The sequence below is a fragment of the Brevibacterium sp. FME17 genome, from assembly GCF_014897515.1.
GTDB lineage: Bacteria > Actinomycetota > Actinomycetes > Actinomycetales > Brevibacteriaceae > Brevibacterium.
Map to the genome: position 1 here is coordinate 1 of NZ_JABUYD010000005.1, position 56,130 is coordinate 56,130.

Annotated in this window: 59 protein-coding genes and 3 tRNA genes; 37 read left to right on the plus strand and 25 right to left on the minus strand. The window is 62.8% G+C overall.

Annotated features, from left to right (window positions below):
- Positions 1–279: 279 nt before the first annotated feature.
- Positions 280–696 (minus strand): DUF6653 family protein, encoded by a 417-nt coding sequence (locus INT40_RS06340; RefSeq protein WP_145997439.1) that lies wholly within the window; start codon positions 694–696, stop codon positions 280–282.
- Between the two features lie 370 nt (positions 697–1,066).
- Entirely contained in the window at positions 1,067–1,336 is a 270-nt protein-coding gene (locus INT40_RS06345; protein WP_101572896.1) for a hypothetical protein, read from the minus strand.
- A 62-nt stretch (positions 1,337–1,398) separates the two neighbouring features.
- Between INT40_RS06345 and INT40_RS06350 the strand changes: the two genes are divergently transcribed.
- Complete coding sequence (locus INT40_RS06350) at positions 1,399–2,001, plus strand: HIRAN domain-containing protein (RefSeq protein WP_101572898.1); 603 nt, start codon at positions 1,399–1,401, stop codon at positions 1,999–2,001.
- Positions 2,002–2,311: 310 nt separating this feature from the next.
- On the opposite strand, the gene INT40_RS06355 is transcribed toward INT40_RS06350, so the two are convergent.
- The 3 genes from INT40_RS06355 to INT40_RS06365 all read right to left on the minus strand — a co-directional run bounded on the left by INT40_RS06355 (position 2,312) and on the right by INT40_RS06365 (position 3,183).
- Positions 2,312–2,689 (minus strand): hypothetical protein, encoded by a 378-nt coding sequence (locus INT40_RS06355; protein ID WP_101572902.1) that lies wholly within the window; start codon positions 2,687–2,689, stop codon positions 2,312–2,314.
- A complete protein-coding gene (locus INT40_RS06360) occupies positions 2,686–2,862 on the minus strand; it encodes a hypothetical protein (RefSeq protein ID WP_180958988.1) in 177 nt (58 codons plus the stop codon). The genes INT40_RS06355 and INT40_RS06360 overlap by 4 nt, the downstream gene beginning before the upstream one ends.
- 132 nt (positions 2,863–2,994) lie before the next feature.
- On the minus strand, positions 2,995–3,183 hold the full coding sequence (locus tag INT40_RS06365) for a hypothetical protein (protein WP_180958989.1): 189 nt from the start codon (positions 3,181–3,183) through the stop codon (positions 2,995–2,997).
- A 48-nt stretch (positions 3,184–3,231) separates the two neighbouring features.
- Here INT40_RS06365 and INT40_RS06370 point away from each other — a divergent pair, with 48 nt between their 5' ends.
- Positions 3,232–4,404 (plus strand): site-specific integrase, encoded by a 1,173-nt coding sequence (locus tag INT40_RS06370; RefSeq protein ID WP_101572906.1) that lies wholly within the window; start codon positions 3,232–3,234, stop codon positions 4,402–4,404.
- Here INT40_RS06370 and INT40_RS06375 read toward each other — a convergent pair.
- Positions 4,386–4,458, minus strand: a tRNA-His gene (locus INT40_RS06375). The genes INT40_RS06370 and INT40_RS06375 overlap by 19 nt on opposite strands.
- Positions 4,459–4,682: 224 nt before the next feature.
- Here INT40_RS06375 and INT40_RS06380 point away from each other — a divergent pair.
- The 6 genes from INT40_RS06380 to INT40_RS06405 all read left to right on the plus strand — a co-directional run bounded on the left by INT40_RS06380 (position 4,683) and on the right by INT40_RS06405 (position 9,806).
- Positions 4,683–6,362, plus strand: coding sequence for a hypothetical protein (locus INT40_RS06380; RefSeq protein WP_193095755.1), 1,680 nt, complete (start codon positions 4,683–4,685; stop codon positions 6,360–6,362).
- Between the two features lie 109 nt (positions 6,363–6,471).
- Positions 6,472–8,127, plus strand: a complete 1,656-nt coding sequence (locus tag INT40_RS06385; protein WP_101572910.1) for a hypothetical protein — start codon at positions 6,472–6,474, stop codon at positions 8,125–8,127.
- 70 nt (positions 8,128–8,197) lie between these two features.
- On the plus strand, positions 8,198–8,923 hold the full coding sequence (locus tag INT40_RS06390) for an ASCH domain-containing protein (RefSeq protein ID WP_101572912.1): 726 nt from the start codon (positions 8,198–8,200) through the stop codon (positions 8,921–8,923).
- 93 nt (positions 8,924–9,016) lie between these two features.
- Positions 9,017–9,307, plus strand: coding sequence for a DUF3618 domain-containing protein (locus tag INT40_RS06395; RefSeq protein ID WP_101572914.1), 291 nt, complete (start codon positions 9,017–9,019; stop codon positions 9,305–9,307).
- Positions 9,300–9,620, plus strand: a complete 321-nt coding sequence (locus tag INT40_RS06400) for a GroES family chaperonin (RefSeq protein WP_101572915.1) — start codon at positions 9,300–9,302, stop codon at positions 9,618–9,620. Before INT40_RS06395 ends, INT40_RS06400 begins: the two co-directional genes overlap by 8 nt.
- 110 nt (positions 9,621–9,730) lie before the next feature.
- Positions 9,731–9,806 (plus strand) — tRNA-Lys (locus INT40_RS06405).
- 467 nt (positions 9,807–10,273) lie between these two features.
- Here the strand turns inward: INT40_RS06405 and INT40_RS06410 are convergent.
- Entirely contained in the window at positions 10,274–10,912 is a 639-nt protein-coding gene (locus tag INT40_RS06410) for a GntR family transcriptional regulator (RefSeq protein ID WP_101572916.1), read from the minus strand.
- A gap of 202 nt (positions 10,913–11,114) precedes the next feature.
- On the opposite strand from INT40_RS06410, the gene INT40_RS06415 reads away from it, so the two are divergent.
- The 8 genes from INT40_RS06415 to INT40_RS06450 all read left to right on the plus strand — a co-directional run bounded on the left by INT40_RS06415 (position 11,115) and on the right by INT40_RS06450 (position 18,756).
- The gene (locus INT40_RS06415) at positions 11,115–12,395 is read left to right on the plus strand and encodes an NRAMP family divalent metal transporter (RefSeq protein ID WP_193095756.1); all 1,281 of its coding nucleotides are present in this window, start codon (positions 11,115–11,117) and stop codon (positions 12,393–12,395) included.
- A 2-nt stretch (positions 12,396–12,397) separates the two neighbouring features.
- On the plus strand, positions 12,398–13,195 hold the full coding sequence (locus INT40_RS06420; protein ID WP_193095757.1) for a LamB/YcsF family protein: 798 nt from the start codon (positions 12,398–12,400) through the stop codon (positions 13,193–13,195).
- The gene (locus tag INT40_RS06425; RefSeq protein WP_413463552.1) at positions 13,192–14,013 is read left to right on the plus strand and encodes a putative hydro-lyase; all 822 of its coding nucleotides are present in this window, start codon (positions 13,192–13,194) and stop codon (positions 14,011–14,013) included. Before INT40_RS06420 ends, INT40_RS06425 begins: the two co-directional genes overlap by 4 nt.
- Positions 14,010–15,689: a carboxyltransferase domain-containing protein gene (locus INT40_RS06430; RefSeq protein ID WP_193095759.1), complete on the plus strand. Its 1,680-nt coding sequence runs from the start codon at positions 14,010–14,012 to the stop codon at positions 15,687–15,689. Before INT40_RS06425 ends, INT40_RS06430 begins: the two co-directional genes overlap by 4 nt.
- Positions 15,690–15,692: 3 nt before the next feature.
- Positions 15,693–17,453 carry a biotin carboxylase N-terminal domain-containing protein gene (locus INT40_RS06435; protein WP_193095760.1) on the plus strand — a complete coding sequence of 587 codons (1,761 nt, stop codon included), beginning with the start codon at positions 15,693–15,695 and terminating at the stop codon, positions 17,451–17,453.
- Positions 17,454–17,537: 84 nt separating this feature from the next.
- The gene (bcp, locus tag INT40_RS06440) at positions 17,538–18,011 is read left to right on the plus strand and encodes a thioredoxin-dependent thiol peroxidase (protein WP_101572925.1); all 474 of its coding nucleotides are present in this window, start codon (positions 17,538–17,540) and stop codon (positions 18,009–18,011) included.
- 64 nt (positions 18,012–18,075) lie between these two features.
- Positions 18,076–18,157 (plus strand) — tRNA-Leu (locus INT40_RS06445).
- 134 nt (positions 18,158–18,291) lie between these two features.
- A complete protein-coding gene (locus INT40_RS06450; protein ID WP_101572926.1) occupies positions 18,292–18,756 on the plus strand; it encodes a GNAT family N-acetyltransferase in 465 nt (154 codons plus the stop codon).
- Here the strand turns inward: INT40_RS06450 and INT40_RS06455 are convergent.
- Positions 18,725–19,402: a MerR family transcriptional regulator gene (locus INT40_RS06455; protein WP_226830894.1), complete on the minus strand. Its 678-nt coding sequence runs from the start codon at positions 19,400–19,402 to the stop codon at positions 18,725–18,727. The two genes, INT40_RS06450 and INT40_RS06455, sit on opposite strands and share 32 nt — an antisense overlap.
- 86 nt (positions 19,403–19,488) lie before the next feature.
- Between INT40_RS06455 and INT40_RS06460 the strand changes: the two genes are divergently transcribed.
- The gene (locus tag INT40_RS06460; protein ID WP_193095761.1) at positions 19,489–19,929 is read left to right on the plus strand and encodes an anthrone oxygenase family protein; all 441 of its coding nucleotides are present in this window, start codon (positions 19,489–19,491) and stop codon (positions 19,927–19,929) included.
- Between the two features lie 19 nt (positions 19,930–19,948).
- On the opposite strand, the gene INT40_RS06465 is transcribed toward INT40_RS06460, so the two are convergent.
- Entirely contained in the window at positions 19,949–20,344 is a 396-nt protein-coding gene (locus INT40_RS06465) for a hypothetical protein (protein ID WP_193095762.1), read from the minus strand.
- A gap of 148 nt (positions 20,345–20,492) precedes the next feature.
- Complete coding sequence (locus INT40_RS06470) at positions 20,493–21,248, minus strand: FadR/GntR family transcriptional regulator (protein ID WP_101572931.1); 756 nt, start codon at positions 21,246–21,248, stop codon at positions 20,493–20,495.
- 71 nt (positions 21,249–21,319) lie between these two features.
- Between INT40_RS06470 and INT40_RS06475 the strand changes: the two genes are divergently transcribed.
- On the plus strand, positions 21,320–22,204 hold the full coding sequence (locus INT40_RS06475) for a carbon-nitrogen hydrolase family protein (protein WP_319021952.1): 885 nt from the start codon (positions 21,320–21,322) through the stop codon (positions 22,202–22,204).
- Between the two features lie 88 nt (positions 22,205–22,292).
- Complete coding sequence (locus INT40_RS06480) at positions 22,293–23,648, plus strand: APC family permease (RefSeq protein ID WP_101572933.1); 1,356 nt, start codon at positions 22,293–22,295, stop codon at positions 23,646–23,648.
- A 419-nt stretch (positions 23,649–24,067) separates the two neighbouring features.
- Here INT40_RS06480 and INT40_RS06485 read toward each other — a convergent pair whose 3' ends face one another.
- Positions 24,068–24,538, minus strand: a complete 471-nt coding sequence (locus tag INT40_RS06485) for an ASCH domain-containing protein (RefSeq protein ID WP_193095763.1) — start codon at positions 24,536–24,538, stop codon at positions 24,068–24,070.
- Positions 24,535–25,161, minus strand: a complete 627-nt coding sequence (locus tag INT40_RS06490) for an HAD-IA family hydrolase (protein WP_226830895.1) — start codon at positions 25,159–25,161, stop codon at positions 24,535–24,537. The genes INT40_RS06485 and INT40_RS06490 overlap by 4 nt, the downstream gene beginning before the upstream one ends.
- A 121-nt stretch (positions 25,162–25,282) precedes the next feature.
- Between INT40_RS06490 and INT40_RS06495 the strand changes: the two genes are divergently transcribed.
- The 5 genes from INT40_RS06495 to INT40_RS06515 all read left to right on the plus strand — a co-directional run bounded on the left by INT40_RS06495 (position 25,283) and on the right by INT40_RS06515 (position 29,574).
- Positions 25,283–25,630, plus strand: a complete 348-nt coding sequence (locus tag INT40_RS06495) for a PadR family transcriptional regulator (RefSeq protein WP_101572939.1) — start codon at positions 25,283–25,285, stop codon at positions 25,628–25,630.
- Positions 25,627–26,595, plus strand: a complete 969-nt coding sequence (locus INT40_RS06500; RefSeq protein WP_193095764.1) for an HAAS signaling domain-containing protein — start codon at positions 25,627–25,629, stop codon at positions 26,593–26,595. The genes INT40_RS06495 and INT40_RS06500 overlap by 4 nt, the downstream gene beginning before the upstream one ends.
- A 63-nt stretch (positions 26,596–26,658) precedes the next feature.
- Positions 26,659–27,147 carry a hypothetical protein gene (locus INT40_RS06505; protein WP_193095765.1) on the plus strand — a complete coding sequence of 163 codons (489 nt, stop codon included), beginning with the start codon at positions 26,659–26,661 and terminating at the stop codon, positions 27,145–27,147.
- A 17-nt stretch (positions 27,148–27,164) separates the two neighbouring features.
- Entirely contained in the window at positions 27,165–29,162 is a 1,998-nt protein-coding gene (locus tag INT40_RS06510) for an ATP-binding cassette domain-containing protein (RefSeq protein ID WP_319021959.1), read from the plus strand.
- Positions 29,163–29,232: 70 nt separating this feature from the next.
- Positions 29,233–29,574 carry a hypothetical protein gene (locus INT40_RS06515; protein WP_101572944.1) on the plus strand — a complete coding sequence of 114 codons (342 nt, stop codon included), beginning with the start codon at positions 29,233–29,235 and terminating at the stop codon, positions 29,572–29,574.
- On the opposite strand, the gene INT40_RS06520 is transcribed toward INT40_RS06515, so the two are convergent.
- Together INT40_RS06520 and INT40_RS06525 are read right to left on the minus strand one after the other, a co-directional pair.
- On the minus strand, positions 29,552–30,775 hold the full coding sequence (locus INT40_RS06520) for a class I SAM-dependent methyltransferase (protein ID WP_193095767.1): 1,224 nt from the start codon (positions 30,773–30,775) through the stop codon (positions 29,552–29,554). The genes INT40_RS06515 and INT40_RS06520 overlap by 23 nt on opposite strands.
- Before the next feature lie 31 nt (positions 30,776–30,806).
- Complete coding sequence (locus INT40_RS06525) at positions 30,807–32,180, minus strand: MFS transporter (RefSeq protein ID WP_101572948.1); 1,374 nt, start codon at positions 32,178–32,180, stop codon at positions 30,807–30,809.
- A 293-nt stretch (positions 32,181–32,473) separates the two neighbouring features.
- Here INT40_RS06525 and INT40_RS06530 point away from each other — a divergent pair, with 293 nt between their 5' ends.
- Positions 32,474–32,878: a universal stress protein gene (locus tag INT40_RS06530; RefSeq protein ID WP_101572950.1), complete on the plus strand. Its 405-nt coding sequence runs from the start codon at positions 32,474–32,476 to the stop codon at positions 32,876–32,878.
- Positions 32,879–33,688: 810 nt separating this feature from the next.
- Positions 33,689–34,858 (plus strand): RtcB family protein, encoded by a 1,170-nt coding sequence (locus tag INT40_RS06535; protein WP_193071491.1) that lies wholly within the window; start codon positions 33,689–33,691, stop codon positions 34,856–34,858.
- A gap of 73 nt (positions 34,859–34,931) precedes the next feature.
- On the opposite strand, the gene INT40_RS06540 is transcribed toward INT40_RS06535, so the two are convergent.
- The 3 genes from INT40_RS06540 to sucC all read right to left on the minus strand — a co-directional run bounded on the left by INT40_RS06540 (position 34,932) and on the right by sucC (position 38,439).
- On the minus strand, positions 34,932–36,059 hold the full coding sequence (locus tag INT40_RS06540) for a threonine aldolase family protein (protein WP_193095768.1): 1,128 nt from the start codon (positions 36,057–36,059) through the stop codon (positions 34,932–34,934).
- A 295-nt stretch (positions 36,060–36,354) separates the two neighbouring features.
- Positions 36,355–37,251, minus strand: a complete 897-nt coding sequence (sucD, locus tag INT40_RS06545) for a succinate--CoA ligase subunit alpha (protein ID WP_101572956.1) — start codon at positions 37,249–37,251, stop codon at positions 36,355–36,357.
- A gap of 18 nt (positions 37,252–37,269) precedes the next feature.
- Positions 37,270–38,439 (minus strand): ADP-forming succinate--CoA ligase subunit beta, encoded by a 1,170-nt coding sequence (gene sucC / locus INT40_RS06550; protein WP_101572958.1) that lies wholly within the window; start codon positions 38,437–38,439, stop codon positions 37,270–37,272.
- A 197-nt stretch (positions 38,440–38,636) separates the two neighbouring features.
- Between sucC and INT40_RS06555 the strand changes: the two genes are divergently transcribed.
- From INT40_RS06555 to INT40_RS06570, 4 genes are all read left to right on the plus strand, one after another.
- A complete protein-coding gene (locus INT40_RS06555; protein WP_135541409.1) occupies positions 38,637–39,131 on the plus strand; it encodes a MarR family winged helix-turn-helix transcriptional regulator in 495 nt (164 codons plus the stop codon).
- A 4-nt stretch (positions 39,132–39,135) separates the two neighbouring features.
- Complete coding sequence (locus INT40_RS06560; protein ID WP_193084373.1) at positions 39,136–39,828, plus strand: GNAT family N-acetyltransferase; 693 nt, start codon at positions 39,136–39,138, stop codon at positions 39,826–39,828.
- 119 nt (positions 39,829–39,947) lie between these two features.
- Positions 39,948–40,658 carry a hypothetical protein gene (locus INT40_RS06565; protein ID WP_193084372.1) on the plus strand — a complete coding sequence of 237 codons (711 nt, stop codon included), beginning with the start codon at positions 39,948–39,950 and terminating at the stop codon, positions 40,656–40,658.
- Positions 40,659–40,676: 18 nt separating this feature from the next.
- Positions 40,677–41,870, plus strand: a complete 1,194-nt coding sequence (locus tag INT40_RS06570) for an FAD-dependent monooxygenase (protein WP_193084371.1) — start codon at positions 40,677–40,679, stop codon at positions 41,868–41,870.
- A 50-nt stretch (positions 41,871–41,920) separates the two neighbouring features.
- Here the strand turns inward: INT40_RS06570 and INT40_RS06575 are convergent, their stop codons facing one another.
- The 7 genes from INT40_RS06575 to INT40_RS06605 form a co-directional block, all read right to left on the minus strand.
- On the minus strand, positions 41,921–42,361 hold the full coding sequence (locus INT40_RS06575) for a hypothetical protein (protein WP_226829721.1): 441 nt from the start codon (positions 42,359–42,361) through the stop codon (positions 41,921–41,923).
- Positions 42,358–43,461, minus strand: coding sequence for an adenosine deaminase (locus INT40_RS06580; RefSeq protein ID WP_135541551.1), 1,104 nt, complete (start codon positions 43,459–43,461; stop codon positions 42,358–42,360). Before INT40_RS06580 ends, INT40_RS06575 begins: the two co-directional genes overlap by 4 nt.
- Positions 43,462–43,503: 42 nt before the next feature.
- Entirely contained in the window at positions 43,504–44,652 is a 1,149-nt protein-coding gene (locus INT40_RS06585) for a BMP family ABC transporter substrate-binding protein (RefSeq protein WP_226829720.1), read from the minus strand.
- Between the two features lie 141 nt (positions 44,653–44,793).
- Positions 44,794–45,966 carry an amidohydrolase gene (locus INT40_RS06590; RefSeq protein WP_193084370.1) on the minus strand — a complete coding sequence of 391 codons (1,173 nt, stop codon included), beginning with the start codon at positions 45,964–45,966 and terminating at the stop codon, positions 44,794–44,796.
- Positions 45,967–46,253: 287 nt separating this feature from the next.
- On the minus strand, positions 46,254–47,213 hold the full coding sequence (locus INT40_RS06595; RefSeq protein WP_135446696.1) for a hypothetical protein: 960 nt from the start codon (positions 47,211–47,213) through the stop codon (positions 46,254–46,256).
- Positions 47,210–47,917: an ABC transporter permease gene (locus INT40_RS06600; RefSeq protein ID WP_193095769.1), complete on the minus strand. Its 708-nt coding sequence runs from the start codon at positions 47,915–47,917 to the stop codon at positions 47,210–47,212. Before INT40_RS06600 ends, INT40_RS06595 begins: the two co-directional genes overlap by 4 nt.
- Positions 47,918–47,967: 50 nt before the next feature.
- Positions 47,968–48,897 carry a hypothetical protein gene (locus tag INT40_RS06605; RefSeq protein ID WP_135446698.1) on the minus strand — a complete coding sequence of 310 codons (930 nt, stop codon included), beginning with the start codon at positions 48,895–48,897 and terminating at the stop codon, positions 47,968–47,970.
- A 106-nt stretch (positions 48,898–49,003) separates the two neighbouring features.
- Between INT40_RS06605 and INT40_RS06610 the strand changes: the two genes are divergently transcribed.
- From INT40_RS06610 to INT40_RS06620, 3 genes are read left to right on the plus strand one after another with little or no spacing between them, the layout of a single operon-like run.
- Positions 49,004–49,819, plus strand: a complete 816-nt coding sequence (locus INT40_RS06610; protein ID WP_167854044.1) for a class I SAM-dependent methyltransferase — start codon at positions 49,004–49,006, stop codon at positions 49,817–49,819.
- Positions 49,816–50,415: an ATP-binding cassette domain-containing protein gene (locus tag INT40_RS21330; protein ID WP_135446700.1), complete on the plus strand. Its 600-nt coding sequence runs from the start codon at positions 49,816–49,818 to the stop codon at positions 50,413–50,415. Before INT40_RS06610 ends, INT40_RS21330 begins: the two co-directional genes overlap by 4 nt.
- Before the next feature lie 3 nt (positions 50,416–50,418).
- A complete protein-coding gene (locus tag INT40_RS06620) occupies positions 50,419–51,102 on the plus strand; it encodes a GntR family transcriptional regulator (protein WP_135446701.1) in 684 nt (227 codons plus the stop codon).
- A 113-nt stretch (positions 51,103–51,215) separates the two neighbouring features.
- Here the strand turns inward: INT40_RS06620 and INT40_RS06625 are convergent, their stop codons facing one another.
- On the minus strand, positions 51,216–52,325 hold the full coding sequence (locus tag INT40_RS06625) for a mannose-1-phosphate guanylyltransferase (RefSeq protein ID WP_135446702.1): 1,110 nt from the start codon (positions 52,323–52,325) through the stop codon (positions 51,216–51,218).
- Between the two features lie 311 nt (positions 52,326–52,636).
- On the opposite strand from INT40_RS06625, the gene sdhC reads away from it, so the two are divergent.
- Genes sdhC through INT40_RS06645 form a run of 4 tightly spaced genes read left to right on the plus strand, consistent with a single transcriptional unit; the run spans position 52,637 to position 56,036 of the window.
- Entirely contained in the window at positions 52,637–53,014 is a 378-nt protein-coding gene (sdhC, locus tag INT40_RS06630; protein ID WP_035279682.1) for a succinate dehydrogenase, cytochrome b556 subunit, read from the plus strand.
- Between the two features lies 1 nt (position 53,015).
- Positions 53,016–53,468, plus strand: a complete 453-nt coding sequence (locus INT40_RS06635; protein WP_193071484.1) for a succinate dehydrogenase hydrophobic membrane anchor subunit — start codon at positions 53,016–53,018, stop codon at positions 53,466–53,468.
- Positions 53,469–53,478: 10 nt separating this feature from the next.
- A complete protein-coding gene (gene sdhA / locus INT40_RS06640) occupies positions 53,479–55,239 on the plus strand; it encodes a succinate dehydrogenase flavoprotein subunit (RefSeq protein WP_101572982.1) in 1,761 nt (586 codons plus the stop codon).
- Complete coding sequence (locus INT40_RS06645; RefSeq protein ID WP_101572984.1) at positions 55,239–56,036, plus strand: succinate dehydrogenase iron-sulfur subunit; 798 nt, start codon at positions 55,239–55,241, stop codon at positions 56,034–56,036. The genes sdhA and INT40_RS06645 overlap by 1 nt, the downstream gene beginning before the upstream one ends.
- Positions 56,037–56,130 lie beyond the last annotated feature (94 nt).

A 56,130-nucleotide genomic window follows, 5' to 3' on the forward strand; every position in this document is an offset into this window, starting at 1 on the left:
TGCGAAGGCGGACTTGCTATGAACCGGTGGACTCAACTCACCCTGACACGCAGGGTCTTGCAGTTCGTCCATACCCGGGACCTTACTACAGACGTTACGACTACTAACGGCCTGGGTCTTTCGGGTGGACGATACTTAGGTTCACCAGTTCCGGCCCAGCCTCCCAGATGACCTTCCACCCGTATTTGGGTCCTGCGTCGGGCCGCTGGTCTTGGGGACTGATGCAGGGTTTAGTGACGAAAGGTCGATCACCAATCACCTGAGTCCTGAAAGGCAGTCTCAGCTCTGACGGTCGAATATCGCCGCATATCGTTGCCACGAGACAAGTGTCATCACCATCGATGAAGCGATCGCGATCGCAGCGGGTACAGGACGGCGCTTCCACGCCGCGATCATCGCAGTCCCCAAAACGATCGTGCCCACGGCGTTGATACCGATGAGTGTGCGATCGCTGGCAGGCTCAGCTGACCATAGTTCCTCTCCAAGCATCGCTCGTGTTGCAAAGGCACGGTGATGTTTTGGCGCGGGAGTCATAACAGGGTTCACAGCGAACCACGCTGCCACCCCTGCGGTCTGCAAAGGGTCACGTTTCCACGCGGGCACTAGGAGCAATGGGGTCGTAATTAGCCGGCTCCAGGCACTGATCGGATGACAGTGTTTTGAGAAAATATATTGTCGTATATTCGCCAGACGCATACCCGAATTCTATCTCTCGCGGAGGACGATCGGGATGCTGTCGTCCTCCGCCGGGTTGCCAATGTGACCGCCATTGGCGTGCTTCTGCTTGAACAAGCGACGCAGTAGGCGTTTCATTCGCACCCGCGTCCTGGCCAGTGCTGGTCTCCCATGCCGATCGCGGAGCCACGATGGTGGGGTCGAAAGTTGACCAGTTCGGGGCCATGTTCACCGATCATCCTGAATCCTGCCGGCATCCCTGCTCGTGCGCTGCGTTGTTCCCCTGACCGCACGTATCGTCCACTGTTGAGCAGCCAGCGTCGGTGCGCGATGCCCCACCAGTGGCGGTTCGTGCCGGGCCCGTAGCGGCGGGTGTTGTAGTCGTTTATGGTCACCATTTCCCCTGGTTCAGTGCGGCAATTACTGCACGGGCGTCTTCTCGCCATAATTCCCGAATTTCTTCGAGCGTCGTTTCCCAGGTGACGGGCTTCTCTGCGGGCCCGTGGTTGCGTTCCCAGATCGCTTCAGCCGCTCTGTCTACTGATTCTGGCGTTTCCAGGGCGGATCGTTGCCATGCCGCCCCTTCCTCGAACCAACTTCCTTGCTCGTCGCTTACGGCGCGTTCGTAAGCTCTCGCTGCTGCCTTCTCGTCCCAGTTCATTGCTTCTGCTCCCGAGACTCTTCGGTTAAAGTTCTGGAAACGGTAGACACGGAGGTCTCCTCATGTGGGTAGTAGTCGGCATCCTTCTGGGCATTGCCCTCATATGCTGGTTGGCGGCGAAATTCCTCGCGCCATCGAGTCCTCAACAGCCCGTCGACACCGACACCGTTGCACCGGACATCTCCGATCAGACCAATAGCAGCACTTCGATCAGCGAAACGTGGCTCTCGAAAGAAGAAGCTGATTCCGAACTGGTTCGTGACCCCACTGGAACACTCGCCTTCCGAATTGAGCGCCGCGAGGGTGAGTTCCGATTCGTGAGTGAAGAGTCTGGTAAGCAGCCCTCCCCCGGCAACCTGGCGCTGGCAAGACTCGGAATCTTCTACCTGAACGTTCGAGGGTGGAAAAACTACCCCGCCGCACGGCTGAAAGTTGGCGATCATATTGACCTTCGCAGGGAGCCTAAGAACAAGTACGATCCCAACGCGATTGCTGTCGCCCGCCCCAGTTCGAAACACATCTACGGTTACGTCAACCGGGGGTTTGCTCGGCGTCTCGCGAAGCCCATCGACGCCGGCGAAAAGTTCGTCGGGGTCGTCATGGGCATAGCGGGCATTACGATCGTAGTCATGCCCGCCGAGGTCGCCGAGGAACTGAACCTCTAACGACTGTCGACGCCGCAGGGCCATCACGTCTTGGCTGCGGTCACATGTCTTTCTCATGGTCGTAGCTTGTCCTCACCTACGGGACTTTTCCCAGTCCTGACACGCGGTTGGTGAGGTTCGGTTTCGGCTCCAACGTTTGGTGAGGTTGCGTGAGGTTCGGGTTTGGGATTGTCGGTGTTTGAGGTTCCACCGGAGGCCCTGTGCGCCTCTTCCAGCCATCTTCGTGTCGCCCATGACTCCACGTGTGGTTCGAGGGCTACGGCGGCCCAGACGGCGGCGGGGATGATCGTGGCGGTGATGATGAGCGGGATCATGATTCGACCGCCAATGCTCGGGCAGCGTCCATGGCTTCGGGGAGGGTGCGGTGGAAGTCTCCGGCCCGGCAATATCCGTGGGGCGGGATCGCGAAGAACTCTACGCCGTCACCGAGTCCCCACCCTTCGTTGGCGAGGACACGTGGCACTGGATGGTCGGGGCAACTGACCATCCCCCGGCATTCGCCCCTGTGCATGTCGCGTTCGATCAACAGGCGCATCTCTGCATGATCGATGATTCGGTCATCCCCGCCTGGCAGGCCGGACACCCAATAGCGTGGTTCGCCGGGCGGCTTGTCCCACGGCGTCCACCATTCCCGTCCGCGCCTGCCCGTGTACCGACCCGATGCGAGAATCTCGTCGATGATGCTCATGCCGCGTTCCTCCTGCGTGCGTCGGCCTCTCGGGTTCGTCTGGCGTTCTCCTTGAGGATGTCTTCGTTCGTGGGGTCGATGCCCTGGGCGCGCAGGTCGTGGGCGATCTTCTCGAACGCTTTGACCATCTGGTCGTAGTTCGTGGGCTTCGGAACCTTGTCGTGCCAGTTCATGAGTGCACTCTGCTCGCGTCACAGTACACAGTTCGAACAAAAAAATACGGTCGGCTGGTACCTTGAGAGCTTTTGCGATCTTCCGCGCCGTCTTCGATGAGCACGTGGTGCGCTTCGTAGCCGGGTTGTCGGTCAGGGCACACGAACTGTGACGACCCAAAAGAAGAGGCCGCGGCACGCCGACTGACCGCCAGGAAACTCATCGACTGGGATGCTCTCGTCGACGTCTTCCGGTGGGCACACACAGCCCATGAAACTGCCGACGAGCTCAATGTCATACCCGAGGTGCTCGAAGACCGGCTGCGGTTCTTGCATCCTCACGAGAAGGTGCTGCTCCGACTGATCGGACAAGCGCGGAACGGATAGACCATGGCCAGTATTGAACACTACGAGACCAAAAAAGGTCGCAGGTACCGGGTCAGGTACGTCAAGCCAGACCGGAAGCACACGGACCGACGTGGATTCAAGACAAAGCGGGAGGCTCAGATCTTTCTCAACACGGTCGAGGTCTCCAAACTCGAAGGCACCTACATTGACCCGACCCAGGGGAAGGTAACAGTCGGCGAGCTTGCAGAACCATGGCGGGCACGACAGTCCCACCTCAAGATCACCACAAGCACCGGACTCGAGCAGGCGCTGCGGATTCACGTGCTTCCCGTGTGGCAGAACGTGCGAGTTGCAGATGTGAAACGCACCGCCGTCGCTGACTGGGTGGCAGCCATGTCGAAGACCCGCTCCCCGACAGTCGTGCTTCGTGCCCATGGTGCCCTGCTCGGGATCCTGGGTGACGCAATGCGCGACCGCCTCATACCTGTCAATCCTGCCGCTGACCTCGACAACCTCCCGAAGCGCCGGAGGACCGAGCATATCTATATGACGCATGAGCAGGTGGCGAAGTTCGCCGAGGGGTCGAACGGGCGCGACTGCCTGGTCTACACGGCCTGCTACACGGGCCTGCGCTGGGGCGAGATGGCCGGATCAACGATCGCCCGAACCGACACTGGACGCCGGCGCCTACGCATCGTCGAGAACGCCGTATACGTGAAGGGAAAGCACCACGTGCAAACCCCGAAGACGCACGAGTTGCGAGAGGTCGAATACCCGGCCTTCCTCGATGATCTCATGGCTGATCAGGTCGAGGGCAAGGGGCCGGATGACCTTCTGTTCCCGGCGCCACGGGGAGGGTTCCTGCGACACGCCCGATCGCGCGAACGGTGGTTCAAGCGAGGGAAAGAATCGGCCGGCGTGCCCGCCTCGATCACGCCTCACGACTTCCGGCACACGGCGGCATCCTTAGCCGTGCAGTCCGGGGCGAACGTGAAGGCGATCCAACGGATGCTGGGCCACGCCTCAGCCGCGATGACCTTGGACACGTATGCAGATTTGTGGGACGAGGATCTGACCGTCGTTGCCGAGGCGCTGAACCGTGCCCGCGAAATGAAACTTGGGCAGAAGCAATGTCGGGGAATAAGAAAAGCCCCGCGATCCGCTATTTCTAGAGGATCGCGGGGCAATTTCATCGGGGTGAGTAACGGGACTTGAACCCGCGACATCCGCGACCACAACGCGGCGCTCTACCAGCTGAGCTATACCCACCACATGCGCTGCACCGAGGCGCAGACAGCAAGATACATCCTAACCTCACTGAGGCACCCGGGCAAACTCACAGCGCATATGGTGCACAATGAGACACAGATCTCCTGACGTGCAACGATTCAGTAGCGATGTATAACGGTTTCGGAAAAACGGTAGGAGCACCCGTTCGGATTCATTAGTATTGTCACGGTCCCACCCTCAATATCGTTCAAGGAACCCTGTACATGGCTCGTGCGCTGATCTCCGTCTCTCAAGACGGGTTCACCTATCTCACCCTCAACGGGGCGACGAGTCGCTACTCTGACACAGGACAGGCCATGACCTACCTTGGCGACTACGCTAGGGAAACTGCGACCCAAGTGCCTGTGACCATCGACGATGGCAAGCAGGAAGTCGACGTCCTCTTAGACGAGACCGGCAAGATCGCCCCCGCTGCGTCCGCATCACCGACCTCGCCTCCCGAGTCCCCTCCGGAATCTTCTGCCTCCGCGGCACCTGCCGCGGCGAACGGGGACACATCAGCAGACGAGGCCACGACCACCTCGGCGATGGACACCACCTCTGCCGACTCGCAGACGTCACTTCAGAACCAGCCCGGTGCCGAGGCAGACGACGGGGATGACTATCCCCTGGGCACCCCCTTCTCCGGGCCGGCCGCTCCCAACGCTCCGACGGTCAAGCGCACACGGGTGCGTAAGCATGCCCCGCACCACAAGCGCTCTCAGCACAGTCGACCGCAGCGGCTGAAGAAGATCACCGTGCCCGGCCTCGTGCTCATCGGCATCGTGATCCTGATGATCGGGGCGTTCGTGATCCCGAACATCGTCCCCGCCGGCTCCCAGGATTCACCGCAGACGATCGAATCGGAAGAGCAGATCAACCCGGCCTCCGAACTCTCGGTCGACAAAACCGAAGACGTCGTCCCCGGCTTCGACAACTCCCCGAAGTGGGAAACGAAGATCCCCAAGGACGCCTCGGTGACCGCCTCCGATCGTGGTGTGCTCGTCGTCGACGGCGGCAAGCTCGAAGTACTCGACTCCGCGACGGGCAAGACCCGCTACTCGGGAAAGACCAGCCAAGCCCCGACCTTCGCCGTCGACACGACCATCGACGGCAAACCCGCACTGCTGTGGCAAGCCGGCAACACGGCTGAGGCACTCATCGACGGCGAGAAGAAGACCAAGACCTACCAGCTGCCGGAGAAAGCTCGAATCACATCGGCGGGCAAGAGTGTCCTCATCAAGTCGGGCAATCGCCTGTCCACGTTCGGCGTCGATGGACTCGTGAATGTTCCGACTCCCGAATCAGGATCAACGCCGATGGCGATCGAGAACGACGAGCTCATCAGTTCCGACTGGAACGGGCCGGTGAAGGCGAAGAACATCAAGTCCGGTGACGAACGGTCCGTCAAGCTCGAAACACCCTCTGATGAACTCCAAATCATCAAATGGGTCTCCGCCGGCCACGGCAAAGCGGTCACACTGTGGGGCGAGCAGGGAGCATCGACAAACTCCGGTCACCGCATTCAGCTCGTCGTCCATTCCCTGGAAGACGGTTCGATCCTGTCGACCGTGACCACGACGACCGACATCGTCGGCGAGATGTCATGGGTGCGCGGCCAGGGCGGGAAACGTGCCTACATCGGCCCGTACCTCTTCGACCTGGAAAGCGGACTGCTGCTCATGGACACCTCCAGCAAAGACATCCACCTGTCGGAACCGCGCGGCACAATCGTCCCCTGCACCGTCGACAACGACGACTCCTGCCTGCTGGCAGGCAAGCACGCCTATCGCACAGATACGAACCTGTTGGCGCTGACCGACAACGGCGGCACGGCCATCGTCGACGGGAAAGATTCGACGATTCGCGCTTATGAGAAGACGTCCGACACGAGCGAAAAATAGGCTATGACTTTCTCACCCTTGGCGTAGCCATTAGGATGGACAGCGACGTGCCTGTCTGCCATGTCCCCTTGTACGTTTGATGCCGGAGTCCCCACCGCGAAGGAACACAGTGCCAGCTACACACGAGTTCAGCCGCACAGCGGCCGCCCTCGGCACTGCGCTTGCCCTGATATTCCTCCCCTTCGCCGGCACAATTGCTCCTGCGCACGCGAGCCTCACGAATTCTGCCGAGGCGGAAACAAGTACTTCCACGCCTGGGAACGACGGCACGGAGGCTGGAGACTCAACCGGCGGTAAGAATGCTGAACCTGCAGCGGATGATGGCAACGTCAACGGCCCCAAGGAGTCCGACGAGCCCGACGACAACGACGACGAGGCCAAAGATGAGGCCTGCGACCCCCCAAAAGAATTCACCGACGGTGACCCTCCATGTAAGACTGCTGAGTCGTTGGTAGCGACCTGGGGTGACGGCAAGCAGGACCCCAAACAAGAAAAGAAGACTCTTAAGCTAAAGACGCCGGATAATAATTCCGGAAGCATGCCGAAGAGCTGGGTGGGCGCGGAATTCGATGGTCCTCCCAAGGATGAAAGCGCCATACGCTGGCCTACCCAAAACGGTAGTGGCTCGAACGGTTCTTCCGATTCGACGGCTACTGGCGCCGAGTCAAACGCCGGTACGGACGACAGCGGAAATCCTCTTCCGGATGCTACTGCCGCTGCCGCACCCGATAAGTACTCGTTTAACGATGAGGGATATGTAATAGACGCCGAGGATCCGAGCAAAGCGCCGATGAAGTTCGAGGAATTCGAAGACGCTCCCGAACCGGCGTGGACCTTCACTTCAGATGGAGAGGACATCACCGTAGAAGACGGCGAGACGTATCCTCCAGATCCCGATGATGATGCTGGAAGCAACGGAACCGATGACAACACTGGCGGCATGGCTAGTGACAATGCCGGGGCCTCTGAAGACACAGACAACACGGCCAGCTCCGATACCGGCGCTGACGGCGCGAACTCCGACGCAGACTCGAAGGACGCCACAGCCTCGAAGAATGGCAATAAGGCGAATTCGTCCAGCTCCGCAGACGGCAACACCCCATCTGACTCGGACAGCAATTCCTCGTCGAAGGCCTCCTCTGACTCCAAATCCTCGGACTCCGCGAAAGCTGATTCGAAAGACGCCGACGCTTCGTCATCGTCAGACGCTGACTCTTCCAAGAAGAACTCTGATTCGAACTCCTCGTCATCCTCGGACGGATCCGACTCCGACTCTGATTCCGGCAAGTCCGACAGCGTAGGAGATGCCGATAACGACGGCAGCTCGAACAAAGACGGCGGCAAGGACGACAAAGACTCAGCCGACAAGAACGGCTCCGGAACAACCTCGGGCGGCAGAGGACCAGACGGTAAGGACACCACCCCTGATCCTGAGACCGGCAACGGTTCCTCCGATACACGCGATGAGATCCCTGGAGACGTCGGCGACGATTGGATGCCAGGGAACGGCGAGTCCCCTCCTCCTGACTATTCGGATCCCGTCCCACAGAACCCCGATACACCGGCGCCCGATGATGACACTGACCTCATCACCGGAGGCGACACACCGGAGCCGCGCAGCGACAAACCGCCATCTACCTCCTTCGGTGAGTCGATTGTGTCAACGATCGCGAGCTCGTGGCCGGTCTTCATCCTGGCAGCCTCCGGCATGGCCGCAGTCGGCTTCATCATCTGGCTCGTCGGACGCCGCAACAAGCAGAACTGAGCCGTCTCAGACCCGAACCGTCTTCACCGAAGACCGGTTCTCAGGCCTGTTGCTGCCCTAAGATCGCAGCATGGACCTCTACGATTCTGAATTCCAGGTCGTCGCCGTCGCCGAATCTCTGGCAGCCAGGCTGGGCACCAATGAGAACCACACGGTGGCCGCGGCCGTCATGGACACCCACGGTCGCATCCATACCGGCGTCAACGTCCACCACTTCACCGGTGGTCCCTGCGCCGAGCTCGTCGCCATCGGCACTGCGGCAGCGGCCGAAGCAGGACCCCTCGTCACAATCGCGGCGGCCGGCGATGGCGGTCGGGGACTCCTGTCACCCTGTGGCCGGTGCCGTCAGGTCATTCTCGACCTGCACCCCGACGCCCTCGTCGCCATCCCCGGATCGGGCTCTACGGCGTCTGCCGATATCGCTCCGATCTCCGCGCTCCTCCCCCATTACTACCGTCAACCGGATTCGGCGCCCCAGCGCCTCCTGAGGTTTCATCCTCGGTATTACGAAGCGACCACCTCGGCGAAGAAGACCCTGACTGTGCGCTGGGGCGAATCCCACACAACAGGTCCCGCCCTGGCCTACTTCGAGCACACCGACCACGGCCCACTGCCCATCGACATCACCGCGGTGCACACTCATCGATTGAGCGAGCTGACACCACAGATCCTCCAGCTGAAGACCGGGTCGAGCGTCGCCGGCTATATCGCCAATCTGCGCGATCACTATCCGACCATGCCCGAGGACGCGAAGGTTGAAGTGGTGACTTTCAGGCTCTCCGCGGTCAATATCTGACACTGGGAGAATCAAGCGGTTAAGCTTGACACGAGGCACGCTGGCACCCCGTCACGTGCATGAATGTATTCTCGACCCGGAGGACCTGCCCCGATGACTGACAATGTCTACACCTCAGATGTGACCGTCGACTCAGCGTCACCCAGCCAGCTGGCGGAATCGATTCGCCTGCGCGAAGAGCGCATCGCGGACAACATCGATGAACTTGTGGGCCGTGTCCACCCGAAGGTGCTGGCCACTCGCGCCACGAACAAGGCAAAGTACACCGTCGTCGACGAGGACTCAGGCTCGGTCAAGCCCGAAGCAGTTGCACTCGGCGTCGGCGTCGTCCTCGGCGTGGCCGCACTGATCGTGGGCGTCTCCGGCCGCAGCAAGCGTGGCTGAAGCCAGCCTGCCCATCCGCATGCTGCACGACCGGCTCCTTCTGGATCCGGGCGAAGAGGCCGGGGAGCGCAAATCCTCGGCCGGGATCGTCATCCCAGCAACCGCCAGCATGGGGAAGCGTCTCGTGTGGGGCAAGGTCGTCGCGGCCGGCCCACACGTTCGGCAGGCCAACCTCGGCGATACCGTCCTCTACGATCCTGAGGAGCTCGCCGAGGTGGAGCTCGAGGGGAACGCGTACGTGCTCCTGCGTGAGCGCGACATTCACGCGATCTCGGAGCCACCGGAACAATCGAGATCCGGGATGTACCTCTGACCTGCAGGTATGCGAGCTACCTCACAAAACCTCAAATGAGTGGTTCTCAGTTTGCAAGAACCCTGGCAACCTGAGTAATATTAATTCTCGTTGCGCGACAAGCGCAGCTCGCACCTCTAGCTCAATTGGTAGAGCAACTGACTCTTAATCAGTGGGTTCCGGGTTCAAGTCCCGGGGGGTGCACCACAGCCAAGAAGCCGCCGTTCGGAACATCCGAACGGCGGTTTCTTGTTTGTCTCCTGTGGCACGCAGCCGCTCGAGTGTAGCCGCTAGCGCTGGCGCCGAGCCGGTATCTTAGCTGCAGGTCGGACCGGTGCCCTGCCTGCTGCTCGGGCCCTGCCATTCATTCGGGTTCTATACGGCTTCAGAGCATTCTCCGAAACGCCGCAGCCGTCTGCGCACTCAAGCATGGGGTTCAAGTTGGCTCCGTCACCGGGTTCCGCAGCAGCGGCTGTGTCGATGAGACGGCCGTAGCAGTCGGGACAGAGATATGGTGCATACTTCATTGCGCACTCCTTGCAGATCGACCACTGTCTGATCTGCCGTTAGACATGCAGGCTCTGGGCCGACATGGGCGTATGCAATTTGCACAAACACGTCGCTCTCAGTCTAGCAGTCGGGCCTCAACGGCCCCTGTGCCGAGATCCGCGCGCTCAGGCCTGGCCTGCGCGCGCATATGCGCCGAGGACCTGACGTTCGGAGTCACCGAGGTAGGCACCGAGCTTCGCCGCCGCCGCCCTCGGGCTCTCATTGAGGTAGGCGTCGAGGACCTCTTGATTGCGTTCGACGAACGGCGCATGAAGAAAGTCGAGGACCTCGACTTTGAGGAAGGCCAGGCGCAGCTCGGCCAGCACATTCCCGAATGAGCGCATCAGGCGCGAGCTGTCCGACAATGAGACCACGGCATTGTGGAAGGACATATTCAGTGTCCCCACCTGCAACCAATCATCGGCGGCCGCAGCCGTGTGCGCAGCCTCGACGGCCCGGCGCATCTCCTCGGCGCCCGGGTGGTTCTTCGGAGCGTTCTCGAGCACAGAGCATTCGATGTGTCGCCGCACCCGGTAGATATCGATGACGTCCGAAGTGTTCGGCGAGGCCACCGAGACTCCGCGATGCGGAATGTGATTGACCAGCCCCTGCTCCCCCAACACACGGAAGGCCTCACGCAATGTGTTCCGGGAGACGTCGAATTCCTTCGCCAAGGCGGCTTCGGACAGGCGGGCGCCGGGACGCAGCTCGCCGGCAATGAGACGGTCGGTGAGCCGATTGACCAGGGACGATTCGTGATTCACAGTTCCATCCTAGTGATCGCGGCAACAAATAGCCCAGATTTGCGAGAACAGCTTCAGTCCTGAAATGTGACCTAGCTCTATTCTTGTTGAACAATCCATGCTAGATTGTCTAACGCTTCTTCGATAGTGATGCGGACCACCACCGTGGCTGGCCCCTATCGCATCGGCAGGCGGACCACATTCCAGGCAACTTGGAGACCCCATGTCACAGCCACAAGAACAGACGCCGCACAACCAGGCGCCCGATGACCAGGCGGCGAAGTCCTCGGTCAAGGTCAGCCGCAGTGCGATCCTGGGCGCGATCTTCCTCATGGCCACCTCGGCCATCGGCCCCGGGTTCATCACCCAGACGGCAACGTTCACCGCCCAGATGGGCGCGGCCTTCGCCTTCGCCATCTTCATCTCGATCCTCATCGACATCGCCATCCAGCTCAATGTGTGGCGCATGATCACGTCCTCGGGCAAGCGTGCGGCACAGCTGGCGTCGAGCGCCATCCCGGGCACGGGCATCCTCCTGTCGATCCTCATCGTCATCGGCGGTCTGGCCTTTAACATCGGCAACATCGCCGGCGGAGGTCTGGGACTCAACGCCCTCCTCGGCATCGACCCGAAGCTCGGCGGCCTGCTCACCGGTGTGCTGGCGATCGGAATCTTCCTGTTCAAACGCGCGGGCAAGGTCGTCGACACCGTCGTCATGGTCCTCGGAATCGGAATGATCATCCTCACCGTCATCGTCGCGATCGCCTCCGACCCGCCGGTCGGCGAGGCGATCAAGCAGAGCTTCCTGCCCGACACCATCAACTTCGCCACCATCACGACCATCGTCGGAGGCAGCGTCGGCGGCTACATCACCTACTCGGGAGCCCACCGCTACCTCGACTCGGGCAAGACCGGACCGGAGCATGCTCCCTCAGTGATGCGCTCGGCGCTCACAGGCATCCTCGTCACCGGCGTCATGCGCTATATCCTGTTTCTGGCCATCCTCGGCGTCGTGGCCTCGGGAGTCGCCCTCGACCTCAGCGGTCAGGCCGCCAACCCTGCCGGTCAGGCGTTCTCCGCCGTCCTCGGCGATGCCGGAATGCGCATCTTCGGCGCCATCTTCTGGGCCGCGGCACTGAGCTCGGTGATCGGGGCCGCCTACACCTCGGCGACATTCCTGTCCGCGTTCTCCACACACCTCGGGAAGGGATGGCCGCTGCAGCTGGCCACGGTCGCGTTCATCACCGTCTCCCTCATCATCTACCTCATCGTCGGAACAGCACCGGCGACCCTGCTCGTCTTCGTCGGCGGATTCAACGGACTCATCCTGCCGATCGGCCTGACGATCTTCATGTACATCGGCTGGTTCAGGCCACGCCTGCTGCGAGTCGACAAATATCCCACGTGGTTGCTGATCATCGGCACCGCGGCAACACTGGTGATGTGGTACACGGCCGTCGGATCGGTCGGCCCCATCTTCGCAATGATCGGAATCGGAGGGTGACAATGACCGCCACAGATACGAACGCCACCAGCTCGGTGAGCATCGACCTCAACTCGGACCTGGGTGAGAACGTCCCCGACCGCGTCGTCAGCGACGACGCGGCGATGCTGGACCTGGTCTCCAGCGCCAACGTCTCATGCGGTTTCCACGCCGGCAGCCCCCAAGGAATCCGAGAGACCCTTGCCGCAGCCACGAAGGGCGGCGTCGTCATCGGCGCCCACCCCGGCTACGACGACTACGAAGGATTCGGCCGCCGGCCCCTCGACGTTCCCGCCGCGACCCTGCAGGCGCAGGTCGAATACCAGATCGGTGCCCTGTTGGGCCTGACCAGCGCAGTCGGCGGCTCGGTCTCCTACGTCAAACCTCACGGCGGTCTCTACAACGCCATCGTCCGCGACGAGGCGCAGGCCAAGGTCGTCGTCGATGCAGTCAAGGCCGTCGATGACTCCCTGGTCTTCCTCGGCCTGGCCGGCAGCGTGGCCAACAGAGTCGCCGCCGAGGCGGGACTGAGTGTCGCGGCCGAGGCCTTCGCCGATCGTTCCTACAACCCCGATGGCTCTCTGGTCGCCCGCACCGAACCCAATGCAGTGCTGCACGACCCGCAAGCCGTGGCCGCACGCGTGCTCAGGCTCGTCCAGACCGGACAGGTCGAAGCCATCGACGGCAGCCTCGTCGACGTCGACGCCCAGTCCATCTGCTTCCACGGAGATTCTCAGGGCTCGATCGACATGGCTCGGGCCGCACGAGAGCTCCTCGAATCCTCGGGTGTGACGATCGCTGCGTTCGCCGGAGTGAAATGATGAGCACGCAACCTACCGCAGCAACCACTGCACTGGAGACGATGCGCGCGGCTGGTACCAAATCTCGCACCCGCATCCGGGACGGATTCTCCGGCCCTACCTCGGGGATGGCGCCGGGTCTCGTGCAGGCGAATCTCATCTCCGTGCCCGCCGAGTGGGCCTTCGACGTCCTGCTGTTCACCCAACGCAACCCGAAGCCGTGCCCGGTCATCGACGTCCTCGAACCCGGTCAGGTCGAATCCGTGCTGGCCCCGGGCAGCGACATCCGAAGCGACATCCCCGGGTACCGGATCTGGGAGGACGGTCAGCTCACTGGTGAAGTCGCCGACGCCACACAGGCATGGGCGGACCACCCGGATCTCGTGTCCTTCCTCATCGGCTGCTCGTTCACCTTCGAAAACGGGCTCACCGAGGCGGGCATCCCGATCCGCCACCAGGATGCCGACCGCAATGTGCCGATGTATCGCACCTCCACCGCATGCGCCCCGGCCGGTCGCGTCAAGGGGAACCTGGTCGTGTCCATGCGTCCGATCCCGGCCAGCCAGGTCGCCGAGGCGGTGCGCATCACCGACCGCTTCCCCGCCGTCCACGGTGCCCCCGTCCACATCGGCGAACCCGCACAGCTGGGCATCACCGACTTGAGCGCCCCCGATTTCGGTGACGCCCCGGTCATCGAAGACGGTGACATTCCCGTGTTCTGGGCGTGCGGAGTCACCCCGCAGGCGGCCATCCAGGCCTCGGGCGTGCCGTTCGCGATCACGCACTCACCAGGGAAGATGTTCATCACCGACGAACCGGAAGACACCTTTCGCCAATGACCACCGAGCTAACCTTCCACACCGCCTCCCGACGCCACCTCCTCGTCGAATGCGCGGACCTGGCCGCGACGATGACCGTGCACCACAGCCTGGAAGCTGCCGATCTTCCCGGAGTCGTCGAGCTCATCCCGGCCGCCCGGACCGTGCTCATCGGCTTCGATCCGCGCCGAACCGGGGCAGGTGCCCTTGAGCAGGCGATCCGCGGTCTCGATCACGCCGAGTCCGCGACTGCCGCGGCCCGGGAGGTCAGCATTCCCGTGACCTACGACGGGGAAGACCTCACCGAGGTGGCCGGCCTCCTCTCCGTCTCCCCCGCCGAGGTGGTCGCCCGCCACCAGGCCGCGACTTGGGAGGTCGCATTCGCCGGGTTCGCCCCAGGCTTCGGCTACCTCGCCGGTGATGACGAACTCTTCAACGTTCCTCGTCGATCCTCACCGCGCACCCGTGTGCCCGTGGGCGCGGTGGCCCTGGCCGGCGAATTCACCGGCGTCTACCCGCGCGCCTCCCCCGGTGGGTGGCAGCTCATCGGACGCACTGAGGCGACTCTGTGGGATCTCGACCGGCAACCCCCCGCTCTGTTCGTGCCCGGCACGATCGTGAAGTTCACCGACGCCGAGCGGGAGACCGTGACCGCAGAAGAGGCGACTGTGAGTGCGGACTCTGCTGCGTCCGTCCCGGAGGTGAGCGCCGAATCGGCACGTACCCTCGAGGTGCTCCAGCCCGGCCTGCAGCTGCTTATCCAGGACCTCGGGCGTCCCGGCTTCGCGTCGATGGGCGTCTCCGGTGCCGGTGCCGCAGACCGCACAGCTCTGCGGACCGCCAACCGGCTCGTCGGCAATACCGAGACCGCGGCCGGGCTTGAGAGCTTCGGCGGCGGGGCCCGGCTGCGGTTCACCGGCGACGGGGTCGCCACGGTCACTGGAGCCGATGGGACGATCACCGTCACCGCCGGCGATGGGACGGTTCTTAAGCCCCAACTCGGCGAGGCCTTCGCTGTGGCTGACGGGGACGAACTCGAGATCGGCACAGCCACCCGCGGCGTCCGGCGCTATCTCGCCATCCGCGGCGGTCTTGATGTCGTAACGGCGCTCGACAGTGCCTCGGCGGACACGCTTGCGGGACTCGGCCCGGCCGTCTTGGAGGCGGGCACCACACTCACTCTGCACCCGCAGCTGGCCGCGCCCCACCTCGTCGAGGTGAACCCAGCACCTGCCCGGGATCTGCCGCAGCCTGGGGAGAGGCTCACGCTGAGCGTGACCTTGGGCCCACGCGATGGCTGGTTCACCTCAAGCGGCGTCGAGACTCTGCTGTCCCAGGAGTGGACGGTCACCCACGAGTCCGACCGAGTCGGTCTGAGATTGAGCGGCGAGGTCCCACTCGAACGCGCCCGCGCCGGGGAACTGCCCAGTGAGGGCGCAGTGACCGGGGCACTCCAGGTCCCACCGAACGGGCAGCCTGTGCTCTTCGGGCCCGACCATCCGCTCACCGGCGGCTACCCGATCATCGCCAGCATCGATGACACCGACCTCGCCGCGCAGCTGGCACCGGGTGTGAAGCTGCGGTTCGTGACCGGTGATGACACCGGTGAGAACAGCACTGACCGCGGCGATACGAACACCGGCCGCGACGTCACCAGCACCGCCCCCTCACCCCATTCCTCTGAGAACGGACACTGAATCATGTCGACCATCCTCATCGCCAACCGCGGCGAGATCGCCGTCCGCGTCATCCGTGCCTGCGCCGAGCACCGGCACACCTCGGTGGCCGTCTACGCCGACCAAGATGCCGATGCTCTGCACACTCAGCTGGCGGATGAAGCCTACGGGCTGCCGGGAACCACCGCGGGCGAAACCTACCTCAACATCGACGCGATCATCGCCGCAGCCAAGGCATCCGGGGCCGAAGCCGTCCACCCCGGCTACGGGTTCCTGTCCGAAAACGCGGACTTCGCCGCCGCCGTCGAGGCCGCCGGCCTGATCTGGATCGGGCCCACTGCGGAGACGATCACGGCGCTGGGTGACAAGGTCACCGCACGTCAACTGGCACAGAAAGTCGGCGCTCCCCTGGCCCCGGGCATCGACCGTCCCCTCGAGGACGCGAGCGAGGTCGAGGACTTCGCCGCCGAACATGGTCTGCCGATCATCATCAAGGCCGCGCATGGCGGCGGCGGTCGTGGAATGAAGATCGTCCATGACCTGACCGAAGTAGCCGATGCCTTCGAATCGGCCACCCGCGAGGCCGTGGAGGCTTTCGGTCGGTCCGAGTGCTTCGTCGAGAAGTACCTCGAGCGTCCCCGCCACCTCGAAGTTCAGATCGTCGGCGACGGAGTAGGCCACGTGGTGGCCGTGGGTGATCGTGACTGCTCGGCCCAGCGCCGCAACCAGAAGCTCATCGAGGAGGCACCCGCCCCGGGGCTGACCGCTGACCAGCGTGAACGTCTGCACCGTTCGGCCGAGGCGATCTGCGCCGAGGTGAGCTACCGCAGTGCCGGCACCGTCGAGTTCCTGCTCGCCGCCGATGGCACGATGACATTCCTCGAGGTCAACACCCGGCTGCAGGTCGAACACCCTGTCACCGAGGCGGTGTCCGGGGTCGATCTCGTCGCCGAACAGTTTGGCATCGCCTTCGGTCAGGGACTCTCGCTGGACGTGACCCCGCAGCCGCGCGGGCATGCGATCGAGCTGCGCATCAACGCCGAGGACCCGGGACGTGGATTCCTGCCCACACCGGGACGCATCGATGTCCTCACCGTGCCCGGCGGTCCCGGTGTGCGCTGGGATTCCGGAGTCCGCGCCGGTGACACCGTGCAGCCGGCGTTTGACTCCCTCTTCGCCAAGCTCATCGTCCATGGCCCCGATCGGGCCGGCGCCATCGCCCGCACCGTGGTCGCGGCGAAGGAACTCACGGTCCAGGGACCGGCGACGGTTCTGCCGTGTTCGCTGGCGATCCTGACCGATGAGGCGTTCACCGGTCTCGGCGACGACGGTGTGGCCGGCATTCACACACAATGGATCGAATCCGAGCTGCTGCCGCGCTTCGAGACCCAGGATCGTCCCGCACCCGTGGCCGGCGCTGATTTGCAGCGCATGGATATCGAAATCGACGGGAAGCTCACCACCATCGGGCTGCCTGCCGGACTGCTGGTCGCCCTCGGTTCGGCCGGTGGGACCGGTCAGGGCACATCCGCGGCCAACGGTACAGCCACCTCGGCGACGGGAGACGAAGGAAGCGCGGGCGCTGTAACCGCGCCGGTGCCCGGCAGCCTCGTGGACTATCTGGTCGACGACGGCGCCGAGGTGGCCGAGGGTGACGATGTCGCAGTGCTATCGGCGATGAAGATGGAGACCCGAGTCCAGGCTCCCGTGGCAGGATCACTCAAGCAGGTCGCGAAGGTCGGCGACGTGGTTGCTGTCGGCGAGGTCATCGCGCGCATCGAGTGAGCATGATCTGTGTCGGGGTCTCGGACTAGAGTAGTCACTGAACTGAGAACCTCGGAGATGTTCCGAACGAGAAGAGGAGACCCTATGCCACGTCTGTCAGTCGGCGACACCGCCCCGGATTTCACCCTGAGCAACCAGGACGGCAAGTCCGTGACCTTGAGCAAATTCAAGGGACAGCGAGTTGTCGTCTACTTCTACCCCGCCGCCATGACCCCCGGCTGCACCACCGAGGCCTGCGACTTCCGTGATTCGCTCTCGGCACTATCGGCCGCTGGCCTCGTCGTCCTGGGCATTTCCCCGGACAAGCCGGAGAAGCTGAAGAAGTTCGCTGAGAAGGAAAGCCTGAACTTCGATCTCCTCTCCGATCCCGACAAGACCATGATGGAAGAGTGGGGTGCCTTCGGCGAGAAGAAGAACTACGGCAAGGTCGTCCAGGGCGTCATCCGCTCGACGCTCGTCATCGACGCCGAAGGCAATGTGGAACTGGCCCAGTACAACGTCAAGGCCACTGGTCACGTTGCCCGTGTGCGCAAAGCACTGGGAATCGACGCTGCCTGATCTCCAGCGCCGCGTGATCGTTTTCAGCAACTCGCCCTCGCCCTGCTAATCTTGGGAACGACGCGCGCGAGTGGCGGAATTGGTAGACGCGCTGGATTTAGGTTCCAGTGTCTGCGGACGTGGGGGTTCAAGTCCCCCCTCGCGTACACAGCGGAAAACGGCCTCTGGTTCGGGAGACATCCTCCCGGCCAGGGGCTTTTTCACATACTCTTGCAGTACATGTCGCCTTTCAGCGCTCACATGTCACCCCGCAGAACTATGAGGAAAGGTACGGACAGTCATGGCAGATTCGTCGACCACTTCCGTTCGCCCTGTTGAACCGACAGACGAGGCTCACTGGCGTGAGCTCTTCCGCGGCTACCGCGAGTTCTATCACCTGCCGGAATCCGAGGACATCGTCTCCCGGGTGTGGGGCTGGCTCATGGACACAGCACACGAGTGCCAAGGCCTGGTCGCCGAGGCGGATGGCCGTATCGTCGCAATCGCGGACTTCCGGAGATTCTCGCGTCCGTCGACCGGCACGGTCGGTCTCTGGCTCGATGACCTCTTCACCGATCCCGAGGCTCGCGGAACGGGATCCGGACGCGCGCTCATCGCCCGTCTCAAGGAGATCGCCGCGGACGAGGGTCGTTCGGTCGTCCGCTGGATCACTGCCGACGACAATGCTCAAGCTCAGGTCCTCTATGACAAGGTGGCGACGAAGACCAACTGGCTCACCTACGACGCGAAGCCGAAGGGTCTGTGACGTCCTGGGCGAAGTGCTCTTGAGCGAAATGCTGCTGAGCCAGGAGAACCAGCGCCTCGAGAAGCGGACGTCGCAGGACGCTGCCCAGCACAACGCCGCGCACCTTCTCCTCCAGCCCTTCCACCTCATCGATGGTCTCGAGATCGATTCGCCCCACAAGTTCCGCTGACTCTGCGTAGTCACCGAGGCGATCGAGGATGACAGCGAGCCCTTCTTGGTCAAGCTCATCGACGGCATTCACCGCCGCACGATAGGCCGGCGAGGTCCGTTCGCAACGCCATCCCCGTTCGGCGATTACGCGATCGAGCACTTCTGAGATCTTAACATCTGCCTGTGTGGCTCCCTCTTGCGCACCATCGCCGAGGAGAACGTCCTGAGCCACGGCCATGGCGTCGATGACCGTCGGCTCTCCGCTCACTGCTGCCACCACCTCACCAACCTTTGACAGCGGCAGTCCGGCCACCGCGGTCAGGGCACGGACCAAGCGAAGTCTTTCCAGATGAGCATCGCTGTAGACCGCCTGATTCACACTGGTGCGTCTGCCCTGCTGCAACAGCCCCTCCCTCAGGTAGTACTTGATCGTGGGCACGCTCAGCTCCGAACGTCGCGCCAGTTCGGCCATGCGCATCTCGCTCGCTTCCGCCATACGAATCTCCTTCGGGGTATTGCACTTCCAGTGCAGATACTACTACTATCCATTATAGATAGTTCCACTACCCATTAGGAGATATCGTGGACATCCTCGAAATCGCGGCCATCCTGGTCATCGGATTCGTCGGTTCGGCAGAATTCGGCTCAGCAACCCTCGTCCACCCGGTCATTCGCAGACTGGAAACCGAAGACCAGCTGACGTTCGAAAAGGGGCTACTCAAGACCTTCGGACGCGTCATGCCCATCGGGATGACAATTGCAACCGCCCTCGGAATCGTCGTCGCGATCAACGACCCCTCGGCATGGCTTGCCTTCGCGGCCATCAGCCTCAGCATCGCGCTCATCGTCACGATCATCGGCAATGTTCCGATCAACCTGCGCACCGGTCGCATCACCGAGAAGACGGCACCGAAGGGTTTCGTCGCCATGCGCCGTCGCTGGGACGCCTTCCAGATCGCGCGAGCATCACTGCAGCTCATCGGGTTCATTCTCGCCACAATCGGCATCGTCGGTGGGCCGTGATTGGAAAGCGGCCTAGTGCTCAGCTCATGCAATGACGCAGCTCCTCGGCGGCCTCGGCCTCGAGCAACAGACCATTGACAAGTGTTCTGCTGTTGACCGCGAAATCTTTTTGCGCGAAGTAGCGAGCGACCTCCAGAAGCGCCGCCCGCTCAGGGACGAGAGCCAACCCTCGCAGCTCAGCGATGTCCTGGCCGTGGACTATCACCTCGCCGAGGCATGCCGGATAGTCCTTTGTCGGAGCAATCGTGATAGTGGTCGAGTCGCGGAAGTTCGCGAGAGTCTCTTCAGGGGTGCGCCCCTGGTATCGCGACAGCAGGCGAGCATTGTGCTCAGCTGGGTTGAATCCGGCGGCGACGATGCTGCGAATCCATGCCCACCTGCCGGTATTCGCAGCGGCACTGAGATGAGCAACCACCTGCTCGACACTCCAATCAGATCACAGCGACTGCACCTGCAACTGGTCTGCGGCGAGGCCGTCAAGGAGACTCACGAGGCGAGCGCGTTCGGCATGGATGAGCGTCCAATAATCTGATTGCCTCACAGCGGGCGCCTCAGTGTCATGATCAGTGGCCGAGGCCGACGAACATCTCTCGACGCAGAGCATCCACGTGAACGCGTGCGATATCGACGGCCGCCATCGGATCGTGGGCGCGAAAGGCTGCAACGAGCCGGGCATGATGGTCGCGTCCCTCATCGAGCTGTTCCTGCGGATAGGGGACGAAGTACTTGGTCAGCGCCTCATAGCAGGCGAGATAGGTGGGCACTTCCGGAAGGTCGCTGATCTCGGCACACAGGCGGTGGAAGCGAGTATCGGGGATGTGGTGCTCGTGCCAATCGGCGGCGTTCTTCGACTGCAGAATGAGGTCGTCGAGTTCATCGCACTGCGTCGCTGTCGCTCGCTGTGCGGCTGCAACGACGATCGCGCTCTCCATCAGGCTGCGTTGATCGATGAGCCGAAGAATCGCCTGCTCGTCGGCCCGATAGGCCGTGACCGAGGAATCATTGAGCGCCGGCGGATCGTCGGCGACGAAGGTTCCACCCCCGCGTCCGCGGCGGCGCACCAGGACTCCGTCGTCGACCAGGCTCTCCAGGGCACGGCGAGCAGTGATGTGGCTGACTTCGAGGCCCCCTGCGATGTGTTCGGTCCGAGGCAGCTTGCTTCCCGGCGCCAGCAGCGCGTGCTCGATGGACAGGAGAACTCGAGCCCGGACGGTGTCAACGGCTGAGAGCCGTGTGACCGCAGCAGACCCCGGAGCCGTGAACAGAGCCTGGTCGACCTCGTGAGTCTTCCGGTTCGCACGTGAGTTTTTTCCCGCCATGTGTTGAGTCTATCGGCTCACAAGTTTATAGTGTTCAAAATGAACAGTTATGTTGAGCGAAGGAGCTGCCAGTGCCACAGAGAGAACTGAGTGTCGGACTTGCTCAGCGCGCCCCGCTCCACGGCTCGAACGCGCTGGCCGAGCTGCACGCGGACGTCGAACGCACGCTCGCACTCCATCCTGAGCTCGACATGCTCGTCTATCCGGAGCTCCACCTCCAGGGAGTCGATCACCTTCCGAATGATGAACAGCCGGCCGCGCTGTCACTGATGGCAACGCCCCTCGATGACCCCTTTGTGGCGAGGATCGGTGAAGTCGCCGCAGAGTTCGGCATCTGGCTGTGCCCGGGAAGCATCGGCGAGGACGACGGCCCCGATGGGCAGTACAACACTCAGCTGCTCTTCTCCCCCTACGGCAGACTGACCGCCAGCTATCGCAAGATGTTTCCGTGGCGGCCCTTCGAACCACACCGGCCCGGCACGGAATTCGTCGTCGCCCCGATCGATGGTCACGGCGTCCTCGGTCTGTCGAACTGCTATGACGCCTGGTTCCCCGAACACTCTCGCCACCTGGCGTGGATGGGCGCCGACGCGATCATCAACATCGTCAAGACGACCAGCCAAGACCGCAACCAGGAACTCGTCCTCGCCCGCGCCAATGCGATCGTCAATCAGGTCTACATGCTCAGCGTCAACTGTGCCGAACCTGTTGGTCGTGGCCACAGCATCGCCGTCGACCCCGAAGGGCATGTCCTCGCCGAGGCTGGACCGGGTGAAGACACCCTCATCGTTGACATGGATCCAGGCCACATCCAACGGGTACGAGCTCGGGGAACGGCTGGCACCAACCGAATCTGGTCGCAGTTCACCCCAGAAGACGCACCGATCCCACTGCCGCTCTATGCCGGTCACATCGAACCCAAGCGGTGGTCGCCCCACTATCGCGGCCACGACTGACCCAAAGTTCAGCCTCAGCGCAGAATCCCGATCAACCGGCGGACCGCCTCGGCGGCTCTATGTCATCACTGAGAACAATGGAGTAATCATGTCAGACACGCTCACGCTCAAACGGACCCTCAAGCTGCCCTCGCTCGTCATCTTCGGCCTCGCGTATCTCACGCCGCTGATCGTGCTGGGGATTTTCGGCGTCATCGCCTCCGAGACCGGCGGCGCAAGCGCCAGCGCCTACCTGCTCGCCCTTGTCGCCATGCTCTTCACCGCCAACAGCTATGGGCGCATGGCCGCGGCCTTTCCTGTCGCCGGGTCCGCGTACACCTATGTTCGCAAGACCATCGATGGAAGGGTCGGATTCCTCGTCGGGTGGGCCACCATGCTCGACTACCTGTTCCTGCCGATGGTCATCTGGCTCATCGGAGGTTCGTACCTGCAGGCGCAGTTCCCCGGGGTGCCGATGGCCGTGTGGATCATTGGGTTCATCATCCTCACCACTGTGCTGAATATCGTGGGGATCAAGGTCGCCGACCGTGTCAATCTCATCCTCATGTCATTCCAGATCCTCATCATCGCATTCTTCGTGGTTCTGTCGCTGGCCGACGTCTTCGGCACGCACGGTGCGACCGGGCTCTTCAGCGCCACACCATTCACCGGCGTCAATTCGAGCCTCGTTGCGATCGGCGGCGGTGCTGCGATCGCCGCGTATTCATTCCTCGGCTTCGACGCGGTGACCACGTTCACCGAGGAGACAATCGACCCCCGGCGCACCGTTCCCAAGGCGATCATGCTCATCGCGGTCATCGGCGGCGGCATCTTCGTCGTCGTCGCCTACGCTGTGCAGCTGGTCCATCCCGGTGGAGTCTTCGAGAACTCCGACGCCGCGGCATTCGAGATCGCGCGCAGGATCGGCGGTCACCTCTTCGGTGCCATCTTCCTTGCCGCCCTCGTCATCGCTCAGTTCACCTCGGGAATCGCGGCTCAGGCGGCTGGCAGCCGTCTCCTCTATGCGATGGGGCGTGACGGTGTGCTGCCGCGACGCTTCTTCGGCAAGCTCAGCCCGCGCTTCCACACCCCGGTGCTCTCCCTGCTGGCGATTGCCGTCATCGGCCTCATCGCCATCTTCATGAACGTCGCCACCTCGACGTCGTTCATCAACTTCGGCGCATTCCTCGCCTTCATCATGGTCAACGTCTCTGTCATCGTCCACTGGGCCAAAGAGCGTCAGGCTGGTCGCCGCCACGGAATCCTGCTCAATCTGATCTGCCCTATCATCGGCGTCATCGTCATCGCCTTCCTGCTCACCCAGCTCGATGTCCACGCGGTCACCTTGGGTGGCAGCTGGCTTGTCATCGGAGCCGTGATTCTCGCCTTCACCACGAAGGGATTCCGAACTCAGCCCTCCGAGCTCGCCCTCGATGAGGTGGAGTTGGCCGAATCTGAGCAGTGATGCCTTCGCCCCGCCGAGGTCACCTGGACCGGCGCCGAGTCAGCAGCGCACCTGCACCGCAGGCAACGGCAATACCGAAAAACACCCAGCTGGACCAGATATGCCTGGGAGAGGCCATGTCGAACAGGCCAGGTATCAAGAGGATGAAAATCCCGGCGGAGACCGCAAGACCGATGATGAATCCAACCACTGCATACTGCTTAGACATATTGCCCTCTTCTCGAGTTGAAGCAACGGCTGACGATCATTTTACTCACGAACACCCAAAGAGTTCTTTACCCTTCGTGATCGCCGACGCGTTGTCTATGGGCAGAACTCCACGGAATACGACTGCGGATGCGAAGGGGCGCCGAACCGAGCTCTCGGAGCCAGCCATCGACGAGGTGGCGGCAGTCGAATCCTTTCAGTGATCTCTGCGCCTATGTGTGTGGCCACTGTGCGTACATCAGCCGAAACCGTTCGCACACAACGAGCATGTCCTCGCTGAACCCATCGGCACCCCGACCGTGCTCGCGCCAGAATTCCTCGTGGATCTCGTGCCAGGCTGCGAGAGTTCGATCTCCTTCACCTTCGGAGCGCGCATGCTCGGCGCTGACCTCGGTGAACGGCACGATTTCAACCGCCGTGGTGACGATGACGGCTCGTGGCTGATCTCTGCCATCGAGAATCACGCTGACCTGACCGACCTTCGGAACCGCCTCACCATCAGCCAGCAAATCCTGCATTGCGGCTGCGGTTCCCGTCTTCACCCCTTCTAGGACAAGCGCCAACAGTTCGTCGGCCTGTGATTCAGTCGCACCGATCGCCCACGCTTCCGGTACAGCTTCGGGAAGGGTCGGCACCGCACGTCGCGCATTCGTCCAGAATCGTTCGAGAATTGCGTCAGTCATGGTCGCCCTAGGAAGTCTTCGATCTTCTCGATCGTCGCGGCATTGCCCACATGAAGAGTTCCGCGAATTCCGACGGCGGCCGCACCCGCTACCGCCTCGGAATGGTCATCAATGAAGAACACCTGATCAGGCTCCGCGTCCATCGCCTGCAGCGCAGACCGATATGCCGCAGCTTCTGGTTTCGCCACTCCGATTTCGTGGCTGTAGATGATCGGAGCGAATACGCGAGAGAAGGCGTAGCGTCGTTCTTCTTCCTCACGCGCCCCGTCAACCGAGTTCGAAAGGATCGCGACTCCCGCATTCGGGTGCAAACCACGCGCAAAATCCATGAGTTCGACGTTGAGAATGCCACAGTACTGATCCCACATCTCAGCTCGCATCTCTGCAACTGTCGCCTGATCCATGTCGAGAGCCCGGCCGACTCCTTCCCAATACGCGGATTCTGTTTGAGGCGAGAGATCGATGAAAGGGAGCGCAGCTCGATCGATGCGCTCCTTGTACTCCTCGGGATCGAAGCCCAATCGTGCCTGCCACCTACGTTGAAACTTCTGCGGCCAGGCGTCATCGTCGACGACCTCAAGCACCCCACCGATGTCGAATAGGATCCACTTTTTGCACTCCATAACGGGCAGTCTAGTGAAGCACTGCGGCCATCCGCTCAGTTCCACCCCCAGGGCCTGCGCGTCCGAAAACCCCATACCCTGCCTATTGCAATAGTGTGTGACACACACTATTGTGTGAAGCATGAACGAGGATGAAGAACAGGCACTGGCGACCCACGAACAAGAGCTGAGACGAGGCACCGTCGTCTTCGCCAGCCTCGTCGCCTGTCGTCAGCCGCAGTACGGGTACTCGCTGTTGACCACACTCACCGAGGCCGGCATCGCGACAGAGGCGAACACTCTCTACCCACTGTTGCGAAGACTTGAGAAGCAGGGGCTGCTCAGCGCCGAGTGGAACACCGAGCAGGCTCGTCCGCGCAAGTACTACAACGTCACCACCAGCGGCGCCGATGTCGCCGCAGCACTCCACTCCCAATGGCTGGAACTCAACACCAGCATTACGAAACTCTGGAAGGAAGGCACACCATGAGTGCGCTCACTGACATCTATGTCGACACAGTGATCGGCCATCTGCCCGAGAAGTCGCGCGACGACATCGCCGCAGAGATCAAGGCGACGATCAATGACATGGTTGAGGACCGACTGGGTGACGGCAGCCCGTCGACCGATTCGCAGACCGCTGCTGCCGAACGCGAGGTACTCGAAGAGCTCGGCGACCCGGTTCTGCTCTCGCGGGAGTACACGAACTCATCGCAGCATCTCATCGGACCGAATTCGTATCCGCTCTTCATCTGGTCGCTACGGTGGGTGCTGCCGGCCGTAGCTGCGCTGTCCGTGCTCACCAATGTCATCGTGCATATCGGCTCGACGCCGCAGGTCCAACTCGGTGCACTGCTGGGTCAGACGATCGGCAGCACCATCACGGCCCTGCTGACCGCCTTCGCCGCCATCACCATCCTCATCGGGCTCGGTGATCGCAACAAAGACGGAGGAGCCGCAGAGAAGCTGCCCGGGTCCAAGTCAGAGCCGTGGAGAGTCGATGATCTGCACCGAAAGGACGTCAGAGGTTCGCAGATCCGCGCCGAGGCGATCCTGAACCTGATCTTCCTCGTCCTTCTGGCGCTGATCCCGCTCATCCCGACGTCGCTTGTATACGTCGGGCATCTCAACAACGGCGAGACATTCATCAACCCCGACCTGGGGTCAGGATGGCTGCTCGGCTATTGGGGCTTCCTGGCCCTCATGGCCGTCATCGAAGTCATCAAGCTGGCCCGTTCTTCGACCAGTGCCGTGCTGATCATCACCGGCGTGGTCCTCGACGTGGCGATGGCCGTCTTCCTCACGATCGCCCTGCTGACACAGCAGGTGCTGCACCCGGACCTCACATCCGCTTCGAGCGCCGAGGTGCAGCAGATCATCACTGTCATCGCAATCTGGGCGATCGTCATCTGGGATCAGATCAGCACGTGGCGCGCCCACCGAGCGAACCGCTGACCGCGTAGCCTGGTCCGGGTGCAGCTTCATCGCTGCACCCGGACGAGAGGAAGTGGCCATTTCATGACCGAAGAGATCGGCGTCGTCGGCGCTCGCGAGCACAACCTGTCCGGTTTCTCCGTCTCTCTGCCGCACAGGCAGCTCATCGGCATCTGTGGCGTGTCGGGCTCGGGCAAGTCGTCGTTGGCCTTCGACACCATCTACGCCGAAGCCCAGCGCCGCTACCTCGAATCGGTCTCCCCGTTCACCCGTCACCTCCTCGGCGCGGTCTCTGCGCCCCAGGTCGACCGAATTACGGGCCTCCCTGCCGCAATCGCGGTAAAGCAGCTCGTGTCGACGCCCCCGGAGAATTCGAGCGTGGGCACCCTGTCGCAGGTATCTGATCTGCTGCGGGTGCTCTTCTCCCGCTTCGGTGACTACCCTGCGAACCAGGGGCGTCTCCTCGCTTCGGCCTTCTCCCCAACACCGTCGAGGGTGCCTGCCCGACGTGTGCGGCGAAGGGAAGCATCCATGATCTCGACCTCAGCACGGCCGTACCCGACGAGTCACTGACAATTCGCGAGGGCGCCATCGCCGCGTGGCCAGGAGGCTGGCTGGGTCGGAACTTCAAGCACCTTGTCGAGGCACTGGGAATCGACGTCGACATACCCTGGAAGCGCCTGCCCGCTGACACCCGCACCTGGCTGCTGACCACGGAGGACACACCATCGGTGACCGTCAAACCGGAGAAGATGCTCGACCACGTGGCCCGCGAATACACAGGAAAGTTCCGCAGCGCCCGCAGGTACCTGCTCGACACCATGGTCACGACCGGCAGCGAGACGGTGAGGGCACGCACGGAAGAGTACCTCAGCCACGAACTCTGCCCCGACTGCCACGGCAGCCGCATCAACCCGGCAGCCCTGTCGGTGACGATCGATGGTGCGAACATCGCCGAGGTGGCCACCCGCAGTCTCACGGAGCTGGCAGTCTCAATCCACGCGGCCATCACGACCGACCTCGACCGGGGCCACACTCAGGCGAAGCGATTCGCCAACGCCACCGATGACGCCGCCCAGGTCCTCCTCGACGAACTCGACAAACGAACGGCAGTCATCGAGCGCCTCGGCGTCGGCTATCTTCCACCTCACCGCTCGGCTGCTACCCTCTCCCCCGGCGAGCTGCAGCGACTGCGCTTGGCAGCCCATCTGCACAGCGGCCTGCACGGCATGGTCTACGTCTTTGACGAACTCTCCACCGGACTGCACCCCAAGGACACCGACCACCTCTTCACCCATATTGAGGCTCTGCGCGATGCCGGCAATACGGTCATCCTCGTCGAACACGATATGGAGCTGGTGCGCCGCTGCAATTGGGTCGTCGAGCTCGGTCCCGGCGGCGGCGACCGGGGAGGTCAGCTGATGTTCTCTGGCCCCGTCACCGAGGCGCTCGATGGGGAGAGCTCAACCGCCGTCCGCCTTCGCAATGAAGCACCCAGCGAACCCTGGCGCGCACCCCAGGAGTTCGGGGACTGGGCCCAGTGCACAGGACTGTCGACGAACAATCTTCGCGGTCTGGCACTGTCCTTTCCCATCGGTGGTCTCACGACTCTGACAGGAGTCTCCGGGGCGGGTAAGAGCTCGGCGCTGCGATCGGTCGCAACACTGGCCAGGAGCGCTGGAGCTTCCCTGTTCGACGGTGAGGAGGAGCCGCCGACGATGCCCCGCAGTGGTGGCGGTCATGGTGAGCGAGGAGATATTACCGGGGCAGACGCCTCCGGGCTCGAAGTCTTCGACCGGGTGGTCAGCTTCGATCAGTCCACCATCGGCCGGTCCCCGCGATCGGTCATCGGCACCTACCTGGGCATCTTCGATAAGATCCGCAGCCTGTTCGCGAAGACCACTTTGGCGCGCAGCCGAGGTTTCACCGCCTCACAGTTCTCCTTCAACACGGCCCGCGGACGATGCCCCCGCTGCGAAGGGCTGGGCATCATCACCATCGATCTCGTCCACCTGCCGGCCTCCAGCGGCACCTGCCCCGAATGCGAGGGCCGCCGATTCATAGAGGAGACACTCGAGGTCACGGTCGAGGAGCTGACCATCGCGGATGTCCTCGATCTGTCGATCGATGCGGCGGCGACGGTGTTCGCCGAACGCCTCGGTCTCGTCGCCCATTTCGAGGTTCTGCAGAGGGTTGGTCTGGGCGGCCTGCTGCTCGGCCAGTCCTCGGCGACACTCTCCGGTGGTGAGGCGCAGCGTCTGCGCCTGGCCGCGGTGATGCGGGCCAGGAAACGACGTGAGCGCACACTGTTCATCCTCGACGAACCCGCCAACGGCCTCCACCCCAGTGATGCACGGACCCTCGGTCAGCTCTTCCGCCAGATCGTCGACGAGGGAGATACGATCCTCATCGCCGATCACAACATGGAACTCGCCGCCGGTTCCGACTGGCTCATCGATATGGGCCCAGGCCCTGGCCCCGACGGTGGTCAGATCGTCGCCGAAGGGCCTCCCCGTCAGGTGGCTGCGGCCCGCGTCGGGGCCACGGCCGAAGTGCTGTCGGCGCGGTTCGGTGCTGTCGGCGGCTAGCACCGGCTACGATCAGAGCGCGTTCCCAGACCTGTGCAGACAATCGCCGCAAAGGAAGAGGCAGCAATAGATGTCACCGTTTTCAAAGGCCGCCAAAGTTACCTTCTTCATTGTTCTCACGCTCACGGGGATTTTCGTGATCCTGAGCGTCGGAGTATCGGTCTGGTCGCAGATCGGGGAAGAAGGCTGGGTGGCCAAGGCGGCGCTGGCCGTCATGTGTTGGATAGTGACCTTGCCGTTCATCCTCACGACGGTAATTTGGGAAGCGATTCTGCTCCTGACCAGAAATAGCCGAGCCCGCAGCCAGCATCATTCGTCGGCGCAGGTGCAAGCGCAAGCCTCACAGCAGAATCAGGGACAGACGCAGGCCTCACCCCAGGAAACGTCCGTCAACGAGAGTGGCAGCGGATGACCGTGAACTTGCTGGTGCGCGCAACCTGCTCGCTGGGTCCGATGACACGTTCTAAGGTGTCGCGATAGTCCAGGTGCGAGTTGTAGACGGTGAAGACCTGACCACCCGGAGCCAATAATTCTCCCGCTGCGCGCATGAGCCCAGCAGCGGTGTCGGTTTCTATGGTCGTGCCCTGGTGGAAGGGCGGATTGAGCAGAATCAGATCGTGCCCGCCGGCTAGAGCCTGCGCATCTGTGGCATCGGCGAGGATAGTCTCCACCTCAAGTCCGTTCGCCTCCGCCGTCTCCCTCGCCGAGGCGACCGCCCCCTTCGACACGTCCACGCCGACGCCTGTCGCCGCCGGCATCAGCTTCAAGGCAGCCGAGAGCAGCCATCCGTTGCCGCACCCCAGATCAAGGACGGATTTCGAGGGACCGGCGATCGCCTCGACGGCCTGAGGTTCACCAGAGTTAGTCTCGGCGGCCAGCGCTGTGAGCAAGGCGGTCGAGCCTTCATCACTCTTGATCCCGGAGAAGCAGGCCCCGTGCGCTCTGACTTGGAGCACACCTGTGGCCGGATGGTCGATGGTGCTGCGCCTGGGGTAGGTCGGCAGGCTGGGCGAGGACAACGGTCGGCTGCCGATGATCATTCGATGTTTGCCCACACCCGGTGAAACATCGACGCGAGCATAGCCGCGGGCAAGTTCTTTGTTCACGGCTCGGCTCATCGAGTCACTGCGACCGATGACGATGATCGTGGACACGTGCGCCTGGATGGCCGCGATGGTTTCGGCCAAGGCGTGGGTGGCCTTGGGTGCGTTGACGACCGCCCAGACTTCATCCCGTTCGGGGGTGAAGGCAGCAAGATCGTCGATGGGGCTGGTCCGATCTGCCACCTCGGCGACGGTATGCGCCTCATCGATCCGGTCGTTGTACGTGCGCACGGGTGCGATCTGACTCAGCAGACGCGACTGCAGCCCCTGGGCGTCATCGACGACGAGCATCTCGTGCGGAAGTCCGGCGACCACCTCGGCGGCTACGAACGTTCCGTCCGTGGCTCGCCCCGAGGCATCGAGCTCACCGCTGCGTCGACCCAGCACATACTCGGTGAGGATCCTGGCCTGAGGGAATCCCGGAACTTCAGCGAGTTCGGGAAACTGTTCCAGCAGATCATGACTGCGTTGGCGGGCAGAAGAATCCGGAGACAGCAGGGATGAAGGCATTCGAACAGTCTAGTCGGACTCGACCCCGGCCTCAGTTACCGATGCGCTGGTAGGCCGAGGATCCGGCGTTGTCGATCGTCGAGTGTTTGCGGTTGTCGTGCATGTACAGGACCGCGACGAGCCCGACGATGGCAATGACGACGACGTAGACCCCGAACCAGAAGCCGATGCCCACGTTGGTGAACCACAGGGCGACGTATTCGGCGGATCCGCCGAAGATCGCGTTGCCGATTGCGTAGGTGAAGCCGACGCCGATTCCACGGATGTGGGCGGGGAACATCTCGGCCTTCACGATGCCTGAGATCGAGGTGTACATGGAGATGAATGCCATCGTGACGACGATGAGGATGCCGGCGACAAGGACGGACTTCGCGCTGCCGATGAGGCTGAGCATCGGGATCGGGAGGATGACCATGCCGATGACAAAGATGAGCATGTTGTTCTTGCGCCCGATCTTGTCGGAGATCTTTCCCGCAATGGGCTGCATGAAGATGAAGACCAGCAGGCAGAGAGTCATCATGTCAGCGATCGTGCCCTTGTTGAAGGTCTCCGCGCCGGGGGTGCCTTCATTGGTCAGCAGCAGGTACTTCTGCATGTAGGTGGTGAAGACGTAGAAGACGAGGGAGCCGACGCTGGTGATGCCGAGGACGACGAGGAAGGCACGTGGGTGGCGCAGGACTTCGAGGAAGCTGCCGGAGTGCTCGTTCTTACGAGTCTCCTCGTTGGTGGTCTCCTCGAGTCCGCGGCGCAGCCACAGTGAGACGACGGCGGCCACGGCACCGATGACGAAGGGCAGGCGCCACCAGCCGGCTTCGATCTGCTCCGTCCCCATGGTGTGGGTCATGATGACGGCAAGCAAGCTGGCCAGCAGCTGTCCGCCGATGAGGGTGACGTACTGGAAGGACGAATAGAATCCGCGTTTGCCCTCGGTGGCGACCTCGGACATGTAGGTCGCGGTGGCCCCGTATTCGCCGCCGACAGCCAGTCCTTGGATCATGCGCACGACAAGCAGAAGGAGCGGAGCCAGCACGGGCCCTGCCGTTGCCGCTGTGGGCAGGATCGCCAGGCAGAGGGAGCCGGCGCACATGAGCAGGATCGAGATGAGCATCGAGTTCTTCCGGCCCACCTTGTCAGCTGCGCGGCCGAAGATGTAGCCGCCGATGGGTCGCATGAGGAAGCCGATGAAGAAGACACCGGCCGACTGCATGAGTGAGACGACTTCACTGTCGGAGACGAAGAACTGGCTGGCGAAATAGACGCTGAAGAACGCGTAGATGTAGAAGTCGAACCATTCGACCAGATTTCCCGACGACGCGGCCAGGATCGACTTGATCGTCTTCCATTCCGACTTCTGCTCGCCCTTGGTGCCCGCAGTCGGGGCTTGTGCACTCTTGTTCTCTGCCACTGACGATTCTCTTCTCTCACAACAAGTTCAGTTACTGCTCTGGTACTGCCCGGGGCAACTTTACTATCTGCGCAGAGCGGTAACTAATCAGCTGCAAAGGGGCTGATCAGGAGGGACGAACCCCGGTTTTGGCTGGGCTGGAGGCAGTCGCGGACGGCCGAGGTGCGCGGCCGATTCGCACGGCAGGTCTGCGCCGTTCTCCTGTCCAGGTTGGGGCGGACTGAGGAGCGTCGCGGCACGTAGATGTGCTACTAATTGAGGGAGCTTCGTCCAATGTTGCACCAGGAGAGACCATGACAATTCTCGTTGGCTATTCCCCCTCACCCGAAGGCAAAGCTGCCGTCACGTTCGGCATCGATCAGGCGAAGGCCTTCGATGACACAGTGCTCGTGCTCAATGCCGGCATCGGAGAAACTCCCGACGAACGCGGTGTGGCGACGAATCAGGACATGGAGGAACTCCAAGAGGCGCTGCGTTCGTCCGGGGTCTCCCATGAGATTCTGCAGTTCCTGCGCGGCAATGACCCCGTTGAGGAACTCCTCGCCCTCGCCGAGGCGACCGAGGACACCCGCATGATCGTGATCGGGTCGCGTCGCCGCTCCCCCGTCGGCAAGCTCATCATGGGCTCGACGGCCCAGCGCATCATCCTCGACTCCGATGTCCCCGTCGTCTCCGTGAAGTCTGACAAGAAGAACTGACACCGGTGCCCGTACCGGCAACGGCACTGGCTCCGGGGGCATCTAATCGACGGTGATGCCCCGACGAATAGAGAATCCGTCCACCGCATCAATGGTGTGCGGGTTTTCCGTCATGCATTCGTGTGACTGGCCCTAATCTGGTGAAGGCTGGGCCTGCTCTGGTGACGGCTGGGCCCGAGCGGGTGACGGCTGGGCTTGCAATGGTGCCTGCCGGCCGTGGTCCAGTGAAGATGCAGCACGCCTTTTGAGCAAAGCGTTGACCCGCAGAAGCACCACGAGCCCTGTGCAGAGTATTGCAAATATAAGCACACCGAAACACACGTAGACCAAAGCGATCAGAATCCCAACAGCTCCCATTGGCATATATCCGATCCTTAAAATCAGAGAAATATTTCATTCGTACCGAATGACACCCTACCTTGTAATTTGAACTCTCATTCAGTAACGCAACATGTCATCTCCTGCCGCGGTCTTCGTCCTCTCCGCGAAGTCTGACAAGTAAACGCACCCCTCCTGCCGGAGTCAGCGAAGAGTCGTGTATAGTCGGTCTTCCGCGCTATTTCGGCGCGGTGAACACCCGAAGGAAACCATTGATGAACGTTTTCGCCCCGTCGCGCGAACTCAGCGGATCGAATCAATTCGAATCCGCTCATCAGTCGACCCTTCGGTGGCGCGACATCTGACTCAGCACAAGTCAGCATGCCCCGCACCGATCACCGGTTCGGGGCTTTTTTCATTTCGCAGCCATGGCTTTCCAGATCTAGGCGATGTGGGTCTCGAACCTCACAGCAAAGAAATCAGGAAAGGACCATGGAAAAACTCAGCAAACGCCTGATCTCCTGGGCATCGCTTCTCGATGAGAAGACCCTTGAGCAGGCGCACACAACTGCACGAATGCCGTTCATCTACCCACACCTGGCGCTCATGCCCGATGCCCACCTGGGCAAGGGCGCGACCGTCGGATCTGTCATCCCCACACTGGGGGCGATCATTCCGGCAGCGGTGGGAGTCGACATCGGCTGCGGCATGATCGCGGTTCGCACGCAATTCACCAAGCGGGATCTCGAAGCCCGCGACCTGACCGGCCTGCGGAGGGCCATCGAGCGGGCCGTGCCGACCTCGGCCGGTGCCGATAACCGAAAGATCGTCGCCACGGCTCAGCCTCGCATCGCCGAGCTTGAGGAACTCGCGTCGGAGGCAGGATTCGACCCCGCTGACTATGCTGGCCGCTGGCGTCACCAGTTGGGATCGCTGGGTTCAGGCAACCACTTCATCGAGGTTTCCGTCGACGAGGCCGACAGGGTGTGGATGTTCCTGCACTCGGGATCGAGAGGAGTCGGCAACAAGATCGCCACTGCCCACATCAAGGTCGCGGCGCGACTGAACAACCAGTGGTGGATCGATCTTCCCGACCCGGACCTCGCGTACCTCGTCGAGGATACGCCGGAGTTCTCCGCCTACATCAGTCAGCTGCGGTGGGCGCAGCACTTCGCTCTGCTCAACCGTGAGGAGATGATGGATCGCGTGGCCAGGCAGCTGTCGGAGACGATGGATGAAACCGTCCTGGAGGCAGAACGGATCAACTGTCACCACAACTTCACACAGTCGGAGAAGCACTTCAACAAGACGGTGTGGGTGTCGCGAAAGGGTGCGATCGAGGCCGATGCCGGACGCCCGGGACTCATTCCCGGTTCGATGGGCACCGCGTCCTACGTCGTTGAGGGCAAGGGCGACCCGGTGTCGCTGAACTCCTCACCGCACGGCGCGGGACGGCAGTACTCGCGCAACGCTGCTCGCAAGACCTTCAGCCACGAGCAGCTGCGTGATGCGATGGTCGGGATCGAATATCGGGACACGGACGCGTTCATCGACGAGATCCCACAGGCCTATAAGCCGATCGACCAGGTGATGGCCGATGCAGCGCCCCTCGTCGAGATCAGGCACACGCTGCGCCAGCTCGTCAACGTCAAGGGTGATTGACCACGGCGTGCCGACGGCCGACCGACCTACGATCTGGGCAGGTCGGCCGGTCGGCTCCGCGGGCGGTGATTGTCTAGGCCTCGACGATGGCCGCGATGAGGGCATCGACATCTTCGGCGGTGGTGTCGAAGGCGCACATCAGGCGCACGACATTCTTGGCCATAGGCCAGTTGGCGAAAGCGAAGCTCTGCCGTGCCCGTGCCGCGACCTCATCGAGCATATGCACGAAGACGACGTTGGATTCGGTCTTGGCCACGATCGAAATATCGGGTGCACGTCCGGTGGCGGTCGCCTCGGCGAGACCATCTGCCAAACGTGTGGCCATGGTGTTGGCGTGATTCGCCGAGGTGCGCCACAGGTCGCCGCCGTAGAGGGCATTGAGCTGAGCTGAGAGGAACCGCATCTTCGAAGACAGCTGCAGGTTCATCTTCCGCAGGAACTTCATCCCCTGCCCGATTTCGGGGTTGAGGACGACGATCGCTTCGGCGCCGAGAAGTCCGTTCTTCGTCCCGCCGAGGCTGATGATGTCGACGCCGACGTCAGTGGTCAGGGCGCCGAGGCTGGTGTCGAGGTAGGCGGCGGCGTTGCCCAGTCGGGAGCCGTCCACGTGGAGGATCATGTCGAGACCGTGCGCGGTGTCGGCGATCGCTCGGATCTCCTCAGCCGTGTACGTGGTGCCCCATTCGGTCGACTGGGAGATGCTCACAGCCAGTGGCTGAGCATTGTGTTCGTTGCCGCGGCCAAGCACCGCGTTGTTGATGATCTCGGACGTCAGTTTTCCATCCGGAGTTGCGGCGCCGATGATTTTGAGGCCGCCGACCTTTTCCGGGGCACCTGTTTCGTCGTAGTTGATGTGGGCTGAGGCGGCAGTGATGACGGCCGCCCAGCGGGGCAGAGCCGATTGCAGCGCGAGGACGTTGGCGCCGGTGCCGTTGAAGACCGGGAACGCCTGGGCGGACGGGCCGAAGTGGCCCTTCATGACCTCACCGAGGCGCGCCGTCCATGGATCACCACCGTAGCCGGGAGTATGTCCGACATTGGCTTCGATGATGGCAGTGATGACTTCCGGGTGGGCACCAGCCCAATTGTCGGAGCCGAAGTTGCGCGGATGGGCCGACGGGGAGGCGTCAACAGCCGGCGGGCTGAACGTCGTGGTGTGGCCGGCGGGTGGGTTCTGGGACAGCGGTGTCTGGTCATTCACATGTTTAGATTAGCGTCCCGCAACCATCGAGCACAGTCCGTTCCACAACCACTCGTTGCACAGGGGTGGTTTGATGCCGACGGGAGTCCTCGTCGAACGGAGTGGTGGGCAAACGAAGCCGAGTGCGAATTGCTGCTCCCGGTGGGCAACGCGTGATGCTTTCGCGCGCCCTGCGGACACGCAACAGCGCGGCCACGGTGCAGTTGCCCAGCGTGTGTGCTGAGCGGACGCACTGTGACCGCGCTGTTGTGATTTCAGGTCCTGTCGCCAGGACCCTTCATCGGATGAAGACGACTCAGGCGAGAAGTTCGCGCATGAGGTCAGCGGTTTCGGTCGGAGTCTTGCCGACCTTCACACCTGCAGCCTCAAGAGCTTCCTTCTTCGCCGCAGCGGTTCCTGAGGAGCCGGAGACGATGGCGCCGGCGTGGCCCATGGTCTTGCCCTCGGGAGCGGTGAAGCCAGCGACGTAGCCGACGACCGGCTTCGTCACATGATCCTTGATGTATGCGGCGGCACGCTCTTCAGCGTCGCCACCGATTTCGCCGATCATGACGATGGCTTCGGTCTCGGGATCATTCTCGAAGGCTTCGAGCGCATCGATGTGCGTGGTGCCGATGACTGGGTCACCACCGATTCCGATGGCGGTGGAGAAGCCGAGGTCACGCAGTTCGTACATCATCTGGTAGGTCAGCGTGCCGGACTTGGAGACCAGTCCGAGCTTGCCCTTCTTCGTGATGTTGGCTGGGATGATGCCGGCCAGTGCAGCGTCGGGAGAGATGATGCCCGGGCAGTTGGGTCCGATGATGCGGGTCGCATTGTCTGCGGCCTGCGCGCGAGCCCAAACCTCGGCTGCGTCCTGGACCGGGATGCCCTCGGTGATGATGACGAGCAGACCGATCTTGGCGTCGATGGCTTCAATGGCCGCATCCTTGGAGAATGCAGGCGGCACGAAGGCCACGGACACGTCAGCACCGGTGGCTTCCATCGCCTCGGAGACGGAGCCGAAGACGGGCAGCTCAACTTCGTTGCCGTCCTTGTCATTGTGCTTGACAGCGGTGCCGGCCTTGCGGGCGTTGACACCGCCGACGACGTTGGATCCTGCTGCGAGCATGCGCGCAGTGTGCTTGGTTCCTTCGCCGCCAGTGATGCCCTGGACGATGATCTTCGAATCGGAATTCAGGAAGATAGACATTTATGTAAAGACCTTTCCTTACTTGGCAGCAGCCAGTTCGGCGGCCTTGTCGGCTCCACCGTCCATGGTGTCAGTCAGAGTGACGAGCGGGTTCGCGGCTTCCCTGAGGATCGCACGTCCCTCTTCGACGTTGTTTCCGTCGAGGCGGACGACGAGCGGCTTGGTGGCTTGGTCGCCGAGGATTTCGAGAGCCTTGACGATGCCGTCTGCCACAGCGTCACAGGCGGTGATTCCGCCGAAGACGTTGACGAAGACCGACTTGACCTGCTCGTCACCGAGGATGACGTCGAGTCCGTTGGCCATCACCTCTGCAGAGGCTCCGCCTCCGATGTCGAGGAAGTTGGCTGGCTTGACGTTGTTGTGCTTCTCACCGGCGTAGGCGACGACGTCGAGTGTCGACATGACGAGTCCAGCACCGTTTCCGATGATTCCGACTTCGCCGTCGAGCTTGACGTAGTTGAGGTCGAGCTTCTTGGCCTTGAGCTCGAGGGGGTTCTCTGCACTGTCGTCGCGCAGTTCCTCGTGGTCAGGGTGGCGGAAGTCGGCGTTCTCATCGAGAGACACCTTTCCGTCAAGTGCGACGATGTCACCGGCACCGGTCTTGACCAGTGGGTTGACCTCAACGAGGGAAGCGTCTTCCTTCTCGAAGACGGTCCACAGCGACATCAGCACAGGGGCGATCTTGGCTGCTGTCTCCGCGTCGAAGCCTGCTTCCTTGGCGATCTCTTCGGCCTTGGCGGCATCGATTCCGTCGATGGCGGAGACTGGGATCTTGGCGAGCGCTTCGGGACGTTCCTCGGCGAGCTGCTCGATCTCCATTCCGCCTTCCTTGGAGCACATGGCCAAGTAGGTGCGGTTGGACCGGTCGAGGAGAACCGAGAAGTAGTACTCTTCAGCGATGTCTGCGCCCTCGGCGATCATCACGGTTTCGGTGATGTGGCCCTTGATGTCGAGGCCCAGGATGTCCTTGGCACGAGCTTCGGCTTCTTCAGGGTCCTTCGCAACCTTGACGCCGCCGGCCTTGCCACGGCCGCCCATCTTGACCTGAGACTTGACGACGACGACTCCGCCACCAAGTTCCTCGGCTGCCTTCTTAGCTGCTTCTGGTGTCGTCGCGACCTGAGCCTTGAGCACGGGCACTCCGTGCTTTTCAAACAGGTCACGTGCTTGATACTCGAAAAGATCCACGTGTATTCCTTCGTTTCTACTGCCGGGTCGTTTGGCCCCGCAGGTCCGTTGACGGATGCAACAACCAAGGACAACCATATTCCCAAAGGCACCCGTCCATCCAAACGCGCATGTCAAATAGACGTTGGGGGTAAGCAATGTCTCGTCAAAAAGTATCTTTGTCGTCAAGATTCTTGATATGGACGTAAAATCGTTGCATGGACGAAGTAGATCGAATAGTCGCAGCCTGGCGGCGTGAGCGTCCGGACCTCGATGTCTCTCCGATGGAGATCCTCTCCCGCGTCTCGCGATTGGCCAGGCAATTGGATCTGGCTCGGAAGTCGAGCTTCTCCGATTACGGCATCGAGGGATGGGCCTTCGATGTCCTCTCCGCCCTGCGCCGGTCGGGCGAGCCCTATCAGCTCTCCCCCTCGACGCTGCTGCAGGAGACGCTGGTCACCAGCGGGACGATGACCAACCGCATCGACCGGCTCGTCACCCGCGGCTGGGTCGAACGTCGGCCGGATCCCGGAGACCGACGCGGGGTGCTCGTCCACCTCACCGAGAGCGGTCGCGCCACCGTCGACTCCGCACTGGCCGATCTGCTCGTGAAGGAACGGGCGATCCTCAGCGGACTCACGGCCGCAGGAAGCCGCAATCTCGCGTCCCTGCTGCGAGAACTCTCCACCGGATTCGACAGCGACGAGGACTGAGACCATGCCACCTGCTGACCTCACGGACTTCACCGGCGCACAGCCGCCTCGGCGAGAGACGATCCACGGTCGATTCGTCGACCTCGAACCCTTGGATCCGGTCGCTCACGGCGATGACCTCTTCGCGGAAGTCACGGCACCGACCGGGATCGACGACCGGTTCCGGTACCTGCCGCAGACTCCGCAGACCGATCGCGGGGAGTTCGATTCCTGGATCGCCGAGGCGGCCGGCAGCCCCGATCCCCTGTTCTTCGCCGTCGTCGACCGGTCCACCGGTCGGGCGCTGGGGCGGCAGGCGCTCATGCGCATCGATGCCGCCAACGGAGTCATCGAGATCGGGCACATCCTCTGGGGCCCGAGTCTGTCGCGGACCGCCGCGGCCACCGAGGCGCTCTTCCTCTGCGCCGAGCTCGTCTTCGCTTCCGGATTCCGCCGCTTCGAATGGAAGTGCGATGACGACAATGTGCCGTCGAAGCGGGCGGCCGAGCGCTTCGGCTTCACCTTCGAAGGCGTGTTCCGTCAGCACCTCGTGGTCAAGGGACGCAACCGCGATACCGCGTGGTTCTCGATCATCGACAGCGAATGGCCGTCCCTGCGGCAGGGATACCGCGCCTGGTTCGACGAGGCGAACTTCGATGCAGACGGCCGCCAGCGTGAGAGTCTGCGCGCGCTCATCGCCGCTGCCCGCCACGGCTGAGGCCCTCTGTGCTTCGCCGGCCCGTTCGCCGTTTCGCCGCGCGTCCGCCCGCGCTCGGGCACGGGCGGACATTAGGCTGGACTGACACCACACGGCCCCTGACGACACCTCGAGGAACCATGCGACTTCGTCCCCTTGCCCTTCTGTCCGCCGCTGCGCTGCTGACCACGATGACGGCCTGCGTGTCGACTCCCGAGGAGACCCGCCCCCAGCCCCGCCCTTCGGTGAGCAAGGAGGAGGTCACGCCGATCGAGACACCCAAGGATGCGCCGAAGGTGTCCATCGTCGACTCCTCACCCGGCGGGGCGAAGGACACCGACCCGCTGTGGCAGGGCCTCGCCGAGGCGGCCGAGAAGAAGTCCGAGGCCTACCTCAAGGTCTACGTCCACACCGGCAATCCCGAAGTGCCCGACTCCGGAGAGATGACCGTGACCGCCGACAGCCCAGACAGTGTCAGCGTCACCCTCGATGCGGGCAGCGTCGATGACGACCTCTCCCCGTTCCTGCTCCTCCACGGCACTTTCGAGGTCGAGGAGATCGGCAACTCGGCGTTCACGCTCAAGAACGTCGACGACAAGGACATCCCCGAGCTCGATCCGAAGGGCCCGGACGACGAGAAGCGCTGCACTGCCGAGGACGCGCAGGAGCGGATCGGTCTCGCCGCGGACGACCTCGCCGAGGACCCTGGCCGCCGCGAAGAGTTCCGACAGCAGTGGGGCGGCTCACCTCGCGTGTGGTGGGGTATCCAGATGACGGCGATCAGCCTCGGCGAAGAGGGCGAAGTCGCCGGCGACTTCCTCACCGAAGCCTGCGGCGACTACCTCCAGTAAGACCAGTCGCGTGAGCCTATGAAGATCGCCATCGTCGGAGCCGGAATCGGCGGACTCTCTGCGGCCGTCGGGCTGCAGAGAGCCGGTGCCGAGGTGACCGTGTTCGAACGCGCTCCCGAAGTCAGGGCCGGCGGTTCTGGCCTGTCGATCTTCGCCAACGGTCTGGCAGCGCTGGACGCATTGGGCCTCTCCGAGGACTTCGACGCCGTGACCGACCGCAGTGTCGAAGGTTTCGCCGCAGGCCAGCGTCGAGCCGACGGACGCTGGATCGCCCAGGTCCCGAACGACTCCGTCGGGGCGCTGCGCATCGTCGACCGCGCCGATCTCCACCGGATCCTCTTCGGGGCTCTGGCACCGGGGACCGTCCGCACCGACGCGGCAGCGGTCGCGGCCGCGACCGACGGCACCCTGACAATCACCGCGGGTGCGGTCGGCACGGACTCCGAGGCACAGCTTGCGGCCGAGCAGCGCTTCGACCTCATCATCGCCGCCGACGGCCTGCACAGTCGGATCCGCTCAGTCGTCGCCGGAAGAACGGTCGCACCGCGGTACTCCGGTCATTCCGCGTGGCGGGGCATCACCTCGGTGCCGGTGGATCTGGGGCGTGCCGCCGGGGAATCGGTGGGTTGCGGGCGCCGCTTCGGCATCGCTCCGCTGGCCGATGGCCGCGTCTACTGGTTCGCCGTGGCGAACATGCCCCAGGACGCCGTGTTCGCCGATGAGAAGGCGACCGTCGAGTCGATGTTCGCAGCTTGGCACCGCCCCATCGCCGAACTCATCGAAGCCACCCCCGCCGAGGCGGTCCGTCGCACCCCGATCAGCGACCTCTCCCACCGGTTGGCTCGATTCCATCGGGGCCGGGTGGTGCTCCTCGGTGATGCCGCGCACGCGATGACGCCCGACCTCGGGCAGGGAGGCGGCCAGGCGCTCGAGGACGCGGCGACACTGACCGCGCTGCTCGCCCCGCTGGCCGAGCGCGGTGATGCGCTGCGTGCAGAACTCGGTGAGGCCCTGCACCGGTACGATGCGCTGCGCAGGCCGCGCTCACAGTCGATCGCCCGGAAGTCACGTCTCATGGGGCAGATGTTCCAGCTCGACTCCCCGCTGTTGGCACGGGTCCGCAACGCGGTGTTCTCGGTCGTTCCCTCGCGAGTCATCGCCGCGCAGGCCGCGAGCGTGCAGAGATGGTCACCGCCGGCTCCGCCTCGGTGAGTTCGCTTCCCGGCGGTGAGGAGTCCCCGCGGCCGGAACGGCACAGCGGTTCAGTCGGCCAGGGCGCGGTTGTAGGCCTCGACGACCGGGGGCAGGAAGAAGCCCATGATCACGGCGATGGCGGTGAGCAGGCAGGCCAGGCCCAGCCACAGAGATCCGCCGATGACGCTGAAGGCGAAGACGATGACGAGCAGCTCGAACGCGATCGCCGCGGGTCGCGCCCACCGGTGCAGCCGCCACGCCCCACGTGCCGCGGCACCGACTCCGGCCGCGAAGATGAGGAACATGACGGCCAGGCCGACCAGCGATGCGGCCAGCTCACCCGCGCCGATGGCCGTGATGATGAACGACAGCGCCGAACCGACCAGGGCCAGCGCCTGAATGCCGAGGACGACGACGACCAGGGTCATCGCCCGCGGAGTCGGGACACCGTGCCCGGCAGGATCCTGTGAGCCTCCGGGCACGGCAGACCGGTCACTGCGAGAACTCAAATGTTCACCCGAGCGAATCCGGGGATGAGGATCTCGTCGAGCATGCGCTCGCGCACATCCAGCGGCAGGAAGGCAGCGGTCACCGCGTTCACGGTGGCCCATTCGAGGTCCGTCTGCGTCCATCCCGCCTCATCGACGAGCAGACGCATCTCCCGCGACATCGACGTGCCGGACATGAGCCGGTTGTCCGGGTTGATGGTCACGGCGAAGCCGAGATCCTTCAGCCCCGTGATCGGGTGGCTGGCGATGGTGCCGCCGATGTCGGTCTGCAGGTTCGAGCTCGGGCACAGCTCCAGCGGGATCTGCTGGTCGAGGACCCACGCGGCGAGGCTGCCGAGCTGACCCTCTCCATCGACGATCTCCATGTCCTCGACGATCCGGGCGCCGTGGCCCAGACGCTGAGCGTGGCAGATGGTGATCGCCTCGTGGATGGATTCCTTGCCTGCGGCCTCACCGGCGTGGATCGTCACGGGCACATAGGCCTGATGGAGGGCGTTGAACGCGGAGAGGTGCGCCGAGGGCGGGAAGCCGTTCTCCGGTCCGGCGATGTCGAAGCCGACGACACCGGATTCCGAGCCCTTCTCACGGTGACGGATGGCCAGTTCCGCGATCGCCAGGGAATTGTCGGCCTGACGCATAGCGGTGATGAGCTGGCCGACGCGGATGTACTTGCCCTCGGCGGCAGCTTCCGAGACACCGGCTTCGAGCCCGTCCTGGACGGCCTCGACGACGGTGTCGAGCTCCAGCCCGCCTTCGAGATGCTGTTCGGGAGCCCACCGGGCCTCGGCATAGAACACGCCGTCGGCGACCTGGTCGAGCACCCATTCCTTGGCCACGCGACGCAGATTGTCTTCGGTCTGCATCACGGCCACGGTGTGAGAGAAGGTCTCGAGGTAGCGGACGAGATCACCGGAGTTCGCGGATTCCGCGAACCATCGGCCCAGCGACTCCGCGTCGGCGGCGGGCAGGGTGTGGCCGATCTGATCGGCCAGCTCGATCATCGTCGACGGGCGCAGCCCGCCGTCGAGGTGATCGTGGAGGGACACTTTGGGCAGCTGCAGGATGGGGTCGTCGGAGGCGACGCCGGCGGGTACATTCATCACCGTCTCAGCTTATCCGATGACACCGCCGTCGGCCGTTCATCATCTCTCCAGGTCGATATCCCCGCTCTTGATCCGCTCGCGCAGGTCCGTGATGCCTCGACCGGCATCGGAGACGCGGGAGAGGAACCCGTCCTCGGCGATGATGCGGACCCCGCCGTTGTCGAGCGTGCCCATGTAGCCCCGGTCACCGACGCGGAAGCCGCTGATCTCCTCCGGTCCGCGCTTCGGCGCGGGGGCCACCTCGTCGGGGTTCTTGCTCTGCGGCCAGTCGGGGAACATCGTGCGCAGCCCGCGGCGGACGTTGGGTTCGATGCTCGCCACGATCGACTGCGAGAACCCGCCCGCGGTGCCGTACCACACGAGCTTCGGCAGGATCGGGCTCTTCTCGTCCTCGACCTCGGTGTCGTCGGCGGCCTCGGCCAGATCCTTGCGCTTCTCGTCCGCCGCGGTCACCACCCCCATCGCTGCGGCCGAACCGAAGGGCACGAGGACGTCGGCGTCATCGTCGAAGGACTCATCGAAATAGTCCTCACCGGCCGTGCGGGTATCGGAGATCGACCTGCTTGCCGAGGCGGTGGTGCTGCGATAGGACGTCACCGTCGCCGCGCCTTCGTCCTTCTCGTCGTTGTACAGATCGACCCCGGCGTCGAAGGCGCTGCGGATGGCCCCGGCCTGCGGGAACCCGTGGGAGACGACGACGCCGACCTTCCCCGTCTCCGAGGCGGTGGCCGCGGTGTACCCGGCGATGAACGCCGGCGGGACGAGGTCGAAGTCGATGCTCAGCACGTTCTTCGGCAGGTCTTCGGTGCCGCTGGAGACCCCGAGGAAGAGCTCCTTCGGATGCGCGGCGGCGAAGTCGGCGAGCTCGTCGGCACCGCCGGGTCCGATCACCGTGGTCAGTGCGCAGTCCTGCCGGTGCATCCGATCCAGGGCCGCCGAGGTGGCCGACCCTCCCGAGACCCGTTGGCTCGAGGTGCCGGAGAAGACACCGGCTTCGCGGGCCAGTTCCGTCTCGGCAAGTGTGAGGGCACCGGCCGCATGATCGTCGAATCCGGCGGGAGCGGAGACGAGGCAGCCCAGCCGGGTCTCCTCGAGCGGTTCGGGAGCGGTCACGGAGCAGGCACCGAGCGCCAGCGTGCTCACCGCACCGAGTGCGGCCAGCAGGGTGGCCCGGGCTCTCATCCTCATGAGTCCTAGATTATCGGCCGACGGTGCGGGCAGGGTAATCAGCCGACAGGCCCGGGCCCGCGGCGGCGGGGCCCGTGCTCAGCGGCGGCGGGGCCCGTGCTCAGCGGCGGCGGGGCCCGTGCTCAGCTGCGGCTCGGGAGATCAGCGATCACGGTCGAGGACCTTGAGCGCGGTGGCGGTGAAGACGCGGGCTGCGATGGCCACCGCGCGTTCGTCGATGAGCAGATCACCCTGATGGATGTCATAGGTGATGCCGCCGGGAGTGCGGGTGCCCAACCGGATGAGCGCGCCCGGGCAGTGGGTGAGATACCAGGCGAAGTCCTCCCCGCCCATCGACTGCGGGGTCAGTTGCACCGAGTTCTCACCGAGTTCGGCGCGTACCGCGGATTCGATCAGTGTGACTTGCTCTTCGGTATTGACGACCGGGGGCACACCTCGGCGGTGTTCGAGGTCGACCTTGACCCCGTACGGACCGGCGATCCTCTCAACTAATTCGGGAAGCACCTCGGCGACCTGATTCCAGCCGTCGACGTCGAGGCATCGCAGGGTGCCGCGCAGTATTCCTTCGCTGGGGACGACGTTGGCAGCATGGCCCGCGCTGATCTCTCCCCAGACCAGTGAGATTGCGTGCCGGGGGTCGATGAGCCGGCTCAGCGTCGAAGGCACATCCGTGGCAAGTTTGCCCAGCGCGTAGACGAGATCCTCAGTCAGGTGTGGGCGGGAGGTGTGGCCGCCATGACCGGAAAGCCTGATGATGACGGTGTCCCCGGCCGCGGTGATGGCGCCGATGCGGGAACCGATCTTTCCGACGTCGACATTGGGGTCGCAGTGGATCGCGTAGATCTCGGGAACCTCGTCGAGCACTCCTTGAGAGATGACGCGCAACGCTCCCCCGGGCGTGACTTCCTCACCCGGCTGGAAGATCAGTCGCACACGTCCACCCAGTCCGCCCGGACGCGTTTCGTGGAGCCTCTGCAGAGCAATGCCTGCGCCGAGGAGGCCGGTGAGATGGACGTCGTGACCGCAGGCGTGAGCGACCCCGGGATTCGTCGATACGAAGTCCTCGTCGATGAGATCGTCGACGGGTAAAGCATCAATATCCGCTCGTAGTGCCACGGCCAGTGGTCCAGAACCGACCTCACAGACCACTCCGGTGCCATCGAGGCGGACCGGATCCAAGCCCGCGGCCTGCAACCTAGCGACGATCTTGTCGGTGGTAGCGAACTCCTGGAAGGACAGTTCCGGATGTGCATGGATATCACGGCGGAAATCGATGAGTTCGTCACCGAGTTCGGCGATGATAGTGCTGATCACGTGCTGTCCTTTGGGGCTGGAGGGCGGCGATCATCGGTGAAGATGAAGCCGGGTGGTGTCTGCCATGCTAGACAACCGTTGTCACATTTGAACATGTGACGACCAATTTCGACACACTCAGCTCCTCCTATGAGCTCTGTTGCAGAGCATGTTGACGTTGACAACGGAACTATTGGATCGTCCGGGGGCGGAGTCTGATGTGTTGGCTCATCCAGAGGTTCTCAATGTCTGCGGCAGGGAAATCTAAAGTGACGCGGCTGATATCCAATTATGTGCGCAAAGATTCATCAGAGTCGAAAGCGCGAAATCTCTGCGTTCACCGGCACCTGCAGGACCCGGCCACTCGAGACATCGTGGAGCGTGAAAAGGTCGGCAGACGTCACCACGCCCGAGACAGCAGTGTGCTCCGCTGCGACGGCGGCGAGCGCCACCATTTCACCCGTGGTTCTCGATTGGCCCTCGCCCTTTGCCGCAACGACCTCACGTGTCCGACGATTGATCGCAGTGAGCGACCACCGATCATTCCCGAAGTGAGGCGCCCGACTAACCAGGCTGGACAGCGAAGGAAAGTTGCCGACGAGGTGGAGCGCGGCCGTCGTCACTGCACTGTCGGTCGCCAGGTACGAGCGCACCGCAACCTCGCGCTCCCTTCCGATCAGTAGATCGTCGGGAAAGTCGGCGCGCAGGCACCACCGTTCTCCTGAGGAGGTAGGCAGTCGGCGCCGCTGCCTGAAGTTGAACACAGCTCTTGCCTCGGGTGCTTCCCACACCTGACGGCCTGCGAGGGACGCCGTCCACTCGACGGCAGCGGTACCGTGCGTTTCACCCGCACCGAGCACGATGGCCAGATCGACCTCGTCTCCTGGCCGGTGCGCAATCGCAGCAACTAGCACCGAACTCAGTCCCGGTGCGAGCCCCGCCCCAATCACGACGCCTGCCCCTGCAGAGACCGCTGCCGCCGAAAGACGAGCGAGGTATTCTGCGGTTGCAGAGGCGTCGACGAGCACGGCGCCGCCCAACAGTCCGGCGATGCGCGGATCCTCGACTCCGGAAGCGTTGATGACGACGTCGTGGACGGAAGCGGCTTCCCGGAGCGCGGCGAGCCCGGCATCCGTTGACAGATCGATCGCGGTCCCGCCTTCGAACGCGGATCGGCCGGCGAGCGTGATGCTGTGGCCCGCCCTGCGCAGAGCAGAGGCAGTAGCGCGACCGATGGCCCCGCGAGCACCGATGATGAGTGACTTCATTCGTTTCTCCCAATGTTGGTCTTGGCTCGGCGAGCAGGACGATTAACAAGCAGTCGGTCGATGGCGAGAGCGAAACCGACCGCGAAGACAGCCCACGCAAACACTTCATCTGTGAGCAGGAGAGATCGCGAGTAGGCAATCCGTGCACCGATTCCCGATCCGACGGCAATGACTTCAGTCATCAGCACAACGCGGAGCGAACTCGAAGCGACAACACGGCTGGCCGCGCCGATCTCCGCAGAGACGAGCCGTGTTGTGATCGTGCGGAACACCGTGAATCGCGGCAAGTTGAACGCCTTGCCCATGTCGATCAACTCGCGTGGCGCGTGCACGAAGGCACTCTGCGCTGCCGACGCCACAACGGGAAAGAGCACCAACGCGGCAACCGCCACTGCTACGCGGCCGTCCGCTCCCCACCAGAGCATTGCCAGTACTGCAACCACCACTGGCGGAATCCCGACACCGATGCCTCGGATGACGGCGATCACACCGGACAGCGCGGACGAGCTGCTCGCCGCCCATCCCGCTCCAATACCGACGACGATTGCTATCACGGACGCTGCCGCAGCGCGCACGATCGTCGATATGGCCGTTGTGAAGAGCTCACCAGTTCGAGCCAGCTCGATGAGGGCAGTGAAGGTTTGCCTCGGCGATGGGACAAGTACGTCGGGAAAGACCTCCGAAGTGCACTGCCAGCAGACCAACAGCAACACAATCGCACAACCCGCGCCCCAAGTGCGGCTCACTCGTGCAGTCACGAAGCGTAAAAGCCGTCGTCGGGCAGGCGCCCTCCCGCGATGTCGGAATTGAGATCGATGAGAGCGGCGAGGTAGGCGGACGTAGCATCGCGCGCCTCAGCGTCGGAGAGGTAGACCGCGTCCAGCCGCGCCGTTGCCGCCGATGCAAGGTCTCGGTCGACGTCGGCCAGCGCCGCGAGTTCAGCGAGCGTGCCACCATCAATCTGGTCGTCACCAAATGAGTCCTCCAGCAACGATGAGATCGAATCCACGGTGTCTCTGTGTGAATCGAAATACTCAGTCGAGGCGACGATCGCGATCTGTGGTGTGGCGGCAGTTTTGGTCGCCGCCTCCCATTCATCACGCAAGTCAGCTATGACGGCGAGTGAACCCGAGGACTGCGCAACGGCGAGCGATGCGAAATGCTCTGGCAGAACGGCCGCGTTTGAAGCACCCGATGCTAGGCCGGCCAGTACGTCCGGCATCGTCGTTTCATACGAAAATTCAATTGATAGCCCCTGAGCCTCGAACACTGCCTGAGAGACGTGATCCGCAGTGTCACCGGGGAAGGCAACGGCGATTTCACTCAATCCATCAAGCGAGGAATTAGCGGGACCCACCACGTGTAGCAGGCTCAGATCCAGCGCACCCAGCATCACGATGTCCAGTCCCCCGTTGTACAGAGCCGCTGCAGCCTCGGTCGGCAAGACCGCGACATCGGCAGATCCGGACGCAAGCTGCGCGCGTAGAAAGTCCGGATCAGCTCCCAACTCCACCTCGTATTCGTCAGGGGACGCCGCGGTCATCGCTGCAACGGGCAGGAGCGGCGCAACGCTCTGAGCCGCTATCAGGCGCGCGGGCGTCGAAGATGCAGGCGGTGAGCCACATCCTGCGCATAGCGCAAAGATGAGCGCGACGGCGACAGAAGTGCTGATCAGATGGCGCATTGGATTCCTTCGGTTCTCGGTGGGTAAGTCAGTATTTTCTAACCAAAAGTGTATACTAGCCTTACCTAACTTAAAATGTATACAGATTGAAAATGAGGTACCCACCATGAGAGCGCCAGCCTTCGACGCCAGCGAGTACGAGGCAATGTCCGGGTACCTGAGGAACGCGTCCGAGCGCCTGATTGACTGTTTCACCCCGCCACCTCCGCGCAACCAACGACCGGTGCTTGGAGACATCGGCTGCGGCGACGGAAATTTCGCACTCGCTGCGGTACGAGCCGGTTGGCGCAGCTTTGGTATCGATATCTCAACCGCGCAGATCGCGGCGGCTCGATCGAGGGCAAAACTGCAAGGAATTACGGTTGACGCCGAGTTCCACGTGCTGGACGAGCGTGAGGCGAATACAGTGATCAATCTCGCAGATGCGGTTGGCAGCGTATTCGGCGTTATCTTCGCCGAAGACCCGGATGCCGCCGTACATCGCATGGTGCGACTCGTCCGAACTGGCGGTCAGATCGGGCTTTGCGTATGGGGAAATCCCACGGCATCCGGAGTATTGCGCCGCACGCTCGCGGAGGCAGCGGGCATCACGCTCGGCATTCCCGACCTACCGATGCCGTGGGAGGGAGAGCCAGCGTTGCGTGGAGTACTCGATCGTGCCGATGTATCAAACATCACCATCAAGTTCGAAGATCTCGCCACCTCGGCCGCAAATTTCTCGGAGGCTCTCGACCTTTTCTGCACGAGGGCACCCGTGCTACGACGGCTGAGAGTACGCGCCCGCGCCGTGACCAGCGACACCGAAATCGAGAGTACATGCCACGCCGCCCTCGAACGAGAAGGCTCTATCAGGATCGAAAGTGATGGTCGCGTGAGCATTATGGACAGGTACATGATTGCGCACGGGTATCGCTCGTTATGAGCCGCGTCCTCCGCATTCGAGACTTCGCCGTCACCGGCCGCACGGCTCACAATGGCGGCATTGGCTTCGACGTGCATGCTGGCGAGATCACCGCGCTTGTCGGGCGGTCAGGCACAGGGAAAAGCACCCTGATCGAGTGCGTCGCCGGAGTCGGGCCAAAACATCAGGGGGAGCTGACGCGCCCGACCGGCGGAGTCGGCGTGCATTTTCAAACGCCCAGACTGCTTCCCTGGCTGAGCGCGCATGACAACGTGATGTATCCGCTCACAGCGCGAAGTCGCCACGACGCCACGCCGATAAACTCCGAGGCCGCTAGCGAGCTACTCAACGACCTCGGTGTGCATGAACATCAGGCGCGACCGGATGAGCTCTCAGGTGGCCAACGCGCACGGGTTTCATTGGCGAGGGCACTGTTGTCCACGAGCACGCTACTTCTCGCAGATGAGCCATTCGCGCACCTCGACGCGACAAGTGCCGACGCTGTTGAAGCAGCACTGCGCAGGAAAGCAACAACGGGATGCGCGATACTTCTTACTGCGCATGAACCGGTGCGCATTGCGGCCCTCGAGGCCACTGAGGTGCAAATGAGGAGCTAAGGCATGCCACAACATCCTGAGGCGACGGTGCCGCACATCACCCGGCTGATTGTCGATCAGTTGGTCGACGGTAGCCTCCGGCGAGGCGATAGGCTCAGCACCGAGCACATCGCGGAGGCGACTGAAGTGTCGCGCGCTCCGGTGCGAGAGGCGTTACGCGAACTCGCAGTGCTCGGCGTAGTCGACTATGTCCCAAACCGCGGGTTCCGGGTACCGCCGCCGCCCAAGGCGCAAGATCTCGAAGCGCTTCTTGATGTACGTGACATGCTCGAGCCCACCGCGCATGCTTATGCCGCGGAACGGGCGACAGCCGAAGAAGCCGAGGCGATCGTCCGCGCATTCGAACGAGGTATCGCCGCTGAATTCTCCGGCGACCATGGGCAGGCAGCGCGCTTGCACCATCAAGGTCTACGCGCCATTGTCGATGCGACTCATCACCGCGAGCTACAGCGTGTTTTGGAACCCCTGATCATCCGAAGCGCACTGCACTTTCCCGCTCTCCGCGCCGCTGCCGATACCAACGGTCTGCACGGGCATCGATCCAGTGCGCAGGCCATCGCAGATCGCGATCCAGAGGCTGCCAAACTACTCGCGCAGGAGCACCTGACCTTCCTGCGCCGACTTGTCGGTACGGTCACGCCCGATGCCCGTCCCCGCGTTCGTACCCGCCGCCCACAAACCTCTTAAGTGTGGCAATGGATGCCAGGCACACCACGAATAGAGCAGGTAGTCACCATCAAGCCTATGAAGAGATTCGAATAACGACCGGCAGACTCGTTTACTCCGAAACTCGACCCCGTCTACAGCAGGTCTTCGAGTCCGCGCTCGCCGGCTGCAGAGACTGCCTTTTTGACGTCCTGGGCATGCGAGCGCGAGGTGATAAGCAGAACGTCCTCGGTGTCGACGACCACAAGATCGTCGAGACCCACGATCGCCACGGTCCGCGGCTGCTCGGAGAAGACGACACCCGAAGCATCGACCTCGACGATGTCACACGATCCGCCGATTGAAATCACCCCGCGAGGTTCACCCGGGACCGGTTGGCGCAATCGGGCGACGGAGTCGAAATCGCCGACATCATCCCAACCGAAGTCGCCGGGAATGACGATGACACGACCGGCCGCGGCAGCCGGCTCGGCTACGACATAGTCGATGGCTCTCTTCTCCAACCCGGGCCATACCTCGGCGAGGACCGTGTTCTGGTCGTCGGTCCCCCACGCCTCGGCGATCCGGCTCAACCCCGCGTACAGAGCGGGATCCTCGGATTCGAGAATCTCCAGCAGCGCCTGCGCCTTGGCAATGAACATCCCGGCGTTCCAGCGATATCGACCGGAATTGACGTAACGCCGGGCAGTGCTCGCTTCGGGTTTCTCGGCGAAAGCTCGCGCGCGCCTGGCCGTTGGGGCGCCGGGCAGTCCCAAAGGCTCCCCCGTTTCGATGTAGCCATAAGCAGTGGCCGGATGCCTGGGCATGATGCCGATCGTCACGATGTCACCGGTTTCCGCGGCCACACACGCCTGATCAATCACGAGGCGGAATTCTTCAACATTGGTGATGGAGTGATCCGCGGAGAAGGAACCGACAATCGCTTCGGGGTCGGTCTTGGCGATGAGCATCGTCGCCAGACCAATCGCCGCCGCCGAGTCTTTGGGAGAGGGTTCGGTGATGATGCGGGAGCGGTCAATCTCAGGTAGCTGACCCGCAACCTGATCGAGGTGATTATCCCCGGTGACAACCCATGCCTTCGAGGGTTCAACGAGCGGGGCGACCCGATCCCAGGTCGATTGGAGCAAGCTCCGCCCGGTACCGAGTACATCATGCAGAAACTTGGGGGAAGCCTTGCGCGAAAGTGGCCAGAGACGTGTGCCGGACCCGCCTGCCGGGATGATCGCGTGGAAATGACTGTTCACTACTTCAGTGTCTCAAAGTTTGGTCACTCGGAGAGCGAGGTTGCCCGCCGTGTCGAGATGAGGAGAACCGGAAGATGAGATTGACGCCAACCGCATGCGGCACCTCATTCGGCCACGGGCAGACTTTATTTAGATCACACGATCATGTGGTAATTGAATTTCACCGAGTCGCTTCTCGCACGTTATGAGGGAACTGCCAGGAACTTGAGTGTGATCCTTCACCCTTGGCGGTGCTTCGACTGGCAACGCGGCCGCGTTCGGCGTAGTTTCTTGATGTACACAGTCGATTAATCCAAGATGGAGGATGCTCCGTGGCCAAAGCGTCTACGGGCACTCTGTACCGAGGAAATGAAGGAATGTGGTCCTGGGTCGCGCATCGCGTCACAGGCGTCGGAATCTTCTTCTTCCTGCTGGTCCACGTGCTCGATACTGCACTCGTCCGCGTCTCACCCGAGGCCTACAACGCCGTGATCGGAACGTATAAGACACCGTTCATGGCCATCGGCGAGATCGCACTCGTTGCCGCAATCGCATTCCATGCGTTCAACGGTCTTCGCGTCATTCTCGTCGACTTCTCGAAGAGTGGGCCGAAAAATCAGAAGAAGCTGTTCTGGGGAGTCATCGTCGTATGGCTCATCATCATGATCGCCTTCATCCCCCGCCAGCTGATGCACACGTTCGGAGGATGACATGAGCACAACATCGATCCCGGCTCCGCGCACCGGCTACTCGCGCCACAAATCAACACGGTCGAAGTTCGAAATGTTCGCATGGCTGTTCATGCGCATCTCGGGCGTCATCCTCGTGATCCTCATCTTCGGCCACCTGTTCGTCAACCTGTGGGCCGGCGACGGTGTCCAGGCCATCGACTTCGGATTCGTCGCAGGCAAGTGGGCCAGCCCGTTCTGGCAGATCTGGGATCTGCTCATGCTGTGGCTCGCGATGCTGCACGGCACCAACGGCCTGCGCACCATCATCATGGACTATGCCGAGAAGCCCGGCACCAGGATGGCGCTCCAAGTGATTCTCTACATCGCCTCGGTCATCGTCATCGTGCTCGGCACGCTCGTCATCTTCACATTCGATCCCTGCCCGGCCGGAGCCGACCCCGCACTGCTGGCGTCATTCTGCTCGGCCGCATAGAAGGAGAAACATGCAGGTACATCAATACGACGTTGTCATCGTCGGTGCCGGTGGCGCCGGAATGCGCGCAGCGATCGAATCGGGCCAGAACGCCCGCACCGCAGTCCTGACCAAGCTCTACCCCACCCGCTCGCACACAGGTGCAGCTCAGGGTGGAATGTGCGCCGCTTTGGCGAACGTGGAAGAGGACAACTGGGAATGGCACACCTTCGACACCGTCAAGGGCGGTGACTACCTGGTCGACCAGGACGCCGCCGAGGTGATGGCCAAGGAAGCCATCGATGCTGTCCTGGATCTGGAGAAGATGGGGCTGCCCTTCAACAGGACCCCTGAAGGCAAGATCGATCAGCGCCGCTTCGGTGGTCACACTCGTGACCACGGCAAGTCCGCCGTCCGCCGGTCCTGCTATGCAGCAGACCGCACCGGCCACATGATCCTTCAGACCCTCTACCAACAGTGCGTCAAGCACGGTGTGGAGTTCTACAACGAGTTCTACGTCCTCGACCTCGCCATGACCGAGGTCGACGGAGTCCGCCGTCCGGCGGGCGTCGTCGCCTACGAACTGGCCACCGGCGAGATCCACCTGTTCCAGGCCAAGTCGGTCGTCTTCGCAACCGGCGGCGTGGGCAAGGTCTTCAAGACCACCTCGAACGCCCACACCCTGACCGGCGACGGCATGGCCGTGGCCTACAACCGGGGCATCCCGCTTGAGGACATGGAGTTCTTCCAGTTCCACCCGACCGGACTTGCCGGTTTGGGCATTCTGCTCTCCGAGGCCGCTCGCGGCGAAGGCGCGATCCTGCGCAACTCGGAGGGTGAGCGCTTCATGGAACGCTACGCACCGACGATCAAGGACCTCGCTCCTCGTGACATCGTGGCCCGTTCCATGGCCAACGAAGTGCGTGAAGGCCGCGGCTGTGGACCGAACAAGGACTACGTCCTGCTCGACCTCACGCACCTCGAGCCTGCGCACATCGATGCGAAGCTGCCCGACATCACCGAGTTCGCCCGCACCTACCTCGGTGTGGAGCCCTACACGGAGCCGGTGCCGGTCTTCCCGACCGCGCACTACGCCATGGGCGGCATCCCGACCAACATCCAGGCCGAGGTGCTCGCGGACAACGACAACGTCATCCCCGGCCTCTACGCCGCCGGTGAGGTCGCCTGCGTGTCTGTCCACGGATCGAACCGTCTGGGCACGAACTCGCTGCTCGACATCAACGTCTTCGGGAAGCGCGCCGGCATCGCCGCAGCGGAGTACGCGAAAACCGCAGACTTCGTCGAACTGCCCGAGGGTGCCGAGAACGACACCGTCGCATTGCTCGAGAAGATGCGGACCTCCGATGGCACCGAACGCATCGGCGCCATCCGCAAGGATCTCCAGGAACTCATGGACGCCAACGTCCAGGTCTTCCGCACTGACGAGACTCTGCGCGAAGCGCTCGACGAGATCGCGAAACTGCGTGAACGTTACAACAACGTCGGCATTCAGGATCGCGGCAAGCGCTTCAACCTCGACCTCCTCGAGGCTGTCGAGCTGAACTTCCTGCTCGAACTCGCCGAGGTCATCTCCGTCGCCGCCATCCACCGTAAGGAATCACGCGGTGGACACTTCCGAGAGGACTTCCCGGATCGTGACGACGAAGGATTCATGCATCACACGATGACCTACCTCGATCCTGATTCCGAGACCGACGGCATCAAGGGCATGCGTCTGGAGACGAAGCCCGTCATCGTCACCCGTTACCAGCCGATGGAGCGTAAGTACTGATGAGCACCGATACCTCAACCGAGACACCGGAACCAGCCTCAAAGATCGACCTGCCCGACCACGTGGCAGGCGATGCCGGCTCGATTCCGTCATTTGACTGCACCTTCAAGATCGCACGCTTCGATCCCGAACAGGATGAAGAGGCGCACTGGGAGGAATACAAGGTCACGATGTACGGCACCGACCGTGTCCTCGACGCCCTGCACAAGATCAAGTGGGAGATGGACGGTTCGCTGTCCTTCCGCCGCTCCTGTGCTCACGGCGTGTGCGGCTCCGATGCCATGCGCATCAACGGCCGCAACCGTCTGGCCTGCAAGACCCTGCTGAAGGATCTTGACACCAACAAGACGATCACCATCGAAGCGATCAAGGGTCTGCCTCTGGAGAAGGACCTCATCGTCGACATGGAGCCGTTCTTCCAGTCCTACCGCGAGGTCATGCCGTTCCTCATCACCTCCGGCCACGAGCCGACGCGTGAGCGTCTGCAGTCGGCCGAACAGCGTGAGGCCTTCGACGACACCACCAAGTGCATCCTCTGCGCCGCGTGCACCTCGTCGTGCCCCGTGTTCTGGACCGATGGCCAGTACTTCGGTCCGGCAGCCATCGTCAACGCGCACCGTTTCATCTTCGATTCGCGTGACGAAGGCGGAGACATGCGCCTGGAGATCCTCAACGACAAAGAAGGAGTGTGGCGTTGCCGCACCACCTTCAACTGCACCGAGGCCTGCCCTCGTGGCATCGAAATCACCAAGGCCATCGCAGAGGTGAAGCAGGCAGTCCTGCAGCGCGCATTCTGATCTGATCAAACGCGCATCATCTGGATCGCCGAGGCGGCCGTGCACTTTACGTGCACGGCCGCCTTTTGCGTTCCCCATGTTGGAGTGAGTGTGC

Coding starts and splice junctions, on each gene's coding strand:
- INT40_RS06340 (WP_145997439.1), bottom strand. CDS start 696: ATGCGTCTGGCGAATATACGACAATATATTTTCTCAAAACACTGTCAT.
- INT40_RS06345 (WP_101572896.1), bottom strand. CDS start 1,336: ATGAACTGGGACGAGAAGGCAGCAGCGAGAGCTTACGAACGCGCCGTA.
- INT40_RS06350 (WP_101572898.1), top strand. CDS start 1,399: ATGTGGGTAGTAGTCGGCATCCTTCTGGGCATTGCCCTCATATGCTGG.
- INT40_RS06355 (WP_101572902.1), bottom strand. CDS start 2,689: ATGAGCATCATCGACGAGATTCTCGCATCGGGTCGGTACACGGGCAGG.
- INT40_RS06360 (WP_180958988.1), bottom strand. CDS start 2,862: ATGAACTGGCACGACAAGGTTCCGAAGCCCACGAACTACGACCAGATG.
- INT40_RS06370 (WP_101572906.1), top strand. CDS start 3,232: ATGGCCAGTATTGAACACTACGAGACCAAAAAAGGTCGCAGGTACCGG.
- INT40_RS06380 (WP_193095755.1), top strand. CDS start 4,683: ATGGCTCGTGCGCTGATCTCCGTCTCTCAAGACGGGTTCACCTATCTC.
- INT40_RS06390 (WP_101572912.1), top strand. CDS start 8,198: ATGGACCTCTACGATTCTGAATTCCAGGTCGTCGCCGTCGCCGAATCT.
- INT40_RS06395 (WP_101572914.1), top strand. CDS start 9,017: ATGACTGACAATGTCTACACCTCAGATGTGACCGTCGACTCAGCGTCA.
- INT40_RS06415 (WP_193095756.1), top strand. CDS start 11,115: ATGTCACAGCCACAAGAACAGACGCCGCACAACCAGGCGCCCGATGAC.
- INT40_RS06420 (WP_193095757.1), top strand. CDS start 12,398: ATGACCGCCACAGATACGAACGCCACCAGCTCGGTGAGCATCGACCTC.
- INT40_RS06425 (WP_413463552.1), top strand. CDS start 13,192: ATGATGAGCACGCAACCTACCGCAGCAACCACTGCACTGGAGACGATG.
- INT40_RS06430 (WP_193095759.1), top strand. CDS start 14,010: ATGACCACCGAGCTAACCTTCCACACCGCCTCCCGACGCCACCTCCTC.
- INT40_RS06435 (WP_193095760.1), top strand. CDS start 15,693: ATGTCGACCATCCTCATCGCCAACCGCGGCGAGATCGCCGTCCGCGTC.
- bcp (WP_101572925.1), top strand. CDS start 17,538: ATGCCACGTCTGTCAGTCGGCGACACCGCCCCGGATTTCACCCTGAGC.
- INT40_RS06450 (WP_101572926.1), top strand. CDS start 18,292: ATGGCAGATTCGTCGACCACTTCCGTTCGCCCTGTTGAACCGACAGAC.
- INT40_RS06455 (WP_226830894.1), bottom strand. CDS start 19,402: ATGGCGGAAGCGAGCGAGATGCGCATGGCCGAACTGGCGCGACGTTCG.
- INT40_RS06470 (WP_101572931.1), bottom strand. CDS start 21,248: ATGGCGGGAAAAAACTCACGTGCGAACCGGAAGACTCACGAGGTCGAC.
- INT40_RS06480 (WP_101572933.1), top strand. CDS start 22,293: ATGTCAGACACGCTCACGCTCAAACGGACCCTCAAGCTGCCCTCGCTC.
- INT40_RS06485 (WP_193095763.1), bottom strand. CDS start 24,538: ATGACTGACGCAATTCTCGAACGATTCTGGACGAATGCGCGACGTGCG.
- INT40_RS06490 (WP_226830895.1), bottom strand. CDS start 25,161: ATGGAGTGCAAAAAGTGGATCCTATTCGACATCGGTGGGGTGCTTGAG.
- INT40_RS06495 (WP_101572939.1), top strand. CDS start 25,283: ATGAACGAGGATGAAGAACAGGCACTGGCGACCCACGAACAAGAGCTG.
- INT40_RS06500 (WP_193095764.1), top strand. CDS start 25,627: ATGAGTGCGCTCACTGACATCTATGTCGACACAGTGATCGGCCATCTG.
- INT40_RS06505 (WP_193095765.1), top strand. CDS start 26,659: ATGACCGAAGAGATCGGCGTCGTCGGCGCTCGCGAGCACAACCTGTCC.
- INT40_RS06515 (WP_101572944.1), top strand. CDS start 29,233: ATGTCACCGTTTTCAAAGGCCGCCAAAGTTACCTTCTTCATTGTTCTC.
- INT40_RS06520 (WP_193095767.1), bottom strand. CDS start 30,775: ATGCCTTCATCCCTGCTGTCTCCGGATTCTTCTGCCCGCCAACGCAGT.
- INT40_RS06530 (WP_101572950.1), top strand. CDS start 32,474: ATGACAATTCTCGTTGGCTATTCCCCCTCACCCGAAGGCAAAGCTGCC.
- INT40_RS06535 (WP_193071491.1), top strand. CDS start 33,689: ATGGAAAAACTCAGCAAACGCCTGATCTCCTGGGCATCGCTTCTCGAT.
- sucD (WP_101572956.1), bottom strand. CDS start 37,251: ATGTCTATCTTCCTGAATTCCGATTCGAAGATCATCGTCCAGGGCATC.
- INT40_RS06555 (WP_135541409.1), top strand. CDS start 38,637: ATGGACGAAGTAGATCGAATAGTCGCAGCCTGGCGGCGTGAGCGTCCG.
- INT40_RS06560 (WP_193084373.1), top strand. CDS start 39,136: ATGCCACCTGCTGACCTCACGGACTTCACCGGCGCACAGCCGCCTCGG.
- INT40_RS06565 (WP_193084372.1), top strand. CDS start 39,948: ATGCGACTTCGTCCCCTTGCCCTTCTGTCCGCCGCTGCGCTGCTGACC.
- INT40_RS06570 (WP_193084371.1), top strand. CDS start 40,677: ATGAAGATCGCCATCGTCGGAGCCGGAATCGGCGGACTCTCTGCGGCC.
- INT40_RS06580 (WP_135541551.1), bottom strand. CDS start 43,461: ATGAATGTACCCGCCGGCGTCGCCTCCGACGACCCCATCCTGCAGCTG.
- INT40_RS06585 (WP_226829720.1), bottom strand. CDS start 44,652: ATGAGGATGAGAGCCCGGGCCACCCTGCTGGCCGCACTCGGTGCGGTG.
- INT40_RS06595 (WP_135446696.1), bottom strand. CDS start 47,213: ATGAAGTCACTCATCATCGGTGCTCGCGGGGCCATCGGTCGCGCTACT.
- INT40_RS06605 (WP_135446698.1), bottom strand. CDS start 48,897: ATGCGCCATCTGATCAGCACTTCTGTCGCCGTCGCGCTCATCTTTGCG.
- INT40_RS06610 (WP_167854044.1), top strand. CDS start 49,004: ATGAGAGCGCCAGCCTTCGACGCCAGCGAGTACGAGGCAATGTCCGGG.
- INT40_RS21330 (WP_135446700.1), top strand. CDS start 49,816: ATGAGCCGCGTCCTCCGCATTCGAGACTTCGCCGTCACCGGCCGCACG.
- INT40_RS06620 (WP_135446701.1), top strand. CDS start 50,419: ATGCCACAACATCCTGAGGCGACGGTGCCGCACATCACCCGGCTGATT.
- INT40_RS06635 (WP_193071484.1), top strand. CDS start 53,016: ATGAGCACAACATCGATCCCGGCTCCGCGCACCGGCTACTCGCGCCAC.
- sdhA (WP_101572982.1), top strand. CDS start 53,479: ATGCAGGTACATCAATACGACGTTGTCATCGTCGGTGCCGGTGGCGCC.
- INT40_RS06645 (WP_101572984.1), top strand. CDS start 55,239: ATGAGCACCGATACCTCAACCGAGACACCGGAACCAGCCTCAAAGATC.